49 protein-coding genes and 4 tRNA genes (2 of these 53 cut by a window edge) are annotated in these 57,671 nt (G+C 55.6%); 43 read left to right on the top strand and 10 right to left on the bottom strand.

The window, feature by feature from the left end:
• The 6 genes from CPY64_RS12110 to CPY64_RS19025 form a co-directional block, all read left to right on the top strand.
• Window positions 1-54 (top strand) — tRNA-Ser (locus CPY64_RS12110); it begins 36 nt to the left of the window's first position.
• A 124-nt stretch (window positions 55-178) separates the two neighbouring features.
• A complete protein-coding gene (locus CPY64_RS12105; RefSeq protein ID WP_054513300.1) occupies window positions 179-1,399 on the top strand; it encodes a tyrosine-type recombinase/integrase in 1,221 nt (406 codons plus the stop codon).
• A gap of 306 nt (window positions 1,400-1,705) precedes the next feature.
• Window positions 1,706-1,939, top strand: coding sequence for a helix-turn-helix domain-containing protein (locus tag CPY64_RS12100; protein ID WP_042488310.1), 234 nt, complete (start codon window positions 1,706-1,708; stop codon window positions 1,937-1,939).
• Window positions 1,936-2,508, top strand: coding sequence for a hypothetical protein (locus CPY64_RS12095; protein WP_042488307.1), 573 nt, complete (start codon window positions 1,936-1,938; stop codon window positions 2,506-2,508). The genes CPY64_RS12100 and CPY64_RS12095 overlap by 4 nt, the downstream gene beginning before the upstream one ends.
• Window positions 2,501-4,813 (top strand): phage/plasmid primase, P4 family, encoded by a 2,313-nt coding sequence (locus CPY64_RS12090; RefSeq protein WP_042488303.1) that lies wholly within the window; start codon window positions 2,501-2,503, stop codon window positions 4,811-4,813. Before CPY64_RS12095 ends, CPY64_RS12090 begins: the two co-directional genes overlap by 8 nt.
• 730 nt (window positions 4,814-5,543) lie before the next feature.
• A complete protein-coding gene (locus tag CPY64_RS19025; RefSeq protein WP_155274659.1) occupies window positions 5,544-5,720 on the top strand; it encodes a hypothetical protein in 177 nt (58 codons plus the stop codon).
• Window positions 5,721-5,748: 28 nt separating this feature from the next.
• On the opposite strand, the gene CPY64_RS12075 is transcribed toward CPY64_RS19025, so the two are convergent.
• Entirely contained in the window at window positions 5,749-6,093 is a 345-nt protein-coding gene (locus CPY64_RS12075) for a hypothetical protein (RefSeq protein WP_042488294.1), read from the bottom strand.
• Window positions 6,094-6,124: 31 nt separating this feature from the next.
• Window positions 6,125-6,604 carry a hypothetical protein gene (locus CPY64_RS12070; RefSeq protein WP_042488291.1) on the bottom strand — a complete coding sequence of 160 codons (480 nt, stop codon included), beginning with the start codon at window positions 6,602-6,604 and terminating at the stop codon, window positions 6,125-6,127.
• Window positions 6,605-6,635: 31 nt separating this feature from the next.
• Between CPY64_RS12070 and CPY64_RS12065 the strand changes: the two genes are divergently transcribed.
• The 3 genes from CPY64_RS12065 to yaaA all read left to right on the top strand — a co-directional run bounded on the left by CPY64_RS12065 (window position 6,636) and on the right by yaaA (window position 9,368).
• Window positions 6,636-7,073: a helix-turn-helix domain-containing protein gene (locus tag CPY64_RS12065; RefSeq protein ID WP_069833397.1), complete on the top strand. Its 438-nt coding sequence runs from the start codon at window positions 6,636-6,638 to the stop codon at window positions 7,071-7,073.
• 644 nt (window positions 7,074-7,717) lie between these two features.
• The gene (locus tag CPY64_RS12055; protein WP_042488285.1) at window positions 7,718-8,500 is read left to right on the top strand and encodes a 3-hydroxybutyrate dehydrogenase; all 783 of its coding nucleotides are present in this window, start codon (window positions 7,718-7,720) and stop codon (window positions 8,498-8,500) included.
• A 79-nt stretch (window positions 8,501-8,579) separates the two neighbouring features.
• Window positions 8,580-9,368 (top strand): peroxide stress protein YaaA, encoded by a 789-nt coding sequence (yaaA, locus tag CPY64_RS12050; protein WP_042488271.1) that lies wholly within the window; start codon window positions 8,580-8,582, stop codon window positions 9,366-9,368.
• 216 nt (window positions 9,369-9,584) lie between these two features.
• Here the strand turns inward: yaaA and CPY64_RS12045 are convergent, their stop codons facing one another.
• On the bottom strand, window positions 9,585-11,870 hold the full coding sequence (locus CPY64_RS12045; RefSeq protein WP_042488268.1) for an FUSC family protein: 2,286 nt from the start codon (window positions 11,868-11,870) through the stop codon (window positions 9,585-9,587).
• Between the two features lie 440 nt (window positions 11,871-12,310).
• Here CPY64_RS12045 and ilvB point away from each other — a divergent pair, with 440 nt between their 5' ends.
• From ilvB to CPY64_RS12005, 8 genes are all read left to right on the top strand, one after another.
• Window positions 12,311-14,032 carry a biosynthetic-type acetolactate synthase large subunit gene (gene ilvB / locus CPY64_RS12040; protein ID WP_042488265.1) on the top strand — a complete coding sequence of 574 codons (1,722 nt, stop codon included), beginning with the start codon at window positions 12,311-12,313 and terminating at the stop codon, window positions 14,030-14,032.
• A 10-nt stretch (window positions 14,033-14,042) separates the two neighbouring features.
• Window positions 14,043-14,534, top strand: coding sequence for an acetolactate synthase small subunit (gene ilvN / locus CPY64_RS12035; RefSeq protein WP_003801075.1), 492 nt, complete (start codon window positions 14,043-14,045; stop codon window positions 14,532-14,534).
• A 215-nt stretch (window positions 14,535-14,749) separates the two neighbouring features.
• Window positions 14,750-15,766: a ketol-acid reductoisomerase gene (ilvC, locus tag CPY64_RS12030; RefSeq protein WP_009456705.1), complete on the top strand. Its 1,017-nt coding sequence runs from the start codon at window positions 14,750-14,752 to the stop codon at window positions 15,764-15,766.
• Between the two features lie 407 nt (window positions 15,767-16,173).
• Window positions 16,174-16,941 (top strand): CDP-diacylglycerol--serine O-phosphatidyltransferase, encoded by a 768-nt coding sequence (gene pssA / locus CPY64_RS12025; RefSeq protein ID WP_026483198.1) that lies wholly within the window; start codon window positions 16,174-16,176, stop codon window positions 16,939-16,941.
• Between the two features lie 166 nt (window positions 16,942-17,107).
• A complete protein-coding gene (gene rpsO / locus CPY64_RS12020) occupies window positions 17,108-17,377 on the top strand; it encodes a 30S ribosomal protein S15 (protein WP_003801068.1) in 270 nt (89 codons plus the stop codon).
• An 89-nt stretch (window positions 17,378-17,466) separates the two neighbouring features.
• Complete coding sequence (gene pnp / locus CPY64_RS12015) at window positions 17,467-19,605, top strand: polyribonucleotide nucleotidyltransferase (protein ID WP_042488262.1); 2,139 nt, start codon at window positions 17,467-17,469, stop codon at window positions 19,603-19,605.
• 429 nt (window positions 19,606-20,034) lie between these two features.
• A complete protein-coding gene (locus tag CPY64_RS12010; protein WP_226791370.1) occupies window positions 20,035-21,702 on the top strand; it encodes an amidohydrolase in 1,668 nt (555 codons plus the stop codon).
• A gap of 220 nt (window positions 21,703-21,922) precedes the next feature.
• A complete protein-coding gene (locus CPY64_RS12005; RefSeq protein WP_317905934.1) occupies window positions 21,923-23,119 on the top strand; it encodes an ISL3 family transposase in 1,197 nt (398 codons plus the stop codon).
• A gap of 122 nt (window positions 23,120-23,241) precedes the next feature.
• On the opposite strand, the gene CPY64_RS12000 is transcribed toward CPY64_RS12005, so the two are convergent.
• Both CPY64_RS12000 and CPY64_RS11995 read right to left on the bottom strand, forming a co-directional pair.
• A tRNA-Leu gene (locus CPY64_RS12000) sits at window positions 23,242-23,327 on the bottom strand.
• 12 nt (window positions 23,328-23,339) lie between these two features.
• A tRNA-Ser gene (locus CPY64_RS11995) sits at window positions 23,340-23,429 on the bottom strand.
• A gap of 233 nt (window positions 23,430-23,662) precedes the next feature.
• On the opposite strand from CPY64_RS11995, the gene CPY64_RS11990 reads away from it, so the two are divergent.
• The 20 genes from CPY64_RS11990 (at window position 23,663) to CPY64_RS11895 (ending at window position 43,829) form a co-directional block, all read left to right on the top strand.
• Window positions 23,663-24,637: an NAD(P)H-quinone oxidoreductase gene (locus CPY64_RS11990; RefSeq protein ID WP_042482543.1), complete on the top strand. Its 975-nt coding sequence runs from the start codon at window positions 23,663-23,665 to the stop codon at window positions 24,635-24,637.
• 159 nt (window positions 24,638-24,796) lie between these two features.
• The gene (tpiA, locus tag CPY64_RS11985; RefSeq protein WP_042482539.1) at window positions 24,797-25,537 is read left to right on the top strand and encodes a triose-phosphate isomerase; all 741 of its coding nucleotides are present in this window, start codon (window positions 24,797-24,799) and stop codon (window positions 25,535-25,537) included.
• Between the two features lie 18 nt (window positions 25,538-25,555).
• Window positions 25,556-25,963, top strand: a complete 408-nt coding sequence (gene secG, locus CPY64_RS11980) for a preprotein translocase subunit SecG (RefSeq protein WP_042482536.1) — start codon at window positions 25,556-25,558, stop codon at window positions 25,961-25,963.
• A gap of 225 nt (window positions 25,964-26,188) precedes the next feature.
• Window positions 26,189-26,273, top strand: a tRNA-Leu gene (locus CPY64_RS11975).
• Between the two features lie 613 nt (window positions 26,274-26,886).
• A complete protein-coding gene (locus CPY64_RS11970) occupies window positions 26,887-28,089 on the top strand; it encodes a porin (RefSeq protein WP_042482533.1) in 1,203 nt (400 codons plus the stop codon).
• Between the two features lie 518 nt (window positions 28,090-28,607).
• On the top strand, window positions 28,608-28,967 hold the full coding sequence (locus tag CPY64_RS11965) for an NADH-quinone oxidoreductase subunit A (RefSeq protein ID WP_003801061.1): 360 nt from the start codon (window positions 28,608-28,610) through the stop codon (window positions 28,965-28,967).
• Window positions 28,968-29,113: 146 nt separating this feature from the next.
• Window positions 29,114-29,590, top strand: coding sequence for a NuoB/complex I 20 kDa subunit family protein (locus tag CPY64_RS11960; RefSeq protein WP_003801059.1), 477 nt, complete (start codon window positions 29,114-29,116; stop codon window positions 29,588-29,590).
• Window positions 29,591-29,616: 26 nt separating this feature from the next.
• Entirely contained in the window at window positions 29,617-30,228 is a 612-nt protein-coding gene (locus CPY64_RS11955; RefSeq protein WP_042482529.1) for an NADH-quinone oxidoreductase subunit C, read from the top strand.
• A 5-nt stretch (window positions 30,229-30,233) separates the two neighbouring features.
• Window positions 30,234-31,487: an NADH-quinone oxidoreductase subunit D gene (locus CPY64_RS11950; RefSeq protein WP_003801056.1), complete on the top strand. Its 1,254-nt coding sequence runs from the start codon at window positions 30,234-30,236 to the stop codon at window positions 31,485-31,487.
• Between the two features lie 29 nt (window positions 31,488-31,516).
• The gene (gene nuoE / locus CPY64_RS11945; RefSeq protein WP_026483139.1) at window positions 31,517-32,011 is read left to right on the top strand and encodes an NADH-quinone oxidoreductase subunit NuoE; all 495 of its coding nucleotides are present in this window, start codon (window positions 31,517-31,519) and stop codon (window positions 32,009-32,011) included.
• The gene (gene nuoF, locus CPY64_RS11940) at window positions 32,008-33,375 is read left to right on the top strand and encodes an NADH-quinone oxidoreductase subunit NuoF (protein WP_009456684.1); all 1,368 of its coding nucleotides are present in this window, start codon (window positions 32,008-32,010) and stop codon (window positions 33,373-33,375) included. The genes nuoE and nuoF overlap by 4 nt, the downstream gene beginning before the upstream one ends.
• Before the next feature lie 14 nt (window positions 33,376-33,389).
• Window positions 33,390-35,720: an NADH-quinone oxidoreductase subunit NuoG gene (gene nuoG, locus CPY64_RS11935; protein ID WP_042482523.1), complete on the top strand. Its 2,331-nt coding sequence runs from the start codon at window positions 33,390-33,392 to the stop codon at window positions 35,718-35,720.
• A 1-nt stretch (window position 35,721) separates the two neighbouring features.
• A complete protein-coding gene (gene nuoH, locus CPY64_RS11930) occupies window positions 35,722-36,795 on the top strand; it encodes an NADH-quinone oxidoreductase subunit NuoH (RefSeq protein ID WP_042482520.1) in 1,074 nt (357 codons plus the stop codon).
• Between the two features lie 17 nt (window positions 36,796-36,812).
• The gene (gene nuoI / locus CPY64_RS11925; RefSeq protein ID WP_003801051.1) at window positions 36,813-37,301 is read left to right on the top strand and encodes an NADH-quinone oxidoreductase subunit NuoI; all 489 of its coding nucleotides are present in this window, start codon (window positions 36,813-36,815) and stop codon (window positions 37,299-37,301) included.
• A gap of 18 nt (window positions 37,302-37,319) precedes the next feature.
• Window positions 37,320-37,961 carry an NADH-quinone oxidoreductase subunit J gene (locus tag CPY64_RS11920; protein ID WP_042482517.1) on the top strand — a complete coding sequence of 214 codons (642 nt, stop codon included), beginning with the start codon at window positions 37,320-37,322 and terminating at the stop codon, window positions 37,959-37,961.
• A 2-nt stretch (window positions 37,962-37,963) separates the two neighbouring features.
• Window positions 37,964-38,272: an NADH-quinone oxidoreductase subunit NuoK gene (gene nuoK / locus CPY64_RS11915; protein WP_026483136.1), complete on the top strand. Its 309-nt coding sequence runs from the start codon at window positions 37,964-37,966 to the stop codon at window positions 38,270-38,272.
• Between the two features lie 15 nt (window positions 38,273-38,287).
• A complete protein-coding gene (nuoL, locus tag CPY64_RS11910; protein WP_042482514.1) occupies window positions 38,288-40,294 on the top strand; it encodes an NADH-quinone oxidoreductase subunit L in 2,007 nt (668 codons plus the stop codon).
• Between the two features lie 11 nt (window positions 40,295-40,305).
• The gene (locus CPY64_RS11905; protein WP_042482583.1) at window positions 40,306-41,793 is read left to right on the top strand and encodes an NADH-quinone oxidoreductase subunit M; all 1,488 of its coding nucleotides are present in this window, start codon (window positions 40,306-40,308) and stop codon (window positions 41,791-41,793) included.
• Between the two features lie 11 nt (window positions 41,794-41,804).
• The gene (nuoN, locus tag CPY64_RS11900; RefSeq protein WP_042482510.1) at window positions 41,805-43,283 is read left to right on the top strand and encodes an NADH-quinone oxidoreductase subunit NuoN; all 1,479 of its coding nucleotides are present in this window, start codon (window positions 41,805-41,807) and stop codon (window positions 43,281-43,283) included.
• Window positions 43,284-43,295: 12 nt separating this feature from the next.
• Window positions 43,296-43,829 carry a DUF2818 family protein gene (locus tag CPY64_RS11895; protein WP_042482507.1) on the top strand — a complete coding sequence of 178 codons (534 nt, stop codon included), beginning with the start codon at window positions 43,296-43,298 and terminating at the stop codon, window positions 43,827-43,829.
• A gap of 131 nt (window positions 43,830-43,960) precedes the next feature.
• On the opposite strand, the gene CPY64_RS11890 is transcribed toward CPY64_RS11895, so the two are convergent.
• Window positions 43,961-45,076: an NAD(P)H-dependent flavin oxidoreductase gene (locus CPY64_RS11890; protein ID WP_086068435.1), complete on the bottom strand. Its 1,116-nt coding sequence runs from the start codon at window positions 45,074-45,076 to the stop codon at window positions 43,961-43,963.
• A gap of 170 nt (window positions 45,077-45,246) precedes the next feature.
• Between CPY64_RS11890 and serB the strand changes: the two genes are divergently transcribed.
• Complete coding sequence (gene serB, locus CPY64_RS11885; RefSeq protein WP_042482577.1) at window positions 45,247-46,098, top strand: phosphoserine phosphatase SerB; 852 nt, start codon at window positions 45,247-45,249, stop codon at window positions 46,096-46,098.
• A 199-nt stretch (window positions 46,099-46,297) separates the two neighbouring features.
• Here serB and mfd read toward each other — a convergent pair whose 3' ends face one another.
• The gene (gene mfd, locus CPY64_RS11880; RefSeq protein ID WP_096917388.1) at window positions 46,298-49,777 is read right to left on the bottom strand and encodes a transcription-repair coupling factor; all 3,480 of its coding nucleotides are present in this window, start codon (window positions 49,775-49,777) and stop codon (window positions 46,298-46,300) included.
• Between the two features lie 29 nt (window positions 49,778-49,806).
• Here mfd and ispD point away from each other — a divergent pair, with 29 nt between their 5' ends.
• Both ispD and ispF read left to right on the top strand, forming a co-directional pair.
• Entirely contained in the window at window positions 49,807-50,508 is a 702-nt protein-coding gene (gene ispD, locus CPY64_RS11875; protein WP_042482505.1) for a 2-C-methyl-D-erythritol 4-phosphate cytidylyltransferase, read from the top strand.
• Window positions 50,505-50,990 (top strand): 2-C-methyl-D-erythritol 2,4-cyclodiphosphate synthase, encoded by a 486-nt coding sequence (gene ispF / locus CPY64_RS11870; protein ID WP_021446886.1) that lies wholly within the window; start codon window positions 50,505-50,507, stop codon window positions 50,988-50,990. Before ispD ends, ispF begins: the two co-directional genes overlap by 4 nt.
• Before the next feature lie 61 nt (window positions 50,991-51,051).
• Here the strand turns inward: ispF and CPY64_RS11865 are convergent, their stop codons facing one another.
• Together CPY64_RS11865 and ompR are read right to left on the bottom strand one after the other, a co-directional pair.
• Complete coding sequence (locus CPY64_RS11865; protein WP_086046115.1) at window positions 51,052-52,377, bottom strand: sensor histidine kinase; 1,326 nt, start codon at window positions 52,375-52,377, stop codon at window positions 51,052-51,054.
• A 119-nt stretch (window positions 52,378-52,496) separates the two neighbouring features.
• Window positions 52,497-53,231 carry an osmolarity response regulator transcription factor OmpR gene (gene ompR / locus CPY64_RS11860; RefSeq protein ID WP_003801024.1) on the bottom strand — a complete coding sequence of 245 codons (735 nt, stop codon included), beginning with the start codon at window positions 53,229-53,231 and terminating at the stop codon, window positions 52,497-52,499.
• 277 nt (window positions 53,232-53,508) lie between these two features.
• Here ompR and CPY64_RS11855 point away from each other — a divergent pair, with 277 nt between their 5' ends.
• The gene (locus tag CPY64_RS11855; protein ID WP_042482502.1) at window positions 53,509-54,741 is read left to right on the top strand and encodes a bifunctional tRNA (adenosine(37)-N6)-threonylcarbamoyltransferase complex dimerization subunit type 1 TsaB/ribosomal protein alanine acetyltransferase RimI; all 1,233 of its coding nucleotides are present in this window, start codon (window positions 53,509-53,511) and stop codon (window positions 54,739-54,741) included.
• Entirely contained in the window at window positions 54,738-55,658 is a 921-nt protein-coding gene (locus CPY64_RS11850) for a uracil-DNA glycosylase (RefSeq protein ID WP_042482500.1), read from the top strand. The genes CPY64_RS11855 and CPY64_RS11850 overlap by 4 nt, the downstream gene beginning before the upstream one ends.
• Window positions 55,659-55,729: 71 nt before the next feature.
• On the opposite strand, the gene lplT is transcribed toward CPY64_RS11850, so the two are convergent.
• Complete coding sequence (gene lplT, locus CPY64_RS11845) at window positions 55,730-57,040, bottom strand: lysophospholipid transporter LplT (RefSeq protein WP_042482497.1); 1,311 nt, start codon at window positions 57,038-57,040, stop codon at window positions 55,730-55,732.
• A 501-nt stretch (window positions 57,041-57,541) separates the two neighbouring features.
• Between lplT and smc the strand changes: the two genes are divergently transcribed.
• Window positions 57,542-57,671 carry the start of a chromosome segregation protein SMC gene (smc, locus tag CPY64_RS11840; RefSeq protein WP_042482494.1) on the top strand. The gene runs 3,395 nt beyond the window's last position, so 130 of the gene's 3,525 nt are visible here — the first part of the coding sequence; its start codon is at window positions 57,542-57,544; the stop codon falls past the right edge of the window.

The raw sequence follows: 57,671 nt of genomic DNA, 5'->3' as shown, positions 1-57,671 counted from the left end.
AAATCAGGCGTACGTGCAAGCGTACCGTGGGTTCGAATCCCACCCTGTCCGCCACCCCTCCTTTCTTTTCCGCCAAACTCACTTCACGCGCCCCTATGTATCCTGGACATTACGAGTCAGGAGCGGCACAATTTCCACCAATTTAACGCACTAAAGCGCATTTAGAGTGGTGGAAAAAATGGTGGAAAAACTCACAGCCCTTGAAGTGCAGTCTCTCGCTAAGCGCGGTGTGCCTGGTGCATTCGCCGTGGGCGGTGCAACGGGGTTGTATTTGCGAGTGTCCACGACAGGCACTGCTTCCTGGACATTGCGCACGGTGATTGCAGGTAAGCGCGTGGAGCGCGGGCTGGGCGGCTATCCTGCTGTGACCCTGGCCCAGGCTCGCGAAAAGGCTATGGAACTGCGCAATGATGCTCGTCAAGGGGTTGATCCCAAGGCTCGCCGTGATGAAGCAATACGAGCTCGCAAACACGCTCTTGAAGCGCAGGCTCATGAACGCACGTTCAAGCAGGCAACCGAGGCTTGCATACGTGCTAATGAAAGCAGGTGGCGTAATTTAAAACACGCTAAGCAGTGGCGGGCGACACTCACGCAATATGCATATCCCTTTGTCGGCAATAGGCTGTGTAGTGTTATTGGACATGCAGACGTGGTGGCAGTTCTTGAGCCTATTTGGCAAATCAAGCAGGAAACAGCGATTCGTCTTAGAGGACGTATCGCTGCTGTCCTAGATTACGCTGTGGCGCATGGCTGGCGCCCCGACACGTTACAGAATCCCGCGCGCCAGACCCCGAAGCTGAAAGCCGCGCTGCCTGCGTTGCCCAGGCGGCCTGGTATTGGGGGCCGTCGCGGACACCACGCCGCAATGCCGTGGCAGGATTTGCCCGCCTTTATGCTGGCCCTGTCTGAGCATAAGGGCATCACTGCCCAGGCCTTGGCTTTTGCTATTCTGACGGCGGCAAGGTCGGGGGAAGTGCGGGGTATGCGTTGGTGCGAGATTGAACAGCAGTTATGGACTGTGCCTGCCGATCGTATGAAGGCCGGCAGGACGCATCGTGTGCCATTGAGCCGTCAGGTCTGTGACATTCTTGATGTAGTGCGGCCTGTGGATTTCGACCCTGAAGCTTTGGTGTTTCCGTCGCCGCGTAAGGGGGGCGTGCTTTCGGACATGGCGTTCACGAAACTAACACCTGGCGTGACGGCGCATGGTTTTCGGTCATCTTTCCGCGATTGGTGTGCCGACACAGGACAGGACAGGGAACTGGCCGAGGCTGCCCTGGCGCACTCGGTGGGCGATGCTGTTGAGGCTGCATATCAACGCAGTGACATGCTTGAACGGCGTCGGGAGTTGATGCAGCAGTGGGGCGATTATGCAGCACCGTGGATGGGGCTCGCATGATTTGGCGATCGGCCGGGAAGCGTTATGAGGTGGCGGAACAGTTGGTTGACACTCTATGCGGCTTAGGATAGCCTAAAAAAGCATAGTGCAATGCTATGCACTGAGAACCGCAAGGGGAGCGTAACCCCACTGCCCACGCTGTGGGTGCCTCCTGTAGAAAATTGTGGATTTTTCTCCCCCCGTCCATAGTGAAGAAAACAGACTAGGCGCAAGCAATCGCCGTCAAGCCGGTGAATCTGGGGGTAGTCTCGTGTTGCCCATACAACATCAAAAGGGCAGTGCGATCCTACCGAGGACTTGCGCATTATGAATCCACAAATACTTACCGCCACTCTTGCTAGTAAAGTTGCCATTCTTGGTGATCAAACCCCATTGACGATATCCGAAGTGGCCAAGTTGCTTAACCGCAGCGAGGCTACCATTCACCGATTGATAGCAGCAGGCAAGCTCAAGAAAACAAAGATTAATCGATCAAGTTATGTGCAACTGTGCCATGTGAAGTCTCTGTTGTCTGGTGACACGACGGAGGTGCTGGCATGACACGCGCCTACCTTCGCAACGCCCGTCTAGAGCGCGTTGGCTTTACCTCCCCCCTTGGGGGGGCGGTGGCAGCCGCCTATCGCGCCGTCGTACTGCGTCGGCTTGGCTACACCGTCGCTGACGTGCGCATCGCACGCCAGCTCTGCCGCAACTGGTATGCCATCTGCCATGTAGACCCAGATCAGGACCCGATCTGCCGTACTGATGACTTCTGCTCTGGTGAGGTGGAAGGGTGCGACGTATTGGGCGTGTACCAGCGTGCCATTGATCTCGTGGGTGACGGTATGGCCGAGCATCTTCGTTTCTTCAGCGACGACGACGGTAGCGCACTGCGTATCGCGAATGGCCTTCAGTGTTTCGGCGTGTCTGGTGCGCCATTCGTTCTCGAAGCGGCTGTGAAGATCGTGGATCGCATAGCACAGGAGTATGAGGATGGAATCTACGTCGTGGCCGGTGCTATCGTGCAGGGTGACAATGCATTAGCCGTTTTGAACAATGAGGTGCAGCCGCTCAATCCCTTACTCCCGCTCGTGGAAGCCGTGCAGGAAGGAGTGGCCGCCCATGACTAACCAAAATAAAACGGCCACCAGGGACATGGTGGCCGCAGAGGACTACATTCATTCGAGCGCAAGCCCATACTATACCCTCGAATACAGCGTGGGCAGAGGTGTCAAGGACGTGCATCCCGAGCGGCGAGGCGTACTCACCTTCGCCGCCTTCGCAGATGCGGTGCTGTCCCGCGAAGACCGAGCTGTCGACCCGGCTACCGCCGCAGAGAAGCGAGCGTTGCCCTGGATCGCCTGCCCATTCAATGGCACCAGGAAAGCAGAGAACGCGCTGCCCTGGCCCGTTCTCGTGCTTGACGTGGATCAGTGCGCCAAGGATGCCGTTAAGCCCTTGGCGGCCTTCCTACGCGGTCTGGCGCCTATGTTTGGTTGGACCACGGCGTCACATGCACCGGAAGCCCCCAGATTCCGGGTCTGCCTGCACCTGTCTCGAGCCATCACGCCGGACGAAGGCAAGGCTGTCGCGGCGTGGATTGAGCGTCGATGGCAGGCCGACCATCCAGAATGGTCAGGGCAAGTACAGTTTGACCCGTCGCAGCAGCAGGCAGGACAGATTGCCTTCCTGCCCACTGAATCGGCGCAGCCGCTGCCGCTGAAGAACGCCGATGCCCCTCCGTTGGACGTGGGCACAGTGCAGGCCGTCCCCACATCTCCGGCCACGAGTGTGGGGGGGCAAGGGCTGGTGGATGGGGGTGTGGACCTCGCTGACTTCGTGGGCAGGCCAGAGACGCCAGACGCCATCGCAGAGGTCAAGCGTGCGTTGTCGCGCATCGACCCTGACCTGCCTCGCAAGGATTGGCTACGGGTATTGATGGCCATCAAAGCCCACGTCTGGGCATGTGGCGAAGAACTGGCACGATCGTGGTCAGAACAGGGCAGCAAGTTCGATGCCTCGACGTGGGGGCGAGACTGGCATTCACTGCGAGTGGGGGGCGCTGTCACCCCTGCGACGCTGTACTGGTTGGCAGGCCATGACCCGGACGTGTGCGCCGAGGCTGGTACCGACATGGGCGCAGCGTGCCGCTTCGTGGCCTGGTTAGCAGGCCGCGTGCGCTACGAGGTCCCGGCCAAGACGTGGTTGACGTGGCGCGGCACGTACTGGCACCCTGGTCTTGCACCTGTCGAAGCCTTGCTGGCCGAGTTCACACAGCAGTGGATCGCCCAAGTAGCAGGGGCCAGGACTGACTTCGACCTCAAAGCCGCCCGTCGTTTGCTCAGACGCTCGGTGGCACGGGATGTCATCGATTCAACACGGGTCTTGTTGTACGACCTGTCCGCCGACGAGACGTGCATGGAAGCCGATCCCTGGGTTCTGGCCGTGCTAAACGGGCAGGTGAATCTGCGGACCGGCGCCCTCGAAGCAGGGAGTCCGGGCGCAGGGCAGACACGGCGCGCGGGTGTGGCCTACCATCCCGGCGCGAAGGCCCACGAGTGGGAGCGATTCGTGCGGGATATCTTCACCGTGAGTGGCACTCCGCAGTCGCACCTTGAGCAGTACCTTCAGCGTTGGTGTGGCTACATCCTCACCGGATCGGTGCAGGAGGAAAAGATGCTGTGCGTGTTCGGCCCTGGCGCGAATGGCAAAAGCGTTCTGGCGAACGTGATTAACCACGTCATGGGATCGTACGCGCAGCAGGCCGACGTGTCACTGATCGCCCCGAAGGTGTCCAGCGCGACAAGCCCTGATCTGGCCGTCACTCGTGGCGCCCGGTTGGTCTCGGTGAATGAGTCGGACACGACGGCAACGCTGTCGGACCAGCGCGTAAAGGTCCTGGTCTCGACCGAGCGGATCAGCGCCCGTCCACTGCACGCACCGCCCTTCGAGTTCAACCCCACAGCGAAACTGTTCTTCCGCTCGAACCACCGCCCGAAAGTACGCGACAACAGCCCCGGCATGTGGCGTCGCCTAGCGGTCCTTTCGCTGCTGCGAAGGTTCGACGATGAAGGGTTGGCAGACCATACGCTGGAAAGCCGTCTCAAGCGCGAAGCGCCGGGCATCCTAGCGTGGATGGTTCGTGGCTGCCTTGAGTGGCAGCGGCAGGGGCTGGCGGCGCCGGAGTCGGTTAAGGCAGAGAGCGAGGCCTACCGCTCCGACCAGGACGTCATGCTTTCGTGGATGACTGACCGTATCGCCCGGAACGCGGGTGGTACGTCGAGGGCCGAAGTTTTCGCCAATTTCAAGGCCTACTCGGGGGATCGCTCCGTTACGCGCCAGGCATTCTACGAGGGGCTACGCGCTCGTGGTGTTCAGGAAATGCGCGGATCGAAGGGTGAGTGGCTGTTCAAAGTCACGTTGCACGGCTTCTGACCACCGGACACACCCCCACCCACGAGTGGGGTGTGTCTTTTCAAACTGTATTTTGGCTTATCAGAACAACGTTTTTGAATCACCCCGGTGCGGGAGCGTCCGTAAATCGTCATCAGGAGTGCAGAAGCTATGCAGGATGACGCAGATTTTAGGGGTTGTCTGACAGAACTGACAGAAAATTGCGTTTTTCTGAAAGGTCTCTATATATTATTTTTTTTTTTTATAAACCATAAAAGAGAAAGTTCTGTCAGTTTTGTCAGAAAGTCTTTAAAATCAATGGTCTATAAGTTGTTGCAAAGTCAAGGTTCTGTCAGTTTCTATCAGAGCAAAATGTACTAATTAATCGCCTCAATTTGTGCTAACCCATCAAATTGTACTTATGCAAAAACCACTCTTGAATTGGCTTCTGGAAGACGCCACCGCCCCCGGCCCATTCACGTCGTTGGATGGGATTTATGACTGGCTCAAAGGCAAGTGCAGGAAGCGCCCCCCACTCGTGGCAGTGCGGGCCGCGCTGCGGACACGGTACGAAGAAGTGCGGCGCTATGGGCAGGTCGGCTATCTGGCTTGCCCACGAGTGGATACAGAACCGTGGAGGCCTGTACGAAGCGCACCGCCACGGCGGCGGGGGCTTGATTCTGCGACGCTCGACCGGATCCGGTACAACGCGGAGTGGTGTACGTCGGAGCGTGTCGAGCAGTACCGGTGTATCCGCCGTTGGCGACGGGAGTTGACAGGCGTTGCTCAGGCTGACGAGGTCATGTATCTCGTCTATGACGCGCTGGGCCGTGGCATTGCCCTGGACGTTATTGATCGCAGCGTGCAGGCTAGCATTGCTCGGGGCTATCCCAGAGTGTTGAGTGATGCGCAGTTGGCGCGCAGGCTCGGCCGCCGTTATCGGCGTTAGAGGCAGTACTTCTTCAGCTGCATAGTATTTATCTCGTCGTGCACCTGACTCCGCCTAGACCGTCGGGTTGGCAGTTTGTTGTGTAAGAGCCGGACGAGTAGGGGGTTTGATATGGCTGACTTCGAGTTTGCTGTTCCATCAAATCAATCATGCGTTGCTGTTGATCCAGCATTCTCTCTCTGAATGCCTGCTCCTCCTGCTGTTGAACTAATGCATTAAGGTCGCGAAGGGTTTGATCGTAGCTATCTGAATCAGAACGAGATTCTTGGCTGAATGATCCGAATATGTTGCTGGGCCAGTCTGTTGCAGCAGGGTTTTGTGCGTTTGCAAGGACAGGAGTAAAGAGTAACGTGATAGCAATGCGCTTGAGCATGTCTAAGCCTCTTTCAGTACGGTGGACTTTGTTATTGACATTGTTGAAACTGTGTCAATTCCTGGACGATACCGGGTGTGTCTTCGTCTTTGACCAGTGCTCCTGCAAACACCATATGAGCTGCTGCTTGCAAGAATGCATTTTTCTTGATCGTTGGCCATGCCAAGTTGATGCGGACATCCTTTTGTTGTGGCTCGACGATATGCGCTTTTTTGTGTGCGTACCAAGTTCCGATGCGTTGGGTTCCATCATGGCGAATCCATACAGCTTTTCTAAGATTGTCTCCTGCAGGATCAGCAGTGAGCTTCAAAGAGTCCGGGTCACTACGCAAACATAGCGGGAGGCTCACTCCTAAGGCAGCGAGATCGACACTTTGACCGGGCTGTTGATCCCATCGGAATCCATGTCCGCCCGACTGGGATGCGCATCCACCTGTCATCAAGGTTGTAGCCAGTATGGTTAGCAGGGCTTTTCGTGAAATGCTGTGATCTGTGACCTGATTTGCACTCATAGTGATTACTCCTGATCAGTAGAGCGTTGTCATGATCAGTATACATGTCACGATTAGTGTGTGTACCGATTGGTTGACATTGATTGACACTCAACGGATGCATATCAGCCTCCGCAAACAATTTGGCGACCGAGTACGTGAACTACGCAAAGCCGCAGGCTTCACGCAAGAGGAGTTTGCTGACCTTTGTGGCTACGCACGTACCTACCTCAGTCGGATTGAGACAGGCGGCGCAAACGTGAGCCTTGATGCTATCGGGGTGCTCGCTGAGGCTTTGGGTATATCGCCTTCCGAATTACTATCGTCTACTCCAGTACAAGTGCAGGGGCAAGAAACCGTGCAGGCTAGGCAGCATCTTGTGCTTGCCAAGCCAGAAACGAATGCATTACGCCGTCGCATACTCGGTGAACGTGCGCGGATTCGTTATGCAACGTTGCATGATCTCGAACCGGATCCAGACAAGTCGTAGCATTACTGATCTCGGACTGTCGTTTTACTTAGGGAACCTGCTTATGGACAAAGGTACCGAGATAAAAAATTGATACTTGCCGGAATGTAGAATGGCGGGCCGAGTACTCCAGTAGGGGGGGGGCATTGGTCACGGTCGAGGTTAGCTGCCTACTCGTGGTCAGTGTTGCTTTTGTGAGGTGAAGAAGACGCTTATCCATGTGGTGGATAAATGGTTGAAAAGAATATATTGCTTGCTGAAAGCTAGCATGGGTTCTTGATTTATGGCAGACACCCTGTCCGCCACCTGGAATTTTGAAAGCCCTTGATTATTCAAGGGCTTTTTTGTTTTCTGCTGCTTTGACCGTCCTGCTCTTTCAGCATGATTTGTTTGCTGTTTTGTCACATAAGAACGTTAAGGTAAAAGTGTCAGTAGCGGCCGATGTTCGGAAAACTCATCCGCAACATTTTGTATGGCCGCCTTTTCCCAGCGCAAGCCGAAGTTTTAGGGGGTAATGCGCTAATACGTGCTCCGATGGTGTTTGGCCTTGTTTTGCAAGCCTTGATGATTCCGGACAAAACCAGCCCATTGCATCTCCCGGCAGTGCGAGGCGACGAGTACACTTGGGGTTTCAGTTCTCTGTTGTCCATACTCACGAGGTATCTATGCTGAAAGGTAAAAAAGCGGTCGTAACAGGATCGACCAGTGGTATCGGTCTGGCCATGGCCACCGAGTTGGCAAAAGCTGGTGCAGATGTGGTGATCAATGGTTTTGGTCAGCCTGAAGACATCGAGCGCGAGCGCAGCACGCTGGAGTCCAAGTTTGGTGTCAAAGCCTATTATCTGAATGCAGACCTGAGCGATGCACAGGCCACGCGCGATTTTATTGCCAAGGCGGCAGAGGCCCTCGGCGGTCTGGATATTCTGGTCAATAATGCCGGTATTCAACACACCGCGCCTATTGAAGAGTTCCCGGTTGATAAATGGAACGCCATCATTGCCCTGAACCTGTCGGCCGTATTCCACGGCACCGCGGCGGCCTTGCCCATCATGCAAAAGCAGGGCTGGGGACGCATCATCAATATCGCCTCGGCTCACGGTCTGGTGGCCTCGGTGAATAAGTCCGCTTATGTGGCTGCCAAGCACGGTGTGGTGGGGCTGACCAAAGTGACCGCGCTGGAAAATGCTGGCAAGGGGATTACGTGCAACGCCATCTGCCCGGGCTGGGTACGTACTCCCTTGGTGGAAAAACAGATTGAAGCTATCAGCCAGCAAAAAGGGATTGATATTGAAGCCGCCGCTCGCGAGCTGCTGGCTGAAAAACAGCCCTCCCTGCAGTTCGTGACTCCCGAGCAATTGGGTGGTGCTGCTGTGTTCCTGTCCTCTGCCGCTGCAGATCAAATGACAGGTACGACGCTAAGCCTGGATGGCGGCTGGACAGCACGCTAATCGCTGTCAGAGCGTATTGTGTAGATAACAGATAAAGGGCTTGGCCCTTTGTCTGTTTGGATTGAAAGGATATAGGCGCATGTTGTTATTGCTCTCGCCAGCGAAAAAGCTGGATTACGATTCCCCTGTACGCACGGAGCTGGAGACTCAGCCGCTGTTTGTGGAGCAGGCGCAAGGCTTGATTGATATTTTGCGCACTCAGTCCGAAGAGGATATTGCTGGCTTGATGAAGCTGAGCGACGATCTGGCGCGTTTGAATGTCCAGCGTTACCAGGAGTGGGAGCCCAAGTTTGACCGCTCCAATGCGCGTCAGGCCATTCTGGCGTTCAATGGCGATGTGTATGAAGGCATGGCTGCCACGGATCTGTCGGACAGGGAATTGAAGTGGGCCCAGGATCACATTGTGATTCTTAGTGGCTTGTATGGAGCGTTGCGGCCTTTGGATTTGATGCGTCCTTACCGTCTGGAAATGGGGACTCGCTTGAAGAACCCCGGTGGTGCGAATTTGTACGCGTACTGGGGCAGCCGCATTGCCAATTACCTGAACGAGCGTCAGGAAGGCGAAACCAAGCCCGTTGTCTTGAATCTGGCCTCCGAAGAGTATTTCAAGGCGGTGGATCAGAAAGCCCTGCGCGCCCGTGTGGTGCAGTGTGTATTCCAGGACGAGAAAAACGGTGTTTGGAAGATCATCAGCTTCTATGCCAAGAAAGCCCGTGGCTTGATGGCCCGCTTTGTTATCGACAAGCGGGTTCAAACGGTTGAAGGTTTGAAGGCGTTTGATCGCGAAGGCTATGTGTTCCAGCCCGAGCTGTCCAGCGAGGACAAGCTGGTGTTCCGTCGTTCAGAACAGGATGCCAAGGCTAAATAAGCATTTAGCGGTATTGCTTGCGCCGTAGGGCCAGCTCCTTAGCTGACCGGCGGTCTTGCAGATAGGAAAAGGAAAGGCAAGGCCATGTATTGCGCCTTGCCTTTTTGTTTTTGGTGCTGCGACCAGATGCGGGCTTGGCGCCCTATGCTCTTGTACTTTGTACTTTTGTTTATTTGGCCCTGACAGTGAGTTCCCTGTGTAAGCGGGACATGGTCATCAAGCCCCTTGCTGTTTCAGCTCTTGCTTACGTTCGGGTGGCAACTGTGGGCCAGCGCTGTATTCCAGCCCTCTCATATCCTGGCGAATCAACTGGGCGGCCTTGCTCATTTGACGGATTGGGTAGGCCAGCATCGCCAGTTCGCCTTCCGTTTCGATGGAGGCGGGCGGGTCTGCATCCTGATCGTTGATCAGTGCGCCAATCGCATCCAGAGAGTTCTGTATGCCTGGCGGAATCTGGCTCAAATTAGCCAGAAGCGGGGCCGCGGCGCTGATCTGAGAGGCCAGCACATGGTTCTGAATCAGCAGATTGTTCAGCAGGGATACATTGGCTTGTCGGCTGACAGGTTCATCCATCATGCGATAAAAGGCCGAGGCAAAGTTGCTGAAGGCAATGTGCACGTTCTTGTTCGCCACCTGCCAGGCGGTATCGGCTTCCATCAAGTCCAGATCCACTTGTTCTTTCTGGGCCTCTGTCATCGTGGACTCGCCATCTTGACCGCTCTTGAGGCTCTGGTTGTGCAGACGACTTAAACGAGCGAACTCCAGACCGGCACGCCAGAACTCTTTGTTGGCGGCCAAGGCGGCACGAGCCAGGCCTGTCATGGCGCTGGACTCCCAGTTGGGCAGCAGGTAACTGGCGGCCATGGCGATGCCGCAACCAATCAGCGTATCTACCAACCGCTCTCCAATAATGAAGGAGCCGCCTGTGGACAGGAACTGGAAGGACAGGATCACAAAGATCGTGTTGAACAGGGCCGAGAGCAGGAAGTTCAACTGAACCAGGCTGTTGCCCAGGAGGTAGGCCAGCAGCATGGCAATCAGATACAGCTCGCGGTTGTCCGTCAGCTTCAGGAGCAGGAAGGCCGCCCCGCAGCCCAGTACCGTGCCAAAAAGACGCCAGCCATTGCGTTGGCGGGTGATGGCAAAGCCCGGTTTCATGATCACCAGAATTGTCAGGATGATCCAGTAGCTGTGAGCTGTCAGGGCACTGACCAGGCCCAGTTCGCTTTGGAAGTGAGCGCTAAGTGCACCAACTCCCAGGGCCACGATGGAGGCGATGCTGACGCGTGCTGCATAGCGGAAGTGCGAGGACTTCAGCTTGAGATTACTGGTCAGCATGCCCAGACGCAGCTCTTCGCGCGACAGCATGCGGCTGAGTGATTTGTTCAGGTACTGATCGACTGGAAGATTCTGGCTGGCTCGGTGCGACAGGCTGGCCATGCTGTCGACGATCCGGTTCAGGTTACGCATGCGGCGCAGCACCTGGACTAACAGGGCGTACGTTTCCGGGTCGGATTGAGACATGCCCTGACGTTTGTACTTCTCCAGCTCGTATTCCATGGCGCGGATTTCCGCTTTGACACTGGAGCGACGGGTTGTGCGAGCGCTGCGCGAAACATTCATGGCGATGCGGCCAATATCCAGCGACAGCTTGTGCAAGCCGTCACGCGCAAAAACCATGAAATCGCTGTCGGAAAGCTGGCGGCGCAGCACGGTGTAGTCGGTGTAGGTGGCCACCAGCGAGTCCAGAATGCTGACCATGTTCAGAAAGATGGTCAGCAACGCCTTGCGGTGATGATCTCCCCGCCCATAACCGCGCGGCAGTTCACGTAGCACCACGTCGCGAGCGGCCTGGTGCTTTTCGGTCATATTGGATTGAAGATTGATCAGCCGTCGATAGCAGGCGTCCAGGTCCGAGGTGGGGTCATAAAACTGTGAGCGCGCTTCCATGTATTCCGCTGTGGCAAACAAAGCCACCGCCAGTGTTTGGCGCTCTTCCCGATACCAGAACAGGCGTCGGAACAGGGTGCTGAACAAGTAGTAGGACAGGCCACCGGCAAAGGAATATAGCGTGTGCGCCAGTACCTCGTGGGGCTCCATGGGAAAGCGCATCGTCAAGGTCATCAGCAGCAGGGCGGCAAAGCCGATCAGCCCGCCACGACGGCCAAAGACGGAGAACATGCTGTACAGAAAGCACAGAAACGGCACGCACAGGACCAGCAGCAGGGGAGAGCTGGAGGCCAGACCTGTCAGACCGACGGTGACGGTGCCCAGGGCAATACCGCCCAGCATTTCATTGTTGCGGTAGCGGCGTGGGCCGCCGGGCTGGTCAATGATGGCAACACAGGTAGCCCCCATGGAGGCGATGACGCCAATATCATAGTGACCGAAGAAGCGGCCCAAAATAATGACCGGCAACAGCACGCCGATGGACTGGCGCAGTCCACCGAAAAAATAGTGGCTATACAGGAATTGTTTTAATTGTGGGATGGGCGATGCCATAAAATACCCGGACAGCTCTTCATAGGTAGACAGTATATCGTTTTACGTATGCAAGCTTTAAGCCTGTTTTTTTGCACTTTACCAACAATCACAGTTGCTCGCTTTGAGCAGTCAAGGTAAAGTAACCAGGTGTTTTTGCTCCTTATCCGAGCAAATTGTAGCGAGGCACTGTTAACCGGGCCATCCGCCCGGTTTTTTGCGCCTATAAACTTTGTTGCTGGCCGCGTCACAAGCGTGGGATGCCAGGACTTCCGTTTCAAGCTAACGCATACGTTTTTGTATGCACGCACTGAGTGTCGAAGAGTGCAGGCCGGACGGTAATGTGTCTGGGTGGTGTGGTCCTGTGGGCCATGAAGCGCCAGATCATGTTGCTGACATCGGTTCAAGCTCGGACCGTCGTGGTCAGTCGATATTGCAGGGCAAGACTGAAAGGAAAACTCATGTCTGAATTAAATGGCGCAGATATTGTCGTGCGCACGCTCGCGGACGAAGGCGTGGAACACGTTTTCGGTTACCCGGGTGGTGCTGTTCTCTATATCTACGACGCAATCTTCAAGCAGGACCGCTTTCAGCACATTCTTGTGCGTCATGAACAGGCCGCTGTTCATGCTGCGGATGCCTACTCCCGTTCGTCCCAGAAAGTTGGCGTGGCACTGGTAACCAGTGGCCCGGGCGTCACCAATGCCGTTACTGGTATTGCGACCGCTTACCTGGACTCCATTCCGATGGTCATTATCAGTGGACAGGTCAGCACCCAGGCAATTGGCGAAGATGCTTTCCAGGAATGTGATGCCATCGGTATCACCCGTCCTTGCGTCAAGCACAACTTCCTGGTGCGCGATGTTCGTGATTTGGCCGATACCATTCGCAAGGCATTTTTCATTGCCACGACAGGCCGTCCCGGTCCCGTGCTGATTGATATCCCCAAAGATATTACGACTGCAACGTGCAAATACACGCCCAAGCGTGGCGAGGTCAAGATGCGCTCCTACGCGCCTGTGACCAAAGGCCACCAGGGGCAGATCAAGAAAGCCGTCCAGATTCTCAATAGCGCCGAGCGCCCACTGATTTACGTTGGTGGTGGCGTGGTGCTGGGTAATGCAGAAAACGAGCTCAACGAGCTGGTCAAGTTAAGTGGTGCTCCTTGTACTACCACCTTGATGGGCCTGGGTGCGTATCCTGGTACCGCTGATCAATATATCGGCATGCCCGGCATGCACGGTACCTACGAAGCCAATATGACCATGCAAAACTGCGATGTCCTGATCGCAGTTGGCGCACGCTTTGACGATCGTGTGATCGGTAACACCCGTCATTTCAGCCAGAACCCACGCAAGATCATCCATATTGATATTGATCCTTCCGTGATTTCCAAGCGCGTGAAAGTTGATGTGCCTATTGTGGGCTGCGTCAAGGACGTGCTGGTCGAGTTCAATGAGCTGTATGCGCAAAGCCGTCAGGAATCGCAGAACCAGCCTTCCTTGAACGACTGGTGGAAACAGATCAATGTCTGGCGTGGCAAGAACTCCTTGGCCTACGCCAAGTCGGACGAACTGATCAAGCCGCAATTTGTGGTGGAATCCCTGTGGGAAGTGACAGGCGGCAACGCTTTCGTGACGTCCGACGTGGGTCAGCACCAGATGTGGGCGGCTCAGTACTACAAATTCAATAAGCCTCGTCGCTGGATCAATTCCGGTGGCCTGGGCACGATGGGCGTGGGCTTGCCTTACGCAATGGGTGTGCAAATGGCCAACCCTGGCCAGGATGTTGCCGTCATCACGGGTGAAGGCTCCATTCAGATGAACATCCAGGAACTGTCTACGTGTAAACAGTACCGCTTGAGCCCCAAGGTTCTTTGCCTGAACAATCGTTATTTGGGCATGGTGCGCCAGTGGCAGCAAATCGACTACGGCTCGCGTTATTCCGAGTCCTACGTGGATGCACTGCCTGACTTTGTCAAACTGGTGGAAAGCTATGGTCACGTGGGCCTGGAGATCGACAAGCCAGCCGATGTGGTCCCCGCTATTCGCGAAGCCTTCACCACGCACAAAGACCGCCTGGTATTTCTGAACTTCATCACGGACCAAACCGAAAACGTGTTCCCGATGGTGAAAGCAGGCCGCGGCCTGACAGAAATGCTCTTGGGCCCGGACGATCTGTAAGGAGAGAATCATGAAACACGTCATTTCTATCCTTCTGGAAAACGAGCCCGGCGCACTGTCCCGTGTGGTCGGCCTGTTTTCGGCCCGTGGCTATAACATCGAGACCTTGACGGTTGCTCCAACCGAGGACGACACCCTGTCTCGCATGACTATCGTTACCCGAGGGGCGGACGACGTCATCGAGCAGATCACCAAGCACTTGAACCGTCTGGTTGACGTGGTCAAGGTGGTGGATCTGTCCGAAGGCCCTCACATCGAGCGTGAACTCATGCTGATCAAAGTGCGGGCGGTGGGCAAGGAACGTGAAGAGATGAAGCGCATGGCGGACATTTTCCGTGGTCGCATCATTGATGTTACGGACAAGACATACACCATCGAACTGACCGGTGTTCAAGACAAAATTGCTGCTTTCATCAATGCGCTGGATCGTACGGCCATTCTTGAAACAGTGCGCACCGGGGTCTCTGGTGTCAGCCGTGGCGAACGTGTCTTAAAGCTGTAAGCCAAGGCTTTTTCAGGACATAATTACCGCTTTTATTCAAGGAGCTGCTTTTCAAGGCGGCTCCTTATAAAGGGTAAACACGGCCTGACGCTGTGTAGACCGCGGTGGCCCTGTTCTGGAAGTAATGAGTCAAGGTCCTTTTTGTGCCGCTGCTGCATGAGCGGCCATTCTCGAATTGCTGTTTAAGCGAAATTATTAAATTTGGAGCACCTGAAATGAAAGTTTTCTACGACAAGGATTGTGATCTTTCCCTGATCAAAGGCAAGACCGTTGCCATCATCGGTTACGGCTCGCAAGGCCACGCCCACGCCCTGAACCTGCACGAGTCCGGCGTGAACGTGGTTGTTGGTCTGCGCAAAGGCGGCGCCTCCTGGAGCAAAGCCGAGAACGCTGGCCTGAAAGTTCAGGAAGTGGCTGAAGCCGTCAAGAGCGCTGATGTCGTCATGATCTTGTTGCCTGACGAAAACATTGCTGAGGTTTACCGCAACCAGGTTGCTGAAAACATCAAGCCCGGCGCCGCTCTGGCATTTGCCCACGGCTTTAACGTTCACTACGGCCAAGTTGTGCCACGTGACGATATCGACGTCATCATGATTGCTCCCAAGGCTCCTGGTCACACTGTGCGTGGCACCTACAGCCAGGGTGGCGGCGTTCCTCACCTGATCGCTGTTTACCAGGACAAGACCGGCGCTGCTCGCGACGTGGCCCTGTCTTACGCATCCGCTAACGGCGGTGGCCGTGCCGGTATCATCGAAACCAACTTCCGCGAAGAAACCGAAACCGACTTGTTCGGCGAACAGGCTGTTCTGTGCGGTGGTGCTGTTGAGCTGATCAAGGCTGGTTTCGATACGCTGGTTGAAGCTGGTTACGCTCCTGAAATGGCTTACTTCGAGTGCTTGCACGAACTGAAGCTGATCGTGGACCTGATCTACGAAGGCGGTATCGCCAACATGAACTACTCGATCTCCAACAACGCCGAATACGGCGAATACGAGACCGGTCCGAAGATTGTTACCGACGAAACCCGCAAAGCCATGCGTCAGTGCCTGGAAGACATCCAGACTGGTGTGTACGCCAAGAACTTCATCCTGGAAAACGCCGCTGGCGCTCCTACTCTGATCTCGCGTCGTCGTATCAACGCTGAATCGCAGATCGAGCAAGTGGGTAGCAAGCTGCGCTCCATGATGCCTTGGATCGCCGCTAACAAGCTGGTCGACAAGTCCAAGAACTAAGTTTGATATCGGGACGGTTCCATAAGCTGTCCTGGTCTTGAACCTGAACCGGCTGACGTCTTGCGGCGTCAGCCGGTTTTTTATTGCTGCAAGAATTTGGCCTTCAGCGCCGCCTCTGCTTGGGCTAAAGAAAAGCTTGGAAGCGCCTTCTACTCGTCTTATAGCCGTATTGGTGAGGGCGCGATAAAATGCAGTGCTTGATTTGACCATCGTGCCCCTGTCGGGGTGGTGCGCAAGCGAGTTCGATAAAATCCACTATTTATCCGCGAACTCCCTGGCCGCAGGCCCCTTGGCCGTTTCTGTTCGCTCTGGCTTATATTTGCTGGAATTATTCGCACTCTGTAGCCTTGTGGACAATGCTACATTTGAGTGTTCAGTCCTTAGCAACAACTCTTAAAGCATAAATTATGCCCAATTTGCTCAATGATGAAACCCGTCGTCGGCGTAGCATCTATCTTCTGCCCAACGCCTTTACGACCGCCAATCTGTTCGCGGGGTTTTATGCCGTTGTGCAGGCCATGAATGGCCGTTTTGAAGCGGCAGCCATCGCCATTTTCCTGGCACTGGTATTTGACGGTATGGACGGGCGGGTGGCTCGTTTGACCAATACCCAGTCTGCTTTTGGCGAGCAGTATGACTCCATGGCAGACATGATTTCCTTTGGTGCGGCGCCTGCGCTGGTCATGTACGTCTGGGCCATGCAGGGGCTGGGGCGTTGGGGCTGGTTGGCCTCCTTTATCTACGTAGCGGGTGGGGCACTGCGCCTGGCTCGTTTCAATACCAATATTGAAGTGGTTGACAAGCGCTTTTTCCAGGGCTTGCCCAGTCCGGCAGCCGCTGCGCTGGTGGCCGGCTTTGTCTGGCTGGCGGTGGACAACAAGTTGTCCTTGCAAGTGAACGTGATTCCCTGGGTTGCCTTCGGTTTGACCATTTATGCCGGCCTGGCCATGGTCTCCAATGCGCCGTTCTATAGCGGCAAGTCCTTTGCGATCAGCCGTAGCGTGCCATTCTGGGCCATGCTGCTCTTCGTGCTGGTCTTTGTGTTTGTATCTACCGATCCACCTGTTTTCCTGTTTGGGCTGTTCTGCCTGTACGGTTTGTCGGGCTGGTTCGTCATGGCCTGGCGCTGGCGTCGTGCCCGTGCCTTGGCGCGACTTCGGCGTGGAAACAACTAAAATACCCGGCTTGGGCGGGCTTTCAGGCTGAAATGCTTAACGCCTTGCCCGGTTTTTCGTTATAATCGTTTGCTTGCACTTGGCCCAGTGGGTCCGGTGCACTCAATCTCATTTTCAACACGTTAGGGCACCTCGGTCCTAACGCAAGTCTTAGAGGCTAAATAAAATGGCAGTTGCAGATATCAAAAAAGTCGATATCGTTTCCGAGTTTCAGCGTAAACAAGGCGATACAGGCTCCCCAGAAGTGCAAGTGGCTTTGCTGACCGCTCGCATCAACGAATTGACCGGCCACTTCAAGGCTCACAACAAGGATCACCACTCCCGTCGTGGTCTGTTGCGCATGGTTAGCCGTCGTCGCAAATTGCTGGATTACCTGAAAGGTCGTAATCCAGACGCTTACCGTGCTTTGATCGAAAAACTCGGTCTGCGTAAGTGATACCGGGGCTGGCTCCCCGCTAAACAACCGTGCATTCGGCGAACTGGTTTCGCTGTGTGCACGGTTTTTTTATTGTAAGGATTCTCCTAATGTTCAATAAAGTCACCAAGTCTTTCCAGTACGGCGAACATACCGTCGTTCTGGAAACCGGCGAAATCGCACGTCAGGCGTCAGGTGCCGTGCTGGTTTCGATTGAAGACACTGTTGTGTTGGCCACTGTTGTTGGCAAAAGCGAAGCGAAAGCAGGTCAGGACTTCTTTCCTCTGACCGTTGATTACGTCGAAAAAACCTACTCCGCTGGCAAGATCCCTGGTGGTTTCTTCAAGCGTGAAGGCCGCCAGTCCGAGCGCGAGATCCTGATCTCCCGCCTGATCGACCGTCCACTGCGTCCTCTGTTCCCTGAAGGCTTCTACAACGAAGTTCAGGTCATCATTCACACGGTATCGGTCAATCCTGAAATTGATCCTGATATCGCTGCCATGATCGGCGCTTCGGCTGCTCTGGCTATCTCCGGCATTCCTTTCAATGGTCCTGTGGGCGCTGCTCGCGTGGGTTACGTTGATGGTCAGTACGTACTGAACCCATCCGCTACTCAGTTGAAATCTTCGGCTCTGGATCTGGTTGTGGCCGGTACCGAACAAGCAGTGCTGATGGTTGAGTCCGAAGCCAAGCAATTGTCCGAAGAAGTCATGCTGGGTGGTGTGGTGTTTGCTCACGAGCAAATGCAAGCGGCCATCAACTGCATTCACGAACTGGTTGAAGAAGCCGGCAAGCCCGAGTGGAACTGGCAGCCTGCCGCTGTTAACGAAAGCCTGCTGGCTGCGGTAACCGCCGCTGCTGAGGAAGGTCTGACTCAGGCCTACCAGACTCGCGAAAAACAGGCTCGTACCGAACAGGTGCGTGCTGTCTACGCTCAGGTTAAAGAAACGGTCAAGGCTCAAGCTGAAGCTGCCGGTCAGGATCAGCCTGATATGGTTGCCGTTGAAAACATGATGTTCGACCTGGAAAGCAAGATTGTGCGTTCGCGCATCTTGAGCGGCGAATCCCGTATTGACGGTCGCGATACCCGCACCGTTCGTCCTATCAGCATTCGTCTGGGCGTTCTGCCCCGTGCTCACGGTAGCGCCTTGTTCACACGTGGCGAAACTCAGGCTTTGGTAGTGACCACCCTGGGTACCAAGCAAGACGAGCAGATCATTGACTCGATCATGGGCGAGTACCGCGATCGCTTCATGATGCACTACAACATGCCTCCGTTCGCCACAGGCGAAGCCGGCCGTTTCGGCGCTCCCAAGCGTCGTGAAATCGGTCACGGTCGTCTGGCCAAGCGTGCTTTGACCCCTTTGCTGCCTGCCGCTGAAGATTTCCAGTACTCCATCCGTGTGGTGTCCGAGATCACTGAGTCCAACGGTTCCTCCTCCATGGCATCGGTGTGCGGTGGCTCGCTGTCCATGATGGACGCTGGTGTGCCTGTGCAAGATCACGTGGCCGGTGTGGCCATGGGTCTGATCAAGGAAGGCAACAAGTTTGCTGTGCTGACCGACATTCTGGGTGACGAAGATCACCTGGGCGATATGGACTTTAAAGTTGCCGGTACCGAGAAAGGTATCACTGCCTTGCAGATGGATATCAAGATCCAGGGCATCACCAAGGAAATCATGCAGGTTGCATTGGCTCAGGCTCACGAAGGCCGTATGCACATCCTGGGCAAGATGAAAGAGTCCATCGACGGTTCCCGTACCGAGATGTCCGAATTTGCGCCTCGCATGCTGACCGTGAAGATCAACCCCGAGAAGATTCGTGACGTGATTGGTAAGGGTGGTGCAACCATCCGCGCCCTGACCGAAGAAACCGGTACACAGATCGATATTTCGGATGATGGCACCATCACGATCGCCAGCGCCGATCTGGACAAGGCCCGCGAAGCCGAGCGTCGTATTAAAGAACTGACCGCTGAAGTGGAAGTGGGTCAGGAATACGAAGGCCCAGTGATGCGTTTGCTGGACTTTGGCGCGATTGTGCAAGTGCTGCCAGGCCGTGACGGCTTGCTGCATATCTCCGAGATTGCCAACTACCGTATCGCCAACATCAATGACGTGCTGAAAGTAGGTCAGGTTGTTAAGGTCAAGGTCATTGAAGCTGACGAGAAAGGTCGTCTGCGTCTGTCGATCAAGGCTATTGGTGGTATCGAAGCTCAAGGCGGCCCAGCTGCTCCTGCTGCTTCCTGATAGCGCTTGTAGTCTGCTTGAAGAAAAACCCGCCGAAAGGCGGGTTTTTTGCGTTTGGCATTGCCCGGGGCTGGAGGGGGGGGCTGGTTTGAATGCGCCTTGTTTAAACGTTGTGCATTTTGGCTAAGGCCTTGGTCTTCCGTGCTTTAGAGGAAATCTGTCATTGGCTCTGGTAGCGCTTGTCTTGGGTTTGCAGGGCTTTATTAAGCGCTGTCTGGATGTCGAAATCATAAAATCCATAAACAGAGAGTGATGCGATGTCATGCTGATCCAAGTTTGAGTTGTCGCTTGGGTGGGTACTGGCCGAGCATGATCAAAAGCTGATGCAGGAGACAGTCAATGATGGGGATAAACAGGCTATTCAGGTGCTTGTGTGCTGTGATGCTAGTGGGGTCTACGGGGAGCGTTGGAGCTAATGAAGTCGCGGATATGATCTTTCTGGACGCGAAGATCTATACCGCTAATACCAATTCCCCTGATGCCGAGGCGATGGCCGTGAGCCAGGGCCGAATTCTGGCCGTAGGCAAGAGCGAACAGATCTTGCACTATCAGGGACCGAGCACTCGCATGCTAAGCCTTGAGGGTCGACGCGTTATGCCTGGCCTGATTGATGCGCACTCCCACGCTATTTTTGCGGGCCTGGCTGCCTTGGCGCCAAACCTGGAGGATCAAGAGCTCAGTCCGCTTGAGCTCGCTCAGCAATTGCAAACCTGGCTGGCGGAAAAAGAGTCCGGACCAGATGTGCCTATGGTGGTGTTTGGGGTGAATCCTGCGGTGTGGTCTGCGCCCGAGTCATTGAGCGCTTTGCTGGATGCAGGGGCTTGGCAGCATCAGACTGTGTTGCTGATGGGGGCTGACTATCATACGGCCTGGGCGAATCAGGCAATGCGTGAAAAGGCGGGAATTGACGCTGCTTACGTGCAGTCATTGCCTGCGAAGTCTCGACACACCATCGGTGTGGCCAGTAATGGCCAGCCCGATGGGGTGTTGGTGGATGCTGGACTGGATAAGGTGACGGTGATCTTGCCCAAACCAGCTGAAAAGCAGTTACTGGCAGCTGCAAAAATCGCTGTTGAAACCAATAATCGCTATGGCATTACGGCCTGGATGGACCCGGCGGCCAACGCCGGGCCGGGGGAGGCTTTGTTTTCTCGACCTCTTGGCAGTGTTGGAGAGGGCATATTGCCGGCTTACCGGGTTTTATCAGAAGCGGGTTTATTAACTGCTCATGTTGCTGCCTTGCTGGTGGCCAGTCCGGAGAGTGATGCGGCGGACCTGGAGCGGCTTGATAGTGTCCGAAAGCGCTTTGCGCACATCCCTAACCTGAGTTTGCCGGGTATCAAGGTGTTTGCTGATGGGGTGTTGGAGTATCCGGCTCAAAGCGCAGCCTTGCTGGGCCGCTATGAAAACTCTGGCAAGCAGGGCGAGCTGTTGCTGGAGCAGCGCAAAATGACGCAGCTGGTTGATGCTATTGATCAGCGCGGCTGGCTGGTGCATATCCACGCCTTGGGTGACAGAGCTGTGCGTGTATCTTTGGATGCTATTGAGTCGGCGCGCAAAAAGCGTAGCAGTGGTGTACCGCATTCCATTACGCATCTGCAGTTGGTAAGCCCGGCTGATTATCCCCGCTTTAAACAGCTCGATGTGATGGCTGTCATGCAGTTGCACTGGGCCGAGCTTGATAACTATCTGCTTGATCTGGTCAAGCCTTATATTCCTGATTCGGAGTTTCAGGGTCAGTATCCAGCTCGGTCGCTGCAGCAGCATGGAGCGGTGATTGTGGGTGCTAGTGATTGGCCTATTTCTACGGCGAATCCGTGGGAAGCCATACATCATGCAATGACACGCTCTGGGCCGGATGGCGGTTTGAATGCAGGCGAGCGTATGGATAAAGACAGTATGTTCAGGGCCTATACCATCAACGCGGCCAGGGCTATCCGAATGGAGAGGGAAATTGGCTCTCTGGAGGTGGGTAAGCAGGCAGACTTTATTGTGCTGGATCGCGATGTGCTGGAGGTAGATGTAGAGGCTTTGAAGGACACTCAGGTTCTGGCGACTTACTTTGCCGGTCGGCAGGTCTACAGCGCAGCTCCGTAGAAGGAGCCTGGCAGTGTTTTTCTGATTGACAGGGTTTGAACAGGCAGTGTGTATGCCGTATGCAGCTTGTATAGCGGCAGATGGTTACTGCCCCATTCGATGGTTGGGGAAACAAAAAAGCCCACTATGCGTAGTGGGCTTTTTGGGCTCTACATCATAAAAGGGGGACGATCGACATTCGCTAGACTTGTTTTTGCGAAGAACCTGTCTAACGGAAGCAATGCCGATGTCCCCAATCGATTCTATCCTAGGGATCCCTGGGCTGGTGGTCCAGGCTGTCAAACGAACAAAGGATATTCATGTATGGACGCGGCCGCGTAAGCGGCCCGCCTGCTTGCATTGCGCAGGCAACCAAGTGCGCATCAAGGCGACTCATCAACGCACGCTCAAGCACACGCGACAGGGCAATAAGCTGGTCGTGCTGCACCTGCGCGTTCCCAAGTACCACTGCACCGACTGCAACCGGTATTTTCGCCACCGTTTCGCCGGGATTCTGCCCCGGCTACGTTCGACCGAGACGTATCGGTTGGAGGTCTTTGAGGCCCACGAGGGTGGCGTGAGTCAGCGCAAGCTGACCCATACGCACCGCGTCGGTAGTGCGACGGTGGAGCGCTGGTATCAGTCGTTCATCAAGCGACGCGTGTCGGAGCTCTCTGGGCGCAGCTGCCCGCAGGTGCTTGGGATTGATGAACACTTCTTCACTCGCAAACGCGGTTACGCCACCACGCTGGTCGACCTGAAGAATCACAAAGTATTCGATGTCGTGTTGGGCCGCTCAGAGGCGAGTTTGCGCAGCTATTTGAAACGCTTGCCGGGTAAGGAGAATGTGCGGGTGATCGTGATGGATCTGTCCGAGACGTATCGCCGGATCGCTCAGCAGTACTTCCCCAATGCCATCATCGTGGCTGACCGTTTCCATGTCGTGCGCCTGGTGAACCAGCACTTCCTGAAGCTGTGGCAGCAGTATGACCCCCAGGGTCGCAAGAACCGGGGGTTGCTCAGCCTGATGCGCCGTCACCATTGGAAGCTGACCGCCATGCAGAAGGAGAATCTGCATCAGTACTTGGCTCAGGAGCCGGTGCTGCGGGCGCTGTACTTCGCCAAGCAGCAGTTAAATGGATTCTTGGTGATGAAGAGCTTGAAAAGAAAGAGGGCTCAAAAGATGATGCCCCAATTCCTGGCGTTGATTGAGCAGTTTGAGCAGAGCCCGGCCAGGGCGCTGGCCGCCACATTAAAATCATGGCTCGAACCCATCGTCAGGATGTGGCGATTCACCAAGTCCAACGGCATTACTGAAGGCTTCCACACCAAGATGGAAATGCTCTCACGCCGTGCGTATGGGGTCAGGAACTTTGAGAATTACCGCATGAGAGTCTTGGCTCAGTGCGGGTGGAGCGGTGTGATCAACCGTGTCTAGTGAATGCGCATCCCCCGCTTATGGGGTAGAGCCGCTTTTTGTCGCCTGATTTTTGCTGCAAAACCAACGCAGGTTTGGGCAAATTCAAGGCTTATGTATCAGTGCAGACCGCTTCAGGTCTATGGTGCATCCAGCCGGAATCGAACCGGCACGATCAAAGATCGAGGGATTTTAAGTCCCTTGCGTCTACCAATTCCGCCATGGATGCAGCGGGAGATGATGGCGGAAGCGGTGAGATTCGAACTCACGGATGGGTTACCCCATCGCCGGTTTTCAAGACCGGTCCATTCAACCGCTCTGGCACGCTTCCTGTCTGTTGGGCTTTTCTTCCTGACAAGTCACATGCGCAAAAAAGCACGGAGGCCAGGAAAGCCTTAAAGTGTAACGTATAAATTTGCCAGCGTCATTGAAATAATCTGTTTTCATGGCTGGAATAGAGCGTTGATGCCAGTGCCTGTGATAGATTGCAGCAGGTAAGGCGGCTGCTTATGGTTTGTGCTTGCAGCCGCGCTGGAAAAATAGTCTAGATATCAGGGAGTAGGTATGCGAGCTGTTGAAATTACCGAGTTTGGAAAGCCGGAAGTGTTGCGAGTGGGCGAGCGGCCCATGCCACAAACAGGTCCCGGTGAGGTGCTGGTCAAGGTGCTGGCGGCGGGCGTGAACCGTCCAGACGTCTTGCAACGAGCAGGCGCTTACCCGCCACCGGCTGGTGCCTCTGATATTCCCGGTCTGGAACTGGCCGGTGAAATCGTATCGGGCGATGTGCAGGGCAGTGAGTTCAAGATTGGTGACCAGGTCTGTGCGTTGGTCACTGGTGGTGGCTATGCCGAATATTGTGTGGTGCCAGTACAGCAGTGCTTGCCTATTCCTGCGGGTTTCAGCTTGCTTGAAGCGGCGGGCCTGCCAGAAACCTTCTTCACTGTCTGGAGCAATGTGTTTGACCGTGGTCAGCTGAGCAAGGGTGAAACCCTGCTGGTTCATGGTGGTGCAAGCGGAATTGGAACAACAGCGATTCAGCTGGCGGTGGCTTTGGGGCATACGGTATATGCCACGGCAGGCAGTGATGAGCGCGTGGAGGCCATCAATCGCTTGGGTGGGATTGGCATCAACTACAAAACCGAAGTTTATGAAGACGTCATCAAAAGCAAGACAGGCGGTCGTGGGGTTGATGTGATTCTGGATATGGTCTCTGGTGACTATATTAACCGGGATTTGACGTGCCTGGCTGATGACGGTCGTATCGTCATTATTGCTTTGCTGGGTGGGGTAAAGGCCACGATTAATTGTGGTGAGATTTTGCGTCGTCGTCTGACCATTACCGGCTCAACCTTGCGTTCTCGTTCTGTAGAGTTCAAGGCGCAACTGGCGCAGGCGCTGAAAGCGCGAGTCTGGCCTTTGCTGGAAGCAGGGCAGGTGCGTCCCTTGATTCATGCCACTTTCCCTCTGGAAAAAGCCAATGAAGCGCACGCCATGATGGAGGCGGGTGAGCAGGTGGGCAAGATCATTCTTGTTCCTTAAAAACAGCAAGGGGTGGCATAGCCACCCTTTTTCTTGCTGGTTTGAAACGAATTTTCTGCCAAATATGCGCGAAACGGGGTAGCTCGCGCTACAATAGCCGGTTAGCTGCGCCTTGATTGTGGGCGTTGGTGTAACTTTTTGACTGGCATCAAGGGAGCAATGAGCGTACATTCTTCGCGTAAACGACTGGTTGCGGGTAATTGGAAATTAAATGGCTCGCTTGATGGCAACAGCCGTCTGCTGCAAGAACTGCTCGTTCAGCCTGAAGCGCAGGCAGATTGTGATGTGCTTGTATGCGTTCCTTATGTGTATTTGCCCCAGGTGGCAGATATCTTGAAAGAGTCGGCCATTGCGGTCGGTGCTCAAGATGTCAGTGTCCACGCCAAGGGTGCATACACTGGGGAAGTCTCGGCTGCAATGCTGGCTGATATCGGCTGTCGCTGGGTGATTGTCGGGCATTCCGAACGCCGTCAGTATCATCAGGAAAGCAGTGCTCAGGTCGCCGCCAAAGTGGTTGCGGCGCTCGATGCAGGCTTGACGCCTATTGTCTGTATTGGCGAGCAGTTGGCCGATCGCGAGGCTGGGCAGGAAACCTGTGTGGTGCAAGACCAGCTTGAGCCCATCAAGGCTCTTGGGGCGGAAGTGGTATCCAAGCTGGTCCTGGCGTATGAGCCGGTCTGGGCAATTGGTACGGGACTGACGGCAACGCCGGAGCAAGCGCAGCAAATGCATCAGCAGATTCGTGCCTACATGGAATCGGATCAGGTGCGTATTTTGTATGGTGGCAGTGTGAAAGCGGATAATGCCGCAGAGCTGTTTGCCATGCCGGATATTGATGGTGCCTTGGTGGGTGGTGCATCTTTGGATGCACAGGAATTTTTACGTATTGTGGCCGCTTAAAGGGTCTGGAGTCTTTAAATGCAAGATTGGATGTCTTCCGTTCTGATGGCGGTGCAGGTTATCTCCTCGCTGTTGATTATTGGTCTGGTGCTGTTGCAGCAAGGCAAGGGCGCTGATATGGGCTCGGCCTTTGGTGGCGGCTCGGCAGGGAGTGTATTTGGTGCGGCGGGTGCGGCCAACTTTTTGTCGCGTATGACCAAGTGGGCGGCAATCGTCTTTTTTGTGTCTACCGGCGGTTTGGCCTGGGTTGCTCACCATCCTGCACAGAAAGTGGATGCAGGTGTGATGCAAGGCTACGAATCCTCCGTTCCTGGTGCGGCTCCATCGGGTGCGGCTTCGGTTCCTGCTCCAGGTGCTTCTGTGCCGGCAGCTGTTCCTTCGGCAACTCCTGAGCAGAACGCGCCAGCCGTTCCTGCGGCTGAGTAAATTCGCTTTGTTTGTGAGTTCTTCGTTGCTCTATATATAAGAAGCAACAAAGATCACAAGCAGGATCGGAAAGTACGATATCGAAGCCCGCCGTTATGGCGGGCTTTGTTCGTTTTGCGGTGTTTGTGTGGAATATGCCTGAGAACGAGCTTTTTTAGCTGTTTTGGCCTGTTTTGTACTGACAGTCTTACTTTGGTCATGCTAATATCGCTGTCTTGATTGCTTGCCGACGTGGTGGAATTGGTAGACACGCTATCTTGAGGGGGTAGTGGCGAAAGCTGTACGAGTTCGAGTCTCGTCGTCGGCACCAAACAAAAAGCTCTGTGATGGCAGAGCATGGAAACAAAACCTGAACCTGAAAAGGGCAGGTTTTTTTTTCGTCATTTTTTGGCCGTTGCGACTTTTTGTTTTCGGTGCTGGCGCTGCGATCTCCGGGCCTGTTTTTTGCTGGGTTGGGAGTCGGCTGAATCGGGTCAGTTCATGTTGAATTCATCGTTCGAATACTTTCTCATAATATGAGAATTTATTAAGTTGTTTGCGTGGTCGGTTTGGGCTCTCAATATGAGATGGGCGGCTTTTCTATCGGTTTAAAGCGTAATTTGGCTTTTAGCCTTGTTTGCGGGAAACCAGTATTGGCGACCGATTGCCAGGAATACTTAAAGCAAGTTCTTAAGAAGATGGTGGCTTTAGCCTGCTAATTGTCGTGCTGGCTCAAAGTGGCTTTGAAAGCCGCTGTAAGTGGGTTTTTGTTGTGTATAGCCAACAAGCTGTGCACAAAGATTCACGTTTCCGAAGGGTTTCGTAGTCAAGCGACGGGAATTTTGATGCAATAGCGTTAACTTCCCATCGCGGAGTTAGAAAGAGCAGCAGCACTGTTGTAGTTGGGCTGCTCTGATTTACTCAAATCTACGGAGATTTCTTACATGAAAAAGACTCTGCTCGCTGCTGCTCTGATGGCCGGCTTCGCTGGCGTCGCACACGCAGAAACGTCTGTCACCCTGTACGGTATTCTGGACGGTGGTATCGGTTACCAAAAAGTTAAAGGTACTGACGGTTACGCTCAACAGGCTAATGAGCCAGAAATCAATTCCAAGCGCACTGGTCTGATCAACGGTATTCAGTCCGGCAACCGCTGGGGTCTGAAGGGTTCCGAAGATCTGGGCGATGGCCTGCGTGCTGTGTTCGTTCTGGAAAGCGGCTTCACTCTGGCTGACGGTAAGTCTGCTCAAGGTAACCGTCTGTTCGGTCGTCAAGCTACTCTGGGTCTGGCTGGTGACAGCTGGGGTCAATTGGATCTGGGTCGTCAGACCAACATCGCTTCCAAGTACTTGAGCGCTGTTGCTGATCCATTTGGCGGTGGTTTCGACCAAGCTAACATCGGTGCTGCTTTCACATCGGCTAACACCGTTCGTTACGACAACATGGTGATGTACCAAACCCCTAACTTCTCCGGCTTCCAGTTCGGCGTTGGTTACTCGTTCAACGCGAACGGTAGCCAATACTGGGACAAAGATTTGCCAGTGCATGCTTCGAATGGCGGTGGCAATGTCAACGCTAAAGACCTGAACAAGCAAGCAGTTACCACTGGTCTGCGCTACGCCAACGGTCCTATCGGCTTGGCTCTGACATATGACCAAGTTCGTAACCGTGGTGTTGCTATTGATACCGTTAATGACGGTTTCTACACTCAGGGTGAAGACACCACAATCAAGTCCTGGAACATCGGTGGTAGCTACGACTTTGAAGTTGTGAAAGCTTACTTGGCTTTCGGTCAAACTCGTAACGGCCTGTTCGAAGGTCAAACCTTTGGTGAACTGAACAAGCAAGCTACCTTGGGTAAAGGCTTGAAGGTTAACTCCTACTTGGTCGGTTTGTCCGCGCCTGTTGGTGCCGGCACCATCATGGGTTCTTGGACAATGGCTGATCCACGCTCGGCTCCAGATACCTTGGCTAACAGCACTGGTCCTTGGGAAATGAAGAAGCAGCACACCTTCAACCTGGGTTACAGCCACCCGCTGAGCAAGCGCACGAACGTGTACGCAATTGGTTCCTACGCCAAGAACGTGTACTTCATGCCTGATGCCAAGGCCACTCTGATCGGCGTTGGTGTGCGTCACCAGTTCTAATCGTTTCGCGTAGCATGTCTACGCGTTGCGAAGGGCAAGCCTTCGGGCTTGCCTGAGCTGATGAAGTATAAAAAGCCATCCTTCGGGATGGCTTTTTTATTTGGCTGTTTTTTGTCTGCCTGGTTGGCTGTTGTCGCTGTTTGTTTGTGTATCTGTTCCTGCCATGGCTGCTTATATGCGCAATCATATAATCTTTCAAGGTGGGCCGGGCTGGGCTTGCGACCATCCGGTCTTGTTCGTCTTGCTTACAAAATAAGCACGAAAAATCGTTTTCCTGGCTTCCCTGGCTGACATTTTCCTTACAAAAGCGGGTAAGATGATTGATCGATGCTTGAAATCGCAACCCTTAATAAAGTAAATAATCAATAGTTGAAGGGTTTTTGGTCAGGTAGCTGACGGTTTTTGCGGCATGGGTGCAACACCCGTGCATAGATGTAATGGTTTGGGGTTATCCCCCAAAACTGTGCTCTCAAAATGCTACAATCCAAGAGTTTATTTACTGCGATTGGATGCTTTGCATGAACCTGCAAGAGTACTTTCCCGTTTTGCTATTTATCATCGTCGCCACTGGGATTGGCCTGGCTCTACTTTTAGTCGGTCGAGTGCTTGGTCCAAACCGGCCCGATGCTGAAAAGCTCTCTCCTTACGAATGCGGTTTTGAAGCATTCGGCGATTCGCGCATGAAGGTGGATATTCGTTACTACCTGATCGCGATTCTGTTCATCATGTTCGATCTGGAAATTGCCTTTCTGTTTCCCTGGGCCATGGCCAATGGAACAGTAGGTCTGGTTGGTTTCTGGACCGTTATGGCGTTCCTGGCCGTTTTGACGGTCGGTTTTATCTACGAATGGAAAAAAGGCGCTCTGGACTGGGAGTAACCCATCCATAGAGAACCCTGCCAGGGGTTTTCGCGTCTGCTGCTGGGCATAAGGGGCACGAGGATGCGTCTTGATGACAGCGGGTTTGGTCAGCAACAGGATAGGCCGGGGCTTCCCAGGGCCTGATCCGGCAAAAGGCAACTACTATGGCTATCGACGGCATTCTCAAAGAAGGTTTTGTGACGACCAGTGCAGACAAGTTTCTGAACTGGGCAAAAACAGGGTCCATGTGGCCCATGACATTTGGTCTGGCCTGTTGTGCAGTGGAAATGATGCACGCTGGTGCGGCTCGTTATGACCTGGACCAATTTGGCATTATTTTCCGTCCCAGCCCACGTCAATCTGACTTGATGATTGTGGCGGGCACCCTGTGCAACAAGATGGCACCTGCCTTGCGCAAGGTATACGACCAGATGGCCGAGCCACGTTGGGTTGTATCCATGGGCTCCTGTGCCAATGGTGGCGGCTACTACCACTACTCCTACTCGGTTGTGCGCGGCTGTGACCGCATCGTGCCGGTAGACGTGTACGTGCCGGGCTGTCCTCCAACCGCTGAAGCTCTGGTTTATGGCTTGCTGCAAATGCAGAACAAGATCCGTTTGACCAATACCATCGCACGCTGATCGGTTAGAACAGGCTAAACAAGACTATGACACGGCTAGAAACTTTAAAAACCAACTTGCTCTCTATCCTTGGCGAGCAGGCTGCGTTGACGCAAGCGCGCAATGAACTCACTTTGGAAGTGCCGGTTGATGCATGGCTCGATACCTGCACACTGCTGCGTGACCACGCTGATCTGCGCTTTGAGACCTGTATCGACTTGTGCGGGATTGATTATTCCGCCTGGAAAGCGCCTACCTATCAGGCTGCATCGGCTCAGTTTCCCCATCGCTTTGCCGTTGTGCTGCACCTGATGTCCTTGAAGCACAACTGGCGTCTGCGTGTGCGCTGCTTTGTGCCCAACGACGATTTCCCCGCTTTGCCAACCCTGTTCGAGGTCTGGCCTTCGGTGAACTGGTTCGAGCGCGAAGCGTTTGACCTGTACGGCATTATTTTCGAGAACCACCCTGATCTGCGTCGCATCCTGACCGACTACGGTTTCATCGGTCATCCGTTCCGCAAAGACTTCCCCATCTCCGGCTACGTCGAAATGCGCTATGACACCGAGCAGAAGCGGGTCATTTACCAGCCCGTCACCATCGAGCCGCGTGAAATCACGCCACGAGTGGTGCGCGAGGACGATTACGGAATTGGGCGATAAGCATCATGGCAGAAATTCAAAACTACACCCTGAACTTTGGTCCTCAGCACCCAGCCGCACACGGTGTGTTGCGTTTGGTGCTTGAGCTGGACGGCGAAGTCATTCAGCGTGCTGACCCCCATATTGGTCTGTTGCACCGCGCCACTGAAAAACTGGCCGAGCACCGCACTTTCCTGCAAACCCTGCCATACATGGATCGTCTGGACTATGTGTCCATGATGGTTAACGAACACGCCTACTGTATGGCTGTGGAACGTCTGGTCGGGGTTGAGGTTCCTTTGCGTGCTCAATACATCCGCGTCATGTTTGACGAGATCACCCGCATCCTGAACCACCTGATGTCCGTGGGTTCGCATGCGCTGGACGTGGGTGCCATGGCCGTGTTCCTGTACGCCTTCCGTGAGCGTGAAGACCTGATGGACTGCTACGAAGCGGTCTCCGGTGCCCGTTTGCACGCGGCCTACTACCGTCCAGGTGGCGTTTACCGCGATCTGCCCGGCACCATGCCGCAGTACAAGGCCAACAAGTACCGCTCCGACAAGGAACTGAAAGCCATGAACGAAGCGCGTTCAGGCTCCTTGCTGGATTTCATCGAAGACTTCACCAATCGTTTCCCCGCTTGTGTCGACGAGTATGAAACCTTGCTGACCGATAACCGTATCTGGAAGCAGCGTTTGGTGGGTGTGGGCGTGGTCGATCCCGATCGTGCCAAGGCGCTGGGCTTTACCGGCCCCATGCTGCGTGGTTCGGGCGTGGAGTGGGATCTGCGCAAGATGCAGCCCTACGAAGTCTACGATCGCGTTGAGTTTGATATTCCTGTGGGCCGTAACGGTGACTCTTACGACCGTTACCTGGTTCGTATCGCAGAAATGCGCGAGAGCAACCGCATCATCCGTCAGTGTGTACAGTGGCTGCGCAACAACCCCGGTCCTGTCATTACGGATAACCACAAAGTGGCGCCGCCATCGCGCGAACGCATGAAAACCGGGATGGAGGATTTGATCCACCATTTCAAACTGTTCTCCGAAGGTATGCACGTGCCTACTGGCGAAGTGTATGCCGGTGTGGAGCATCCCAAGGGCGAGTTTGGCATTTATCTGGTATCTGACGGCGGTAACAAGCCTTACCGCATGAAGATCCGTGCTCCGGGCTTCGTCCACTTGCAGGCCCTCGATGAAATGAGCCGCGGTCACATGATTGCCGACGCGGTAACGATCATCGGCACGCAGGACATTGTGTTTGGCGAGATCGACCGCTAAGGTCGCGCCTGGAAAAACGGAACCGAATTATGTTGCTTTCCGAAAAAGCCTACCAACAGATAGATAAGGAACTGAGCAAGTTCCCGGCAGATCAACGTCGCTCTGCCATCATGGCCTCCCTGGCCATTGCCCAGCAGGAAAAAGGCTGGGTATCGCCAGAAATTATCGAGGATGTGGCCCAATACATTGGCGTGGAGCCTATCGCTGTGCAGGAGGTTGCGACCTTCTACAACATGTTCCACACCAAGCCCGTTGGCCGCGTCACCATTTCCGTTTGCACCAACTTGCCCTGTGCGCTGCGTGATGGCGTCAAGGCTGGCGAGTACCTGAAAGAGAAACTGGGTATCGAATACGGTGAAACCACGGCGGACGGCCAGTTCTCCCTGATCATGGGAGAGTGCATGGGTTCATGTGGTGATTCGCCCGTCATGTTGCTGAACAATCAGCACATGTGCGTGCGCATGGAAGCCGAGCGCATTGATGCCATGCTCGAAGAATTGAAGACACACGGAGAATCGGCATGATTGCACCGGACATTCTGCGCAAGTTCGCACAGGGATTGGAACCTAACCCTGGTGGAGACCTGTCGCGCAGCATGATTTTTCATGATCGTCATATCCAGCCACAGATTCTGGCTGGTTTGAACGGCGACAACTGGGGCCTGGAAGAGTACGTCAAGCGTGGTGGCTATGAAGCCCTGCGCAAGGTCTTGACCACCGGCATGAAGCCCGAAGACGTGATTGCTGAAGTCAAGACTTCGGCCTTGCGCGGTCGTGGTGGTGCAGGTTTCCCGTCGGGCTTGAAGTGGAGCTTCATGCCCCGCAGCTTGCCCGGTCAAAAGTACTTGGTATGTAACTCCGACGAGGGTGAACCCGGCACTTTTAAAGACCGCGATATTCTGCGTTTCAACCCGCACATCGTGATCGAAGGCATGGCCATTGCCGCCTACGCCATGGGCATTACCGTGGGCTACAACTATATCCACGGTGAAGTGTTCGAAATCTATCAGCGTTTTGAAGAAGCGCTGGAGCAGGCCCGTGCGGCAGGCTTTCTGGGTGACAAGATCCTGGGTTCGGATTTCAGCTTCCAGCTGCATGCGTTCCACGGTTACGGTGCCTACATTTGCGGTGAAGAAACCGCCTTGCTGGAGTCCCTGGAAGGCAAGAAGGGCCAGCCCCGTTTCAAACCGCCATTCCCGGCCAGTTTTGGTCTGTACGGCAAGCCGACGACCATCAACAACACCGAAACCTTCGCTGCTGTGCCCTGGATTTTGCGCAACAGCGGTCAGGAATACCTGGAAGTGGGTATCCCCAACGCCGGTGGTACCAAGATCTTCTCCATTACGGGTGACGTAGAGCGTCCCGGTAACTACGAAGTGCCTCTGGGTACACCCTTTGCCACCTTGCTGGAACTGGCAGGCGGCATGCGTGACGGTCGCAAACTGAAAGCTGTGATCCCTGGTGGTTCCAGCTCGCCCGTTTTGCCCGCCGACATCATCATGGCAACCAACCTGGACTATGACTCCATTGCCAAGGCTGGTTCCATGCTGGGTTCGGGCGCTGTCATCGTGATGGACGAGACTCGTTGCATGGTCAAGTCCCTGCTGCGCCTGTCCTATTTTTACTATCACGAAAGCTGCGGCCAGTGCACGCCGTGCCGCGAAGGCACAGGCTGGTTGTGGCGCATGGTGCATCGTATCGAGAACGGTCAAGGTCGCCCAGAAGATCTGGACATGCTCGATGACATCGCACAGAACATCATGGGTCGCACCATTTGCGCCCTGGGTGATGCTGCTGCCATGCCGGTGCGCAGTTTCGTTAAGCATTTCCGCGACGAGTTCGCACACCACATCGAGCATAAAGGCTGTGTGGTGCCTCAATATTTGTAGGCCAGGACAACGTAATGGTAGAACTCACCATCGATGGCATTAAAGTTGACGCCCCGGAAGGCAGCATGGTCATTCAGGCTGCCCATGACGCCGGGGTCTACGTGCCGCACTTCTGTTATCACAAAAAACTGAGTATTGCCGCCAACTGCCGCATGTGTTTGGTGGACGTGGAAAAAGCGCCCAAGCCTTTGCCTGCTTGCGCCACTCCCGTCACCAACGGCATGGTTGTGCGTACTCGTTCGGAAAAAGCCATTGCCGCTCAAAAGAGCGTCATGGAATTTCTGCTGATCAACCACCCTCTGGATTGCCCCGTGTGTGACCAGGGCGGTGAGTGTCAGCTGCAGGATCTGGCCGTGGGTTACGGTGGCTCCGAGTCGCGCTACAAGGAAGAAAAGCGCGTCGTGGCTGCCAAATCCATGGGCCCACTGATCTCGACCGAAGCCATGCAGCGTTGCATTCACTGCACCCGTTGTGTGCGTACTGGCGAAGAAATCGCCGGTGTCCAAGAGGTTGGTATGCTCAACCGCGGCGAACACGCCGAAATCACTACCTTTGTGGGTCGCGCAGTCGAGTCCGAATTGTCGGGCAACATGATTGACGTTTGCCCCGTAGGTGCCTTGCTCTCCAAACCTTTCCGCTTCAATGCCCGTACCTGGGAGCTGGCCCGTCGTCGCAGCGTTAGCCCGCACGACAGCGTGGGTGCCAACCTGGTGCTGCAGGCCAAGATGGACAAGGTACTGCGTGTTGTTCCTTTCGAGAACGACGAAGTCAACGAGTGCTGGATCAGCGACCGTGACCGTTTCTCCTACGAAGGCCTGTACACCGAAGACCGTCTGACTCGCCCCATGGTGCGTGGTGATGACGGTCAATGGCGTGAAGCCTCCTGGAACGACGCCATGCAAACCATCGTTGCCGGTATGAATGCCGTGCGCGAGAAGTTTGGTGCAGATCAACTGGGCTGTATTGGTTCGGCTACCTCCACTACCGAAGAACTGGCTTTGCTGGCTCGTCTGGGTCGTGCTCTGGGTACCGAAAACGTGGACTTCCGTCTGCGTCAGACCGATGCCCGTCTGGATGGCGCCCTGGCCGGTGTACCTTGGTTGGGTATGTCTCTGACTGCCTTGAACGAGCTGGATCGCGTTCTGGTCGTAGGTTCCTTCCTGCGTAAAGATCACCCCTTGATGGCTCAGCGTCTGCGTCAGGCTGTTAAACGTGGTGCTCAAGTTTCCTTTATTGATTCGGCTGCCGATAATCCATTGTTCAATGCGATTGCTGGCCGTATGACGGTGGCTCCCAGCCAGTTGGCCAACTCCCTGGCTCAAGTGCTGGTTGCCGTTGCCAAAGCCAAGGACAGCGCCGTTCCTGCTGGTCTGGAAGGTGTACAGGTTTCTGCTGAAGCTCAGCAGATTGCTGACAGCCTGGCCTCCGGCGAACGCGTGGCCATCTTGCTGGGCAATATGGCTGTCAACTCGGATCAGGCCAGCGTGATTGCTGCTAACGCCAATGCCATTGCACAGGCTAGCGGTGCCAAGTTGGGCTTCCTGACTGCCGGTGGTAACACCGTCGGTGGTTACCTGGCCAACGCCGTACCAGGCAAGGGCGGTTTGACTGCCGAGCAAATGCTGGCTCAAACCCTGCGTGCTTACCTGGTTCTGAACGTCGAGCCTGCTCTGGACAGCGATCTGGGCGAACGTGCTGTAGAAACACTGAAGTCCGCCACCTTCTCGGTCGCGCTGACTTCCTATCGCTCCGCTGCCGAGCAGTGGGCCGATGTGATGCTGCCCGTCTCTCCTTTCACTGAAACCTCCGGCACCTTTGTGAACGCCGAAGGCCGTGTACAAAGCTTCAAGGGCGCCGCTGCTCCCGTGGGCGATACACGTCCGGCCTGGAAGGTTCTGCGCGTACTGGGCAATCTGTTCCAGCTGGATGGTTTCGACGACGAAACCTCCGAATCGGTGCGTGACTCTGTCATGGCTGCTGGTGTGGAATCGCGTCTGTCCAACCAGATCAATCTGGCTGCCAGCGTTCTGCCTGCAGCAAGCGGTCTGGAGCGTGTGGCTGATGTGCCTATCTACCGTAGCGATGCGTTGGTGCGCCGTTCGGCTCCCTTGCAGGAAACACCTGCCTCGGCAGCACCTACGGCTCGCATGGCCGCCGCCACGCTGGCTCAACTGGGTCTGGCCGACGGCGATCTGGTGAAGGTTCGTTCTTCGCAAGGCGAAGTCAGCTTGCCAGCTCAGCTGGATGACACCGTGGCATTGAACTCGGTGCGTGTTGCCACCGCTTTTTCTGAAACTGCCGCTTTGGGTAGCGCATTCGGTCAATTGACAGTGGAGCGTGCATAACATGGAATTTCTCTCTGCCATCAATAGCTACGGTTCGGACCTGCTGGGTCCGGACGCATGGTATGTGGTGTGGACGCTGCTGAAGATTGTCGCTATCGCGGTGCCCGTCATTCTGTGTGTTGCGTACCTGACCTACTGGGAACGCAAGATGATCGGCTTCATGCACGTTCGTCTGGGACCAACCCGTGTTGGTTACCGCGGCCTGCTGCAGCCTTTCGCTGACGTTTTCAAACTGCTGACCAAAGAGCTGATCGTTCCTGCGAAGTCCAACAAGGTTCTGTACCTGTTGGCTCCGGTTGTGACGCTGATGCCTGCTTTGGCCGCCTGGGCGGTGATTCCTTTCAGCCCCGATGTGGTTCTGTCCGACGTGAACGCCGGTCTGCTGTACATTCTGGCGATTACTTCGCTGGGTGTGTATGGTGTGATCGTGGCCGGTTGGGCGTCCAACTCCAAGTACGCCTTGCTGGGTGGTCTGCGTGCAGCCGCTCAGGTGCTGTCCTACGAACTGGCCATCGGTTTCGTGCTGATTACCGTGTTGCTGGTTTCCGGCACGCTGAATCTGTCGGGCATCGTGGTTGGTCAGACTCAGGGTTACTTTGCGGACAAGGGCTTGAACTTCCTGTCCTGGAACTGGCTGCCACTGCTGCCACTGTTTGTGATCTACGTGATTTCCGCCGTTGCTGAAACCAACCGTCACCCGTTTGACGTGGTGGAAGGCGAATCGGAAATTGTGGCTGGTCCCATGGTGGAGTACTCCGGTACTGGTTTCGCTCTGTTCTTCCTGGGCGAATACGCCAACATGATTTTCCTGTCGGCGCTGGCGTCCATCATGTTCTTGGGTGGCTGGACTCCCATTGTCGAGTTCGCCCCATTTACCTGGATTCCGGGGTGGCTGTGGCTGGGTCTGAAGACCTTTGTCGTGGTCTCCATGTTCATCTGGTTCCGTGCAACGTTCCCACGTTACCGCTATGACCAGATCATGCGTTTGGGCTGGAAAGTATTTATCCCGCTGACCGGTGTTTGGCTGGTTATTGTGGCGATCTGGATGCAGACGCCCTGGAACATCTGGCATTAAGGCTAAGGGGCAAGATTATGGAAGCAATCAAAGATTTCTTTGGCAGCCTGATGCTGTCCGAGATGCTCAAAGGCATGCGCCTGACGGGGAAGTATTTCTTCAAGCGCAAGGTAACCCTGCGTTATCCCGTTGAAACCACGCCCGCTTCGCCACGTTTTCGCGGTCTGCACGCTTTGCGTCGCTACGAAAACGGCGAAGAGCGTTGCATCGCGTGCAAACTGTGCGAGGCCGTATGTCCCGCCATGGCCATCTCGATCGAATCGGCAGAGCGCGAGGACGGCACCCGCCGCACCACGCGTTATGACATCGATCTGGCCAAATGTATTTTCTGTGGTTTCTGTGAAGAGAGCTGCCCGGTCGATTCGATCGTGGAAACGCATATTCACGAGTACCACGGTGAAAAACGCGGCGATTTGTACTACACCAAGGACATGCTGCTGGCTATCGGTGACCGCTACGAAGACGAGATCGCTCGTCGTCGTGCCGCAGATGCACCTTATCGCTAAGGCCGGAGCTCTACACTCATGTTATTTACTACTGTTCTGTTTTATGTGCTGGCGCTGGTGATGGTGGTGGCCGCGTATCGCGTGATCGCTGCCAAAAACCCGGTTACGGCCGTATTGCATTTGATTCTGGTGTTCTTCACGGCCGCCATGATGTGGATCACGATGGGCGCCGAGTTCCTGGGCCTCTTGCTGGTGGTGGTCTATGTGGGCGCCGTGATGGTGATGTTCCTGTTCGTCATCATGATGCTGGACGTACGTCAGGAATCCGCTGCCAAGAAATTCAAGGCTCACGTGCCGATGGGGCTGTTGATCGGCGCCATCATGGTTCTGGAAATGGGCTTTGTACTGACCAAGCTGTGGTTCACAACGGCACCTGCTGCTGCGGTGGCTGCGGATTACAACAACACCCGCGTCATTGGCGAGTTGATGTACTCCCAGTACGTGCTGGCTGTGTTGCTCGGTGGCATTGTGCTGCTGGTTGGCATGATCTCGGCCATTGCACTGACTCTGCGTAAACGTGAAGGTGTCAAACGCACCGTCTCCAGCGAACAGGTCAAGGTTCGCGCCAAAGACCGTCTGCGCATGGTTTCCATTCCTTCTCAAACCGAAAAGCCGTCGGTGTCCAGTTCGGCTGACGCTGTCGTGCCAGGAGACAAATGATGATGACGCTGACGCTTGCGCACTATTTGGTCCTGGGCGCTGTGCTGTTCACGATCGGCCTGTTTGGCTTTTTCCTGAACCGTCGCAACCTGATTATCTTGCTCATGTCTGTTGAGCTGATTCTTTTGTCGGCCAACATGAACTTTGTGGCCTTCTCCACCTGGATGGGCAACGAGGCAGGTCAGGTGTTTGTCTTTTTCGTCCTGACGGTCGCTGCGGCCGAGGCGGCCATTGGTCTTGCAATTCTGGTTCTGTTGTTCCGTAACCTTAATTCGATCAATGTCCAGGATCTCGACCAGCTCAAGGGTTGATGGGATAGCACACTAATGAACTCCATAAATCTTTACTTAACGATTGCGCTTGCTCCCCTGGTGGGTTCGGCGCTAGCCGGTTTGTTCGGTACCGGCTTTCTGGGTCGATTTATCGGCAAGACAGGCGCTCACCTGATTACGATCGCGGGCGTGCTGATTTCCTTTATCGGCTCGGTCATGGTCATGTTGCAGGTTCTGGAAGGCCAGACCTTCAACGGTCCGGTCTACACCTGGATCACCATTGGCAGCATTCAGTGGGACATCGGTTTCCTGATCGACAAGCTGACTGCCCTGATGATGGTGGTGGTCACTTCCGTGTCGCTGATGGTGCACATCTACACCATTGGCTACATGAAAGATGACCCGGGCTATCAGCGCTTTTTCTCCTACATTTCGCTGTTTACCTTCTCGATGCTGATGCTGGTCATGTCCAACAACATGCTGCAGTTGTTCTTCGGTTGGGAAGCAGTGGGTCTGGTGTCTTACCTGCTGATTGGTTTCTGGTACGAGCGCAAGACCGCGATTTTCGCCAACATGAAGGCCTTCCTGGTCAACCGTGTGGGTGACTTCGGTTTTGCTCTGGGTATTGGCTTGCTCTACGCCTACACCGGCTCCATGAACTACAGCGACGTGTTCGCCAAGGTTCAGGAACTGAGCACCATGACATTCCCCGGTACCGACTGGCAATTGCTGACCGTCGCTGCTCTGGCCCTGTTCGTGGGTGCCATGGGTAAATCGGCTCAGGTGCCGTTGCACAGCTGGCTGCCTGATTCCATGGAAGGTCCTACTCCTATCTCGGCACTGATTCACGCCGCGACCATGGTGACGGCCGGTATCTTCATGGTGGCTCGTTTCTCGCCTGTGTTTGAACAGTCGACAACGGCGCTGTCCTTCATCATCGTGATCGGTGCAACCGGTGCCTTGTTCCTGGGCTTGCTGGGTATTATCCAGAACGACGTCAAGCGCGTTGTGGCTTACTCCACCTTGTCCCAGCTGGGTTACATGACGGTGGCTCTGGGTGCTTCGGCTTACTCGGCCGCTGTGTTCCACCTGATGACACACGCTTTCTTCAAAGCCTTGCTGTTCCTGGGCGCCGGTTCGGTGATTATCGGTATGCACCACGATCAGGACATCCGCAATATGGGTGGTCTGCGCAAGTACATGCCTATTACCTGGCTGACTTTCCTGATCGGTACGCTGGCTCTGGTGGGTACGCCGTTCTTCTCGGGTTTCTACTCGAAAGAACACATCATCGAAGCCGCAGGCGAAGCCGGTATCTGGGGTTCGACCTACGCTTACTACGCCACACTGATCGGTGTGTTCGTCACCTCGCTGTACTCCTTCCGTCTGTACTTCCTGGTATTCCACGGCAAAGAGCGTTTCCGTGACGTCAAGCACGACGAGTCGCATGGTCACGACGACCATCACGCTCACGGTGGTGGCGATCCTCACGAATCGCCCTGGGTGGTTACGCTGCCGCTGGTGCTGCTGGCCATTCCATCGATCTTCGCCGGTATCTGGTTTGTGGATCCGCTGCTGTTCGGTGGCTACTTTGAAGGCATTGTGACGGTTCTGCCCGAGCATCCTGCAATGGCTACGCTGGCTGAGCACTGGACTGACTGGATGGCTTATGCCGTACACGGTTTTGGCACGCTGCCATTCTGGCTGGTTGTGGCTGGTGCTGTGGTGGCCTGGTACATGTACCTGGTTAATCCCGCCTTGCCTGCCGCTATCAAAAAGAACTGCTCTTTTATCTACCGTATCCTGGAGAACAAGTACTACGTTGACTGGTTCAACGAGCAAGTGCTGTCTCGTGGCGTTCGCTGCCTGGGTACGGGCCTCTGGAAAGGTGCTGACCGCGGTCTGATTGACGGCCTGGTGGTCAACGGTAGTGCGCGCGTAGTGGGCTGGGTGGCTGCAATCAGCCGTCATATCCAGTCCGGCTATGTCTATCACTACGCCTTTGCCATGATCCTCGGGATCCTGGCGCTCTTATCCTTTTTTGTACTGACGGTTCGGTAATGGCTAGCGATATGGCGTCTTCTACTCTTCCTTGGTTAACGCTGGCGATTTTCGTACCTATCGTCGCTGGCCTGTTGGTGCTGGCTCTGGGACGTGATGATCGTCCCACCTTCACCCGCTGGCTGGCTTTGCTGGGTTCGATCGCCGGTCTTGTTGTCACTATTCCTCTCTACACGGGCTTCAATCCCGGTACAGCTGACATGCAGTTTGTTGAGCTGGCCCCCTGGATTGATGCCTTCAAGGTGAATTACCACCTTGGCGTGGATGGTATTTCCATGTGGTTTGTTCTGCTGACCGCTTTCATCACGGTGATCGTGGTGCTGGCGGGCTGGCAGGTGATTACCAGCCGCGTGGCGCAATACATGGGTGCCTTCCTGATCCTGTCGGGTCTGATGGTTGGCGTGTTTGCCGCTCTGGATGGCTTGCTGTTCTACGTGTTCTTTGAAGCCACGCTGATCCCGATGTATCTGATCATCGGTATCTGGGGTGGTCCAAACCGCGTGTATGCATCGGTCAAGTTCTTCCTCTACACCTTGATGGGCTCCCTGCTGACGCTGATTGCTTTCATCTACCTGTGGAACGTGTCTGGCGGTACCTTCGATATCCTGACCTGGCACAAAGTCCCCTTGGACTACACCACGCAGGTGCTGATCTTTGTGGCGCTGTTCATGGCGTTTGCAGTGAAAGTGCCTATGTGGCCCGTCCACACCTGGTTGCCTGATGCCCACGTGGAAGCACCTACCGGTGGTTCCGTGGTTCTGGCTGCCATCATGTTGAAACTGGGTGCTTACGGTTTCCTGCGCTTTTCCCTGCCCATCGCTCCTGATGCTTCGCAAGGTCTGGCCGGAATCATCATTGCCTTGTCCCTGGTCGCGGTGATCTACATTGGTCTGGTTGCGATCGTTCAGGACGACATGAAAAAGCTGGTGGCGTACTCCTCTGTGGCTCACATGGGTTTTGTCACACTGGGCTTTTTCGTGTTCAACACCACGGGTATGGAAGGCGCGATCATGCAAATGATCTCGCACGGTTTCGTGTCCGGCGCCATGTTCCTGTGTATCGGTGTTCTGTACGACCGTCTGCACAGCCGCCAGATCGCCGATTACGGTGGTGTGGTCAAGGTCATGCCTCGTTTCGTCACCTTCTTTGTGCTGTTCTCGATGGCCAACAGCGGTTTGCCAGGTACCAGCGGCTTTATCGGTGAGTTCACCGTCATCATGGGCGCGGTTGAGTACAACTTCTGGATTGGTCTGTTGACAGCAACAGCGCTGATTACAGGTGCGTCTTACTCGCTGTGGATGCTCAAGCGCGTGGCCTTTGGCCCCGTGGGTAACGACAAGGTTGCCGGCATGAGCGACCTGAGCGGCCGTGAGTTCTTCGTTCTTGGCGTAATGGCGATTGCGGTGCTGGGCATGGGTGTGTATCCCAAGCCATTCACCGAGGTCATGCACGTTTCGGTTGAAGCGTTGCTGCAACACGTCTCCATCTCGAAACTGTAGGCCGAATCACTATGGATACTACCTTTAACTTTTCTCTGGCTTTGCCTGAGATCCTGCTCCTGGTTCTGGCTTCGTGTGTGCTGATTTTTGATGCATTCAGTACACACAAACAGCGCCATTCGACGTTTGTTTTCAGCCTGCTGACGCTTGCCGTAGTTGCGGCCAGCGTGGCCTGGCAGTGGTCCAAGGGTGTGAGCGGTGTCTCGTTTGGTGGCCTGTTCGTCGTGGACGAGATGGCTCACTTCCTGAAGCTGCTCTCGTGTGTGGCCGTGGCTGCCACCCTGATCTACGGTCGTGAATACGCTGAACAGCGTGACATGATGGAACGTGGTGGCGAGCTGTACACCCTGACTCTGATGGCTCTGCTGGGCCAGATGATCATGATTTCGGCCAACAGCATGTTGACCGCTTATCTGGGTGTGGAGCTGATGTCCTTTGCGCTGTATGCATTGGTTGCGCTGCGTCGTGAACATCGTCAGTCCATTGAAGCGGCTTTGAAGTACTTCGTGCTGGGTGCTTTGGCATCGGGTATCTTGCTGTACGGTATGTCCATGATTTTTGGCGCTACCGGCCATCTGGAATTTCCGCGCATCGCTGAAGTCATCTCCAACGGTCAAGCCGAGCGTCTGGCTCTGGTCTTCGGTGTGGTGTTTGTGGTTGCCGGTCTGGCTTTCAAATTGACGGCGGCTCCTTTCCACATGTGGACACCGGACGTTTACCAAGGCGCCCCAACCACCGTCACCCTGATCATCGGTGCTGCTCCCAAACTGGCTGCTTTTGCCGTGACCATGCGCTTCCTGGTTGAAGCCCTGCACGGTATTGCCGTGGACTGGCAGCCCATGCTGCTGATCATGGCCGTGCTGTCGCTGGCTCTGGGTAACCTGACGGCGATCATGCAAAAGAATCTCAAGCGTATGCTTGCGTATTCGACCATCTCGCACATGGGTTTCATTTTCCTGGGCTTGCTGGCTGGCGTGTTCAATGGCGAGACTCACTCTCAAGCCTACGGTGCTTCGCTGTTCTACGTGGTGATCTATGTTCTGACCACACTGAGCACTTTTGGTCTGATTCTGATCCTGAGCCGTCGCGGTTTTGAATGTGAAAACATCAGCGACCTGAAGGGCCTGAACCGTCGCAACCCTGGCTTGGCTCTGGTCTGGCTGCTGTCCATGTTCTCCCTGGCTGGTATTCCTCCGCTGTCCGGCTTTGCCGCCAAGCTGAGTGTTCTGCAAGCCGTGGTGGGCGCGGGCTATGTCTGGCTGGCCGTGTTTGCCGTGATCATGTCCTTGATCGGTGCTTTCTACTATCTGCGTGTCGTGAAGGTTGTTTACTTCGACGAACCCGAAGGTGAAGAGCATCCTGTGGCAACAGGCTTGCTGACCAAGCTGGTCATGCTGGTGAACGGTGTTCTGATTATCGGCCTGGGCTTGTTGCCTGGTGGTTTGATGGATACCTGCATCCGCGTGATTCAGTCGTCCTTGCAGTTTTAAGTAGGTAGCACTATGGACCAAAGCCTTTCCATCTGGGTCTTGATTGTTCTGTCCGTGATTACGGCAAACCTGCCGTTTCTCGTGGAAAAGCCCTTGCTGGTTTTGCCTTGGTCCTTGCCGGGCGAGCGTTCAGGACTCTCGCCCTGGTTGCAGCTGATTGTCGGCCTTGTGTACCTGGCCGTGCTGGCTGCACTGGGTCTGGGAATCTACACGGTGATTGCTTCCAGTTCCGGCCTGAACTCCTTGCCCGTCATGCTGGGCAAGCTGCTTTTGGGCCTGGTGTTGGTGGGGGCCATGTTTTACTTTCCGGCATGGCGCTCTCGGAATCAGAAAGTTTCCAAAGGTTTTTTTCCTCGGCTTCTGGAAGTCTGCGCGTTTTACGGGATTGTGGGTGCGTTCGGCTTTGCGTTTGAAGCCAGCATCGGTAATCCATTCAAGCAGACCTGGGTTTTCTACACCATTACTTTTGCTCTGTTTCTGGTGATGGCGTACCCCGGCTTTGTATATCGCTATTTGATGCGTCACCCCAAGGGCAAGTTTGAATAGTGCTGACTGCATAAAAAAACCTCGCAATTTTGCGAGGTTTTTTTTGTCTTGATTTTCCGAGGCTTGCAATCAGGAGGTAGGTCTGACTCCAGTGAAGGGCTGTAGAGGCAGTATGCAGACCGCAGAGCCGATCAAGGCTGGTCCAAAGGGGCGTGGGTAGCGCCAGCCACTCCCAGGCGCTTGCAGACGCCTTGAGCCTCTTGGGCCAGCACCAGCGTCAGTTGCTCGGCGGGCAGGGCACGGCCCAAGGCAGCGCTCTGGCCGCTCCAGAGGGAGCTGAATTCAGTGCGGCCCTGTTTTTCGGCTTCAATACGCAGCGGGCTCAGTGCCGAACCTGCATGCGGGAAGACAGGCGCGCTGCTATTTAAAGGTCCAATCTCATCCATCAGGCGAGTGCGAATACTGCGTGCGGGACGACCGGAAAACAGATTGGTCAGCGCCGTGCCGTCCGAGCGACTATTGGCCAAGGCTTCCCGATGCAGGGGAGTAATTTTGGATTCAGGGCAAAACAGATAAGCGGTACCAATTTGGGCCGCGCTGGCACCCAAGGCCAAAGCTGCAGCGATACCACGTCCATCCGCAATGCCACCGGCAGCAATTACTGGGATTTTGACAGCATCCGCAATTTGTGGAACCAAAGACATGGTGCCAACTTGCGTATGCACTTTATCGTCCAGAAACACGCCACGGTGGCCACCGGCTTCCACGCCTTGGGCGATGATGATGTCCGCACCGTGCTCTTGCAGCCACACGGCTTCAGCCGTGGTGGTGGCGCTGGACATGACCAGTGCGCCGGTTTTTTTCACGCGTTCAAGCAGCTCAGGGGAGGGCAGACCAAAGTGGAAGCTGACGACTTCGGGCTTAATTTCTTCGAGCAATTCAGCATGCTGGCTGGAGAAAGGCGCACGTGCCGCCTTTGGCAATTCCTGATTCGGGTCCAGGCCGTATTCCTGGTAGTAAGGGATCAGGCGCAGACGCCACTCCTGCAGAGCCTCTGGCTCCAGGCGCAGGTCTTCATGGCAAAAGAAGTTCAGATTGATAGGGGCCGACACGGCTTGCCGGAACAAGCCTACTTGTTCCCGAATCTGTTCTGGGCTGAGCATGGCGCAGGCCAGGGAACCCAAGCCGCCGGCACGAGCAACGGCAATAGCCAGTTCGCTGTCTTGGGCGCCGGCCATAGGGGCTTGAACGATGGGTTGCTCGATATGGAGCAGATCCAGCAAAGTATTGTTGGGCCAGATGTACATGTAAGGCGTCCTCGTCATTTCGCGATAGCTTTTATCGTAGCAGGATGAGTTCAGGCTGAAAACTGACATTGTCGCTTGCAGGCAGGGCCGTGCCGGGGCTGCGGCAGGCTACAATAATCGTCTTTTGGCACAGTGGCTGTGCTGTATTTTCTTGCTTTGTGGACGATCTGATGTCTCATCTCATTCTTCAAGGGCCGCGCCTGGATAGCGCCATCATCGAAAAAATTGCGGCAGTGGTGCAGGCCGATGGAGTGCAGGAACTGGGTCCCACCGCTGTACGCCTGCTGGGTGCTGACGACACGCAGCGCGCTGAGGTGCAGGCTCTGTGCAAGACCGGCGCGATGGACTTTGCCTTTCTGGAGCAGATTGATCGCCTGAAAGAAATGCGCGTGCTGGCAATGGACATGGATTCCACGCTGATCAATATCGAGTGTATTGACGAGATTGCCGATATGGCTGGTCGCAAGGAACAAGTTGCCACGATTACCGAAGCGGCCATGCGCGGTGAAATCAAGGATTTCACCGAAAGCCTGAATCGTCGTGTCGCGTTTTTGGAAGGTGTACCCGTCAGTGATCTGACTCGTGTCTATGAAGAGCGCTTGCAGCCCAATCTGGGCGCGGACCGCCTGATTGCGACGGCTCATGCTCATGGGGTGAAAACCTTGCTGGTGTCGGGTGGCTTTACCTTCTTCACCGAACGTATGAAAGACCGGTTCAGCTTGAGCTACGCCCATTCCAATACCTTGGAAGTGGTGGACGGCAAGCTGACAGGCAAAGTGCTGGGCGCGATTGTGGATGGTCAGGCTAAAGCGCGTTTCCTGCAGGAACTGGCGGCTGAGCTGGGTGCAGGTCCAGAGCAATGTATTGCGATTGGCGATGGGGCCAATGACTTGCCCATGATGTCCAAGGCCAAGTACTCGGTGGCTTACCGAGCCAAGCCGGTGGTGCAGGAGCAAGCCAGCTTTGCTTTGAATCACTCTCCGCTGGATGCCGTGTTGAACTGGTTCCGTTTGGACGTTTGATGTCGGTGGATCGTCAGCGTAGTCTGGCGAAAAAATGAAGGTGGGCGCCGCAAACTCAAGGCTTACTAAGAGTTGGTCTGTATATAGGCCTTCCAGCTCACCAGCGTAAACGCACAAGGCAGGAGTTTGGCTGTCAAAAATAAAAGAGCGCTGTCCTTGGGCAGCGCTCTTTTCTATATCCCAGCCTTGTTGTGAAGGCTTACTTCTCTTTGCGCAAGCTGTTCAAGACATTGCGCACGGCCTGGATACGGTTCTTGATTTCCTCGCCTTTGGTAATTTCAACCTTGAGCTTGTCCGGCCCAGCCAGGCGTACCTGCTTGTTCTTTTGGACCAGTTCAATAATGCTGACGGCGTCCACATTGGGCTTGGAAGAAAACTGAATCGTCGCCTGGGCTTCGCTGGCATCGATTTTCACAATCCCCAAGGGCTCGGCCTTGATACGCAGGCGATGCACGGCCAGCAGGTTCTCGCCCGCTTCTGGCAGCAGGCCGTAGCGGTCAATCAGCTCCTCATGGATATGGATCAGATCGTCTTCCGTACTGGCGTGTGACAGAGCCTTGTAGTGCCCCAGACGGGCGTTCACATCCGGACAGTAGTTGGCCGGCAGCAGGGCGGAGGTGTGTAGATTCACTTCGCACTGCAAGGCAAAGGGCGAATCCAGGTCAGGTTCTTCACCGGCTTTCAGGGCTTTGACAGCGGTATTGAGCATATCCGCATACATGGAATAGCCCACTTCCTGAATATCGCCGGACTGGGATTCGCCCAACACTTCCCCGGCGCCCCGAATTTCCAGATCATGCATGGCCAGGAAAAAGCCTGCACCCAGCTCTTCCATGGCTTGAATGGCCTCCAGTCGCTTCTTCGCATTGCTGGTGATGGCATCCTCGCCAGGGGTCAGCAGATAGGCATAGGCCTGGTGGTGGGAACGGCCCACTCGTCCGCGCAACTGGTGGAGCTGAGCCAGACCCAGGCGATCCGCACGGTGAATGACGATGGTATTGGCCGTGGGCACGTCAATGCCGGTTTCAATAATCGTGGTACACAGCAGCACGTTGTAGCGCTTCTGGTAGAAGCCCTTCATGACGGCTTCCAGTTCGCGCTCCGGCATTTGGCCGTGGGCCACTGCAATACTGGCTTCCGGCACCAGCTCTTCCAGACGGGCACGCCGGTTGTGAATGGTTTCGACTTCGTTGTGCAGGAAGTAGACCTGGCCACCGCGTTTCAATTCGCGCAGCAGCGCTTCACGTATGGTGCTGCCATCTTCCCGGCGTACAAAGGTTTTGATCGCCAGACGTTTTTGTGGTGCCGTGGCAATCACGGAAAAGTCCCGTATGCCTTCCAGGGACATGCCTAAGGTACGTGGAATAGGGGTGGCGGTCAGGGTCAGGATATCGACTTCGGCACGCAGTTGCTTCAAGGCTTCTTTCTGGCGCACACCAAAGCGGTGTTCTTCGTCGATGATGACCAGGCCCAGTTGTTTGAAACGCACATCCGAAGACAGGATCTTGTGCGTACCAATCACAATATCCACGCTGCCGTCGCGCAGGCCTGCAATCGCAGCCTGGGTTTCCTTGGTCGAGCGGAAGCGGGACAGCTCGGCAACACGGATAGGCCAGTCGGCAAAACGGTCCGAGAAGGTCTGCGCATGTTGCTCAGCCAACAAGGTGGTCGGGCACAACAAGGCAACTTGCTTGCCATTGGCTACGGCCAGGAAGGCGGCACGCAGGGCGACTTCGGTTTTCCCAAAGCCTACATCCCCGCAGACCAGACGATCCATAGGCTGGCCCGACGTCATATCGTTCACGACGGCCTCAATGGCTGCGGCCTGATCCGGAGTCTCCTCAAAGCCGAAACCCTCGGAAAAGGCTTGATAGTCATTCAGAGGCAGCTTGAACTGGAAGCCTTCACGAGCGGCGCGCTGGGCGTAGAGAGCCAGCAGTTCAGCCGCGCTGTCACGTGCTTGCTTGGCTGCACGACGGCGGGCTTTATCCCATTGGCCAGAGCCCAGTTGGTGCAAAGGCGCATGCTCGGGGTCGGCACCGCTGTAACGGGCGATTACGTGCAACTGGGCCACGGGCACATACAAGGTGCTGCCCTTGGCGTATTCCAGGTGCAGGAACTCGACCGGGCCTTCGCCCAGGTCCATTTCTTTCAGACCGCAGTAGCGACCAATCCCGTGCTCGGCGTGAACCACGGGGTCGCCCTCGCGCAGTTCGGACAGGTCCCGCACCATGGCTTCCACATCGCTGCTGCGCTCGTTGCGGCGACGGCTGCTTTGGGTGCGTGTCTGGGTGGGGTAGAGGTCGTTTTCAGTCAGCAGGCTCAGGCTGTCGTGCACCAGCGCAAAACCACGTGACAGCGGGGCGACGACCAGGGCAAAGGCGGCGTCTGACTCCAGAAAGTCGGCCAGATTCTGGCAATCTGCCGCGGGCGACAAATCGTGCTCACGCAGCATTTGCAGCAGAGTTTCCCGACGGCCCGCCGAATCGGCACATAATACCGTCCGGTTTTTCGGGTCCAGTACCTCTTGCCGTAATTGAGCTAAAGGATCCTTGTCGCGTCGGTTGACCGCCACCACAGGTAAAGCCTCAAAGTCCGGGTGGGCGATAGGCTGATCATCAGCTTGCGTGTTCAGACTCAGGCGGCTAAAGGGTTTGATGCCATTGAAGAACTGCTCGTCTGACAGAAACAGGCTTTCCGGCGGCAGAATCGGGCGTTCACGGTCGTTTTTCAGGAAAGAGAAACGGCTATGGGTGTCGCTCTGGAAGCGGCCGATCGCGTTTTGTGCATCCCCGTGAGTAATGACCAGGCTGCCTTGCGGCACGTAGTCCATCAAGGTGGCCGTTTCTTCAAAGAACAGCGGCAGATAGTATTCGATACCGGCAAAGGCAATGCCGCTGCCTACATCTTTATAGGGCAGGGCACGTGACGGATCACCCTCAAAGAACTCGCGGAAACGCGCCCGGAATTGCGTGCGCGCCTCTTCGTCCATGGGGAATTCACGGCCGGGCAACAGCTGGATTTCCTTGACCGGATACAGGCTGCGCTGGGTGTCGATATCGAAGCTGCGTATGCTTTCGATCTCGTTGTCGAACAGGTCCAGACGGTAGGGCAGCACTGAACCCATAGGGAACAGGTCAATCAGGCCACCGCGAATGCTGAACTCGCCCGGGGCACTGACCTGTGTCATATGGGTGTAGTTTGCCAGCATTAACTGGGCGCGCAACTGCGCTTCATCCAGTTCGTCGCCCTGACGGAAGGAGAAGGTGTAGGCGGCCAGAAAAGAAGGCGGCGCCAGACGATACAGGGCCGTGGTGACGGGTACTGTCAGCACATCGACCTCGTGCATGGTCAGCGCATGCAAGGTGCGCAGGCGCTCGGAGATCAGATCCTGGTGGGGAGAGAAGCTGTCATAGGGCAGCGTTTCCCAGTCCGGCAGTTGGCGCACGCGCAGGGCGGGGCCAAACAACAGGATTTCCTCGGCCAGCCTTTGGGCAGTCAAGGGATCGGCGCAGAGCACCAGAATAGGCGCTTTATGCTGGCGGGCCAGGTCGGCAATCAGGCAGGCATCGCCCGAGCCAGGGGGCATGGGTTGCGAGTAGCGTTGACCGGGGCGTAAGGCAGCCAGCACATCTTGGGTGCTGGGCAGGGACAGGGAGTGCTGTTTTTCGGTTTCCATCAGGATTGTCATTATAAAATCACCCACCTATGAAGACTACCTTGATTGCAATTGTTCCAGCCGCCGGTATCGGCTCGCGCGCCCTGGATTCTGCCACGAAGGCGCAAGGCTTGCCCAAGCAATACCGTTTGCTGGGCGGGCAGCCCATGTTGCGCCGCTCGGTACAGGCTTTGCTGGCCGATGAGCGCATCAGCCAGGTGCGGGTGGCGGTAGCCCCCGGTGACACCTGGGCCGCCGACGCACTGGCAGGCTTGCCGCGCACGGTCTGCCTGCCTTGTGGTGGAGAAACGCGGGCTGAAACGGTACTCAATACCTTGCAGAGTCTGGATAAGGACGAACAAGCCTGGGTTCTGGTTCACGATGCCGCTCGCCCCGGTTTGCCCAGGCAAGCCCTGGCGCGGCTGATTGATGCCTGCTTGCAGGCGCAACGCGGTGGCTTGCTGGCTTTGCCCGTGCCTGATACTGTCAAGCGCGCAACGCCCGCCGAGCCGGCGGCGGCGCAGGAAACGGTGGACAGAGACGGCCTGTGGTTGGCGCAGACTCCCCAGCTGTTTCCCGCGCATGCCTTGCGCGAGGCCTTGCAAGCGGCTAAAGAACAGGGTTTTGTGGTGACGGACGAGGCCAGTGCCATGGAATTGGCAGGCAGCCAGGCCTTATTAATATTGGGTTCGGCACGGAATTTTAAAGTCACCTGGCCTGAGGATTTTGAATTGATGGAGAAATGGTTATGAGCATGCCGATTCGCGTAGGGCAAGGTTTTGATGTGCATGTGCTGTGCGAAGGCCGACCTTTGATTCTGGGCGGTGTCACCATTCCGCATACGCATGGTCTGATGGGGCATTCGGATGCTGATGCCTTGCTGCATGCCATTACCGATGCAATTCTGGGGGCGGCGGGCCTGGGCGATATTGGTCGTCACTTTCCGGATACGGACCCCAAATACAAGGGCGCTGATAGTCGTGTCTTGCTGCGTCATGCTTATGAGCAGGTACGCGCAGCCGGCTGGTTGGTAGGCAATGTGGATGCCACGATTCACGCGCAAAAACCCAAGATCGCACCACATGCCCCGGCGATGGTGGCCAATATCGAGGCCGATCTGCAATTGGAACCTGGCAGTGTGAACATCAAGGGCAAGACAAACGAGGCGATTGGCTTTGTGGGGCGCCAGGAAGGGATTGCGGTCACTTCCGTGGCCCTGCTGTATCGCGCCTGAGTGGTTTTAGTTTGAGACCAGCCTTGGGCAGGGAAAAATCCCTGCCCAAGTTTTATTCGGCTCAGGAAGCTTTGCTGTCCTTATCGGCCTGAGTTCCAGGCGCATTGCGACTGGCACGGATACGTGGCAACTGGATACGGGCGGTCAAACCTTCGGAGGGAGCACTGACCAGCTCAAAGTGACCTCCGACTTGGCCCAGTAAGCGCTCCACAATAGCCAGCCCCAAGCCCGCGCCACTGACACCTGTGCGGGCAGAGACGCCACGGGAGAACGGGCGCAGCAGGCGCTGGATATCGCCTTTTGCAATACCGGCCCCCTGATCCTTGACGGCAATCACCAGAATATTGCCGTGCTGATGCGCCGACAGTTCGATGCGCGCCCGATCATCCTCAGGGCTGCGTCCATAGCGACGGGCATTTTCGATCAGGTTGGAGACGATACGCTTCAAATCGTGAGCGCTGATGCGGGCATACAGATTGGGTTCGACGGAAGCCGTCAAAATCCCACCCAGCGATTCGGTATGTGTGCGTTCGCGTTCGTAGACGTCATTGAGCACAGCGGAAACATCGATGCCATGTTCTGGGACAGCCGTAGCGGGACGGGCGTATTCCATCAGTTGACCAATACTGTGGTCAATCTGTGCCAGGTCCTCGTCAATGGCGGCGCGGGTTTCGTCCGATACCTGGCTTAACTCGATTTCCAGACGCATGCGCGCCAGCGGTGTGCGCAAATCGTGCGAAATGCCAGCCAGCATGATTTCCCTATCGGCCTCCGTCTGGCGAATGTCGCGCGCCATGCGGTTAAAGGCGATATTCATGTCGCGGATTTCAACCGGGCCTTTTTCGGGCAGGGTGCTGGGAGTCTCGCCACGGGCCAGTTGCTGAGCCACTTTGGCCAACTGAGCCAAGGGCCGATTTACAAAGCGCACACTGACCGCAGCGCCGATCAGGGCCAGCAGCAAGGCGGTCGCGCCCCAGCCCAGCCACTCCACACCGGCCGTCAGACTTAATTGTTCGCGATCAAAGACCAGCCAATACTGGTCTTCATTGATATCAAAGGAAACCCAGATGCCTGGCACGCTATTGACCGACCACATGATCAGGGTTTGGCTACCCAGTGCGCCACGCACTTCGGTAGAAACGTGCTGCCAGTAGTTGGAGCGCGGCAGGGGCTCAAGCTCGTCCGTGTTCTCGCGTGGCTGCACGCGCAGACTTTCTTTGGTGGCCAGATCCAGCAACAGGGCAGGGCGTACCGCCGGGGGCGCGTACACCAGGGCCGAGCGGGTGATGCTGACAATGGATGCCACGCGTTGCGCCATTTGGGCCGCGCGTGGGCCTTCTTCCATACTGAAGAATACTTGCAGCCAGGCACCCAGGCTGACGAGCATTAACGCTGCGAGCAATAAAAAAGACCGGCTGAATAAACCCAGCCGGATACTTGAGTTTTTGCTTGCTCGGCGTTGGGCGGCCACGGCGGGCCGCCCGTCTTGCTGACCGGAAGACAAGGTCAGTTACCGCCGTCTGGAACAAAAACGTAGCCCAGACCCCAGACCGTTTGAATGAACACGGGCTTGGAGGCATTGGGTTCGATCAGCTTGCGCAGACGCGAAATCTGCACGTCCAGGCTGCGGTCAAAAGCTTCGTACTCACGGCCACGCGCCAGTTCCATCAGTTTGTCGCGCGACAAGGGGATCTTGGGATGACGGGCAAACACTTTCAGCACGGAGAATTCGCCCGTTGTAATGGGGACGACTTCGTTATTGCGTGTCAGTGTTCGAGTGGACAGGTTCAGCACATAGGGGCCGAACTCGATCGATTCATTTTCCTGACTAGGTGCGCCGGGGTGTTCCTCGGTACCACGGCGTCGCAAGATAGCGTTGACACGGGCCAGCAGTTCGCGGGGGTTGAAGGGCTTGATGAGGTAGTCATCGGCACCCATCTCCAGGCCCACGATACGGTCGATTTCTTCGGCCTTGGCGGTAAGCATGATGATGGGGGTGTTGTCGTGACCGCCGCGCAGCCGGCGACAGATGGATAGGCCATCCTCGCCTGGCAGCATCAGATCCAGTACCAGCAGATCGAAATGCTCGCGTTGCCAGAGTTTGGCCATTTCTTTACCGTCTTCGGCAACGAAGACGTTGAATCCTTGTTCAGACAAGTAGCGGCGCAGTAAATCGCGCAGCCGGGGATCGTCGTCAACGACAAGGATTTTGCGGGTGAGGGGGGGGGTCGGCGTATTCATAGCGAAAATGTAACAGGCATCAGAAAGCGCGTATAGGGGGATGTAGAAAAATATTACACATTAAGTGTTTTGTACTATTTATGCGCCTTGCAGCAGGTTTGTACTGGCTTTGAAGAAGATTGTATGGTGGCAAATAGTCTGGCTGATCGGTTTGAGTCAAGTCAAAAAAATACCAGCCTGAGGGGAAACCCACTCGAAATTTCACTGTGGACAGCTTTGTCCCTGTTCGATCCCGGAGAGCTGCCTATTTTGAGTCTGCTTAAACTAAAATAGCGCGATGGATGCACATATTCTTGCCCTGGAGACTTCCTCCAATCTCTGTGAACTGACCTTGTTGTCTCGCACTCAGGCGGGTATTTCGCTTGTGGAACTGAGCCATGAGGGTAGCGGCGACCACGCTGAACGTCTTTTGCCCATGGCCGAGCAACTGCTGGAGCAGGCTGGTCTGGATAGACAGGCGCTGACTGCCATTGCGTTCGGCCAAGGTCCTGGTGGTTTTACCGGGCTGCGCGTGGCCTGTGGCGTGGCCCAAGGCATGGCCTTTGCGTTGAATTTGCCGGTGCTGCCTGTCTCGTCCCTGTTGGCGGCTGCCGCTTGCGGCACGCCCGTAGAAGGCACCGCCTATGTGGTGGCACAGGATGCGCGTATGCAAGAGGTCTATGCCGCGGTGTACAAGTGGACGGCTGAAAATTCCTGGTCCGTGCTGCAAAGCCCGGTCTTGCTGGATGCCGCACAGGTCACCACCTGGATCGCCCGTTTGCAGGCTGAGGGTTTGATTGCAGAGCAGCAGCCTATTCAAGTTGTGGGTGATGCGCTGGAGCAGTTTCCTGATCTGGCTCCTGCCGTTCTGGCGCAGGGCTGGGAAGTCGGCCAGGCCTGGCGTGCAACGGGGGCCAGCGTGGCGCATTTGGCTCTGCATGATCTGGATGAGGGGCGTGGTGTTTCCCCGGATCTGGCCATGCCGCTGTATGTGCGCGAGAAAGTCGCCTACACCATTCAGGAGCGTGAACAGGGCTTGGGCGGAAACCCGGCGGCTCTGGATCAACCCCTGCAAATTGAAGCCATGCAGGCTGGGCATGTGTCCGCCGTGCTGGATATCGAGCGTCGTGTGGAAAGTCACCCCTGGACGGCGGGCAACTTCACGGATGCCTTGGGTAATAGCGCGTATTGCTCCCGGATCATTCACAAGCAAGGTCAGGTGCAAGGCTATGCCATTTGGCTGCAAGCTCCCGATATGATCGAGCTTTTGCTGATTGGAGTGGCCCCTGAACAGCAGCGGCGCGGTCTGGCTCGGCAATTGCTGGATGATGGCCTGGAATGGGCCCGTCAGCATCAGCTGGAGCGCGTGGTTCTGGAAGTGCGGGCCTCGAATGCACCGGCTATTGGCCTGTATCAGAAGTACGGTTTCAAGGCGGATGGCCTGCGAAAAAACTACTACCCGCTTGGCGATGGACAGCGCGAAGACGCGGTCTTGATGAGTCTGAATCTGGCCATCAAGGCAGAGGCATGATCGATTTTCAGCCTATCTCCCCTCTGCAGCGCACCTGGCTTTTGGAGTTGGGCCTGGAGCGTGCTTTTTTGGCGCGTCTGCCTCAGGCGCAGCCTGTGGTGCAGTCCGCGGCTGTGGCCGCTCCTGCGCAAGAGCCCGCAGCAGCAAGGCAGACGGCTCAGCCGGTAGAGCGGCCTCTTGATGATGCGGGCAGTCTTTCCCCTATTTCAGCCCCCGCTGCGGCTACGGATGCCATGTCGGCCCGTGATCAGGCGCTGGCGGTCTTGCGCAAATCCGGTGCCAGACCGGTAGCAGCTGCTCCTGTAGAAGAAGTGGTGCAGCGGCCTGCCGTGCTGATTCAGCCTGAAAAAGCGCCAGATATGGCCAGCTTGCTGGAACAGGTACAGGCTTGTCAGGAATGCGGTTTGCATACGGGCCGTGCTCAAGTGGTCTTTGGTTCCGAACTCTTGTCCGAGCCGGACTGGATGATTATTGGTGAAGCACCGGGTACCAGCGATGATCGTAGTGCAAAGCCTTTTGATGGCAAGGCGGGCCTGCTCTTGCAAGCCATGCTCAATAGCGCGATTCCCAATGCCTCGGTTTATAAAACGCATCTGGTGAAGTGTCGCCCCCTGGGTAATCGTCCCCCTACTCAGGAAGAGCTGGTGGCGTGTCGGGCTTTTCTGGATGCGCAGATTCGCTTGGTGCAGCCACGCCGCTTACTGGCCGTCGGCCATTTGGCGGCAGTGGCACTAAGTGGTCGTGATGAGGATCTGGAGGCTTTGCGGGGTCAGGCGCTGACCTATACCGACGCTCAGGGCCGCAGTCTGCCTTTGGTGGTGACTTATCATCCGGCCTCGTTGTTGCTGCGTCCGCAGCACAAAGCCAATGCCTGGCGGGATTTGTCCTTGCTGCGCGAGTTGCAGGGTCAGTCCTGAGCCTTGATGCCGTGATGGTTTCCTAGCCGACGGTTTGTCTCAAGATAGACAAAAGTCCCCGAAGGTTTTTTTTATTTGGCCGTCAAGGCCTGCCCATGACCTTCCTGACCAATGCAGGCTTCCAGCTCTGGATGCGCGCGCAGATTGGCGTTTTTCCAGATGATGAATACCGTCATCAAGGATGCCACCATCAGGCCAAAGAACACAATGATGTAGTTGATGGGCAAACGCAGCCACAGCAGCAGGCTGTACAGCGCCAGCATGAACAGAATGTTCAGTTGCTCATTGAAGTTCTGTACGGCAATGGAGTGACCGGCCGACAGCATGACGTGGCCGCGATGTTGCAGCAGGGCATTCATGGGGACGACGAAAAAGCCGGACAAGCCACCAATACCCATCAGCAGGGTGTAGACCGCCCATTTTTCGTGCACCAAAGGCATGAGCAGAACCACAAAGCCCATTGCCACGCCCACTGGCAGAACGGCCAGGGATTTCTTCAAGGGAACGCGGGCGGCAAAGACGGCGCCAAAGACCGTGCCCAAAGCGGCAACGCCCATCAGGACGGAGGCCTGGTCCAGGCGATAGCCCAGATGCTGAGCGCCCCACTCGATCACAATGAATTGCAGCGTGGCACCGGCGCCCCAGAACAGGGTTGTCACGGCCAGCGAGATCTGGCCCAGCTTGTCACGCCACAGAATGTGCACGTAGGTACGGAATTCCTTGAGCAGCAAAATGGGGTTCTTTTGCTGGGGCGGGTAGTCGATATTGGTGCGTGGGATCAGCAGATTGCACAGGGCCGCCGACAGATAGATAAAGGAAATCAGCAAGATAGCGACTTCGGCACGTGTCTGGGCCAAAGGTGCAATCAATGGGTGTTCGGCCAGCGAGCTGGCGATAGACGGGTTGATCAGGACACCGCCCAGCACCGTGCCGCCGATGATGGACAGAACAGTCAGCCCTTCAATCCAGCTATTGCCCTTGACCAACTGTTCGGGCTTGAGCATCTCGGTGACGATGCCGTACTTGGCCGGGGAGTAGGCGGCAGCACCGATACCAACCAGGGTGTAGGAGACAAAGACCAGAACCAGTTGCTGGGAGTCGTTCATGCCAAAGTACTGGTGGCAGAACATCAACATACAGCCGATCAGCTTGATGGCGTTGGTGGCGAACATCACCCGGCCCTTGGGATACGAGTCGGCAAAGGCACCTACAAAGGCGGCCAATAGCACGTAGGACAGCGCAAACCACCATTTCATCATGGGGACCATCCAGATAGGTCCGTGCAGGTCAGCGATCAGGGCGATGGCGGCAATCAGCAAGGCATTGTCGGCAACTGACGACAATGCCTGCGCGGCCATGACCAGATAAAATCCTTTATTCAAAATACATCCCGAATGCGTGTGTCTTTTCAAAACAGTACGGTGACTGCAAGACACGAATCAAGGTCAGGTATCAGGCAGGACGAGCTGGCTGGGGGCTGCCCACCACAGTTTTCCTGATAAAGCCTGAGCCGGTGCGAAATTTACGAAGAGAGATGGGGAGCAAGAATAACAGGGACTGCGGGGGCAGTGGTATTAGAAATTCATTGCAGGTGTGTGTCTGCTCGGATTTTCGGGCCGGGTGCAGCTTGCTCAAGCCCTATTGTAGATGCCTTGCCTGACCCCGCTTTCCCGCGTGCCAAGCAGGGTAAACAGGGCTTGACGGCATAGGGGTATGTACTGCCTTATCATTCTTGCAGCCATGGCCTGGTTTTCATTTGTTTTTTAGCCGTCTTTGCTATGGGTGGCAGGTGCTGCGGTATCATACGATTCGCGGTGCCAGGCAGATAGAAATGCGCCTGCGCGCCTGTTCAAATTGGTCTTTTCTGAGCTGACTTCTACCCTGTGCGTCTAACCCAGATCAAACTAGCTGGTTTCAAATCCTTTGTGGACCCGACCTCCATTCCAACTCCCAGTCAGTTGGTTGGCGTTGTCGGGCCCAACGGCTGTGGAAAATCCAACATCATCGATGCGG

This window comes from Alcaligenes faecalis (assembly GCF_002443155.1).
Classification (GTDB): domain Bacteria; phylum Pseudomonadota; class Gammaproteobacteria; order Burkholderiales; family Burkholderiaceae_B; genus Alcaligenes; species Alcaligenes faecalis.
The sequence above is the reverse complement of the archived record's forward strand: the minus strand, read 5'-3'. Positions and strand labels throughout refer to the sequence as shown.

Coding starts and splice junctions, on each gene's coding strand:
- CPY64_RS12105 (WP_054513300.1), top strand. CDS start 179: ATGGTGGAAAAACTCACAGCCCTTGAAGTGCAGTCTCTCGCTAAGCGC.
- CPY64_RS12100 (WP_042488310.1), top strand. CDS start 1,706: ATGAATCCACAAATACTTACCGCCACTCTTGCTAGTAAAGTTGCCATT.
- CPY64_RS12095 (WP_042488307.1), top strand. CDS start 1,936: ATGACACGCGCCTACCTTCGCAACGCCCGTCTAGAGCGCGTTGGCTTT.
- CPY64_RS12090 (WP_042488303.1), top strand. CDS start 2,501: ATGACTAACCAAAATAAAACGGCCACCAGGGACATGGTGGCCGCAGAG.
- CPY64_RS12075 (WP_042488294.1), bottom strand. CDS start 6,093: ATGCTCAAGCGCATTGCTATCACGTTACTCTTTACTCCTGTCCTTGCA.
- CPY64_RS12070 (WP_042488291.1), bottom strand. CDS start 6,604: ATGAGTGCAAATCAGGTCACAGATCACAGCATTTCACGAAAAGCCCTG.
- CPY64_RS12065 (WP_069833397.1), top strand. CDS start 6,636: ATGATCAGTATACATGTCACGATTAGTGTGTGTACCGATTGGTTGACA.
- CPY64_RS12055 (WP_042488285.1), top strand. CDS start 7,718: ATGCTGAAAGGTAAAAAAGCGGTCGTAACAGGATCGACCAGTGGTATC.
- yaaA (WP_042488271.1), top strand. CDS start 8,580: ATGTTGTTATTGCTCTCGCCAGCGAAAAAGCTGGATTACGATTCCCCT.
- CPY64_RS12045 (WP_042488268.1), bottom strand. CDS start 11,870: ATGGCATCGCCCATCCCACAATTAAAACAATTCCTGTATAGCCACTAT.
- ilvB (WP_042488265.1), top strand. CDS start 12,311: ATGTCTGAATTAAATGGCGCAGATATTGTCGTGCGCACGCTCGCGGAC.
- ilvN (WP_003801075.1), top strand. CDS start 14,043: ATGAAACACGTCATTTCTATCCTTCTGGAAAACGAGCCCGGCGCACTG.
- ilvC (WP_009456705.1), top strand. CDS start 14,750: ATGAAAGTTTTCTACGACAAGGATTGTGATCTTTCCCTGATCAAAGGC.
- pssA (WP_026483198.1), top strand. CDS start 16,174: ATGCCCAATTTGCTCAATGATGAAACCCGTCGTCGGCGTAGCATCTAT.
- rpsO (WP_003801068.1), top strand. CDS start 17,108: ATGGCAGTTGCAGATATCAAAAAAGTCGATATCGTTTCCGAGTTTCAG.
- pnp (WP_042488262.1), top strand. CDS start 17,467: ATGTTCAATAAAGTCACCAAGTCTTTCCAGTACGGCGAACATACCGTC.
- CPY64_RS12010 (WP_226791370.1), top strand. CDS start 20,035: ATGATCTTTCTGGACGCGAAGATCTATACCGCTAATACCAATTCCCCT.
- CPY64_RS12005 (WP_317905934.1), top strand. CDS start 21,923: ATGCCGATGTCCCCAATCGATTCTATCCTAGGGATCCCTGGGCTGGTG.
- CPY64_RS11990 (WP_042482543.1), top strand. CDS start 23,663: ATGCGAGCTGTTGAAATTACCGAGTTTGGAAAGCCGGAAGTGTTGCGA.
- tpiA (WP_042482539.1), top strand. CDS start 24,797: ATGAGCGTACATTCTTCGCGTAAACGACTGGTTGCGGGTAATTGGAAA.
- secG (WP_042482536.1), top strand. CDS start 25,556: ATGCAAGATTGGATGTCTTCCGTTCTGATGGCGGTGCAGGTTATCTCC.
- CPY64_RS11970 (WP_042482533.1), top strand. CDS start 26,887: ATGAAAAAGACTCTGCTCGCTGCTGCTCTGATGGCCGGCTTCGCTGGC.
- CPY64_RS11965 (WP_003801061.1), top strand. CDS start 28,608: ATGAACCTGCAAGAGTACTTTCCCGTTTTGCTATTTATCATCGTCGCC.
- CPY64_RS11960 (WP_003801059.1), top strand. CDS start 29,114: ATGGCTATCGACGGCATTCTCAAAGAAGGTTTTGTGACGACCAGTGCA.
- CPY64_RS11955 (WP_042482529.1), top strand. CDS start 29,617: ATGACACGGCTAGAAACTTTAAAAACCAACTTGCTCTCTATCCTTGGC.
- CPY64_RS11950 (WP_003801056.1), top strand. CDS start 30,234: ATGGCAGAAATTCAAAACTACACCCTGAACTTTGGTCCTCAGCACCCA.
- nuoE (WP_026483139.1), top strand. CDS start 31,517: ATGTTGCTTTCCGAAAAAGCCTACCAACAGATAGATAAGGAACTGAGC.
- nuoF (WP_009456684.1), top strand. CDS start 32,008: ATGATTGCACCGGACATTCTGCGCAAGTTCGCACAGGGATTGGAACCT.
- nuoG (WP_042482523.1), top strand. CDS start 33,390: ATGGTAGAACTCACCATCGATGGCATTAAAGTTGACGCCCCGGAAGGC.
- nuoH (WP_042482520.1), top strand. CDS start 35,722: ATGGAATTTCTCTCTGCCATCAATAGCTACGGTTCGGACCTGCTGGGT.
- nuoI (WP_003801051.1), top strand. CDS start 36,813: ATGGAAGCAATCAAAGATTTCTTTGGCAGCCTGATGCTGTCCGAGATG.
- CPY64_RS11920 (WP_042482517.1), top strand. CDS start 37,320: ATGTTATTTACTACTGTTCTGTTTTATGTGCTGGCGCTGGTGATGGTG.
- nuoK (WP_026483136.1), top strand. CDS start 37,964: ATGACGCTGACGCTTGCGCACTATTTGGTCCTGGGCGCTGTGCTGTTC.
- nuoL (WP_042482514.1), top strand. CDS start 38,288: ATGAACTCCATAAATCTTTACTTAACGATTGCGCTTGCTCCCCTGGTG.
- CPY64_RS11905 (WP_042482583.1), top strand. CDS start 40,306: ATGGCGTCTTCTACTCTTCCTTGGTTAACGCTGGCGATTTTCGTACCT.
- nuoN (WP_042482510.1), top strand. CDS start 41,805: ATGGATACTACCTTTAACTTTTCTCTGGCTTTGCCTGAGATCCTGCTC.
- CPY64_RS11895 (WP_042482507.1), top strand. CDS start 43,296: ATGGACCAAAGCCTTTCCATCTGGGTCTTGATTGTTCTGTCCGTGATT.
- CPY64_RS11890 (WP_086068435.1), bottom strand. CDS start 45,076: ATGTACATCTGGCCCAACAATACTTTGCTGGATCTGCTCCATATCGAG.
- serB (WP_042482577.1), top strand. CDS start 45,247: ATGTCTCATCTCATTCTTCAAGGGCCGCGCCTGGATAGCGCCATCATC.
- mfd (WP_096917388.1), bottom strand. CDS start 49,777: ATGGAAACCGAAAAACAGCACTCCCTGTCCCTGCCCAGCACCCAAGAT.
- ispD (WP_042482505.1), top strand. CDS start 49,807: ATGAAGACTACCTTGATTGCAATTGTTCCAGCCGCCGGTATCGGCTCG.
- ispF (WP_021446886.1), top strand. CDS start 50,505: ATGAGCATGCCGATTCGCGTAGGGCAAGGTTTTGATGTGCATGTGCTG.
- CPY64_RS11865 (WP_086046115.1), bottom strand. CDS start 52,377: ATGCTCGTCAGCCTGGGTGCCTGGCTGCAAGTATTCTTCAGTATGGAA.
- ompR (WP_003801024.1), bottom strand. CDS start 53,231: ATGAATACGCCGACCCCCCCCCTCACCCGCAAAATCCTTGTCGTTGAC.
- CPY64_RS11855 (WP_042482502.1), top strand. CDS start 53,509: ATGGATGCACATATTCTTGCCCTGGAGACTTCCTCCAATCTCTGTGAA.
- CPY64_RS11850 (WP_042482500.1), top strand. CDS start 54,738: ATGATCGATTTTCAGCCTATCTCCCCTCTGCAGCGCACCTGGCTTTTG.